47 protein-coding genes (2 of these 47 running past the window's edge) are annotated in these 57,380 nt (G+C 68.3%); 8 read left to right on the forward strand and 39 right to left on the reverse strand.

What is annotated here, in order from left to right:
- Together H8R02_RS08370 and H8R02_RS08375 are read left to right on the forward strand one after the other, a co-directional pair.
- Positions 1-893: the final stretch of an ABC-F family ATP-binding cassette domain-containing protein gene (locus H8R02_RS08370; protein ID WP_187080931.1), read on the forward strand. 1,000 nt of this gene lie to the left of the window's left edge; the window shows 893 of its 1,893 coding nt (coding positions 1,001-1,893); the start codon falls outside the window, past its left edge; the stop codon is at positions 891-893.
- A 54-nt stretch (positions 894-947) separates the two neighbouring features.
- A complete protein-coding gene (locus H8R02_RS08375; protein WP_187080932.1) occupies positions 948-1,451 on the forward strand; it encodes a hypothetical protein in 504 nt (167 codons plus the stop codon).
- 4 nt (positions 1,452-1,455) lie between these two features.
- Here H8R02_RS08375 and H8R02_RS08380 read toward each other — a convergent pair whose 3' ends face one another.
- From H8R02_RS08380 to H8R02_RS30765, 19 genes are all read right to left on the reverse strand, one after another.
- Positions 1,456-1,785 (reverse strand): helix-turn-helix domain-containing protein, encoded by a 330-nt coding sequence (locus H8R02_RS08380; protein ID WP_187080933.1) that lies wholly within the window; start codon positions 1,783-1,785, stop codon positions 1,456-1,458.
- Positions 1,782-2,165, reverse strand: coding sequence for a type II toxin-antitoxin system RelE/ParE family toxin (locus H8R02_RS08385; protein ID WP_187080934.1), 384 nt, complete (start codon positions 2,163-2,165; stop codon positions 1,782-1,784). The genes H8R02_RS08380 and H8R02_RS08385 overlap by 4 nt, the downstream gene beginning before the upstream one ends.
- A gap of 40 nt (positions 2,166-2,205) precedes the next feature.
- On the reverse strand, positions 2,206-3,243 hold the full coding sequence (locus tag H8R02_RS08390) for a tetratricopeptide repeat protein (protein ID WP_187080935.1): 1,038 nt from the start codon (positions 3,241-3,243) through the stop codon (positions 2,206-2,208).
- Entirely contained in the window at positions 3,240-3,656 is a 417-nt protein-coding gene (locus H8R02_RS08395) for a cytochrome c-type biogenesis protein (protein WP_187080936.1), read from the reverse strand. The genes H8R02_RS08390 and H8R02_RS08395 overlap by 4 nt, the downstream gene beginning before the upstream one ends.
- On the reverse strand, positions 3,653-4,180 hold the full coding sequence (locus tag H8R02_RS08400; RefSeq protein ID WP_187080937.1) for a DsbE family thiol:disulfide interchange protein: 528 nt from the start codon (positions 4,178-4,180) through the stop codon (positions 3,653-3,655). The genes H8R02_RS08395 and H8R02_RS08400 overlap by 4 nt, the downstream gene beginning before the upstream one ends.
- Entirely contained in the window at positions 4,177-6,132 is a 1,956-nt protein-coding gene (locus H8R02_RS08405) for a heme lyase CcmF/NrfE family subunit (protein ID WP_187080938.1), read from the reverse strand. Before H8R02_RS08405 ends, H8R02_RS08400 begins: the two co-directional genes overlap by 4 nt.
- Positions 6,129-6,575, reverse strand: coding sequence for a cytochrome c maturation protein CcmE (gene ccmE, locus H8R02_RS08410; RefSeq protein ID WP_187080939.1), 447 nt, complete (start codon positions 6,573-6,575; stop codon positions 6,129-6,131). The genes H8R02_RS08405 and ccmE overlap by 4 nt, the downstream gene beginning before the upstream one ends.
- The gene (ccmD, locus tag H8R02_RS08415; protein ID WP_187080940.1) at positions 6,572-6,766 is read right to left on the reverse strand and encodes a heme exporter protein CcmD; all 195 of its coding nucleotides are present in this window, start codon (positions 6,764-6,766) and stop codon (positions 6,572-6,574) included. The genes ccmE and ccmD overlap by 4 nt, the downstream gene beginning before the upstream one ends.
- Positions 6,763-7,521 (reverse strand): heme ABC transporter permease CcmC, encoded by a 759-nt coding sequence (gene ccmC, locus H8R02_RS08420; RefSeq protein WP_187080941.1) that lies wholly within the window; start codon positions 7,519-7,521, stop codon positions 6,763-6,765. Before ccmC ends, ccmD begins: the two co-directional genes overlap by 4 nt.
- Complete coding sequence (ccmB, locus tag H8R02_RS08425) at positions 7,518-8,183, reverse strand: heme exporter protein CcmB (RefSeq protein WP_187080942.1); 666 nt, start codon at positions 8,181-8,183, stop codon at positions 7,518-7,520. Before ccmB ends, ccmC begins: the two co-directional genes overlap by 4 nt.
- Complete coding sequence (ccmA, locus tag H8R02_RS08430; RefSeq protein WP_187080943.1) at positions 8,180-8,839, reverse strand: cytochrome c biogenesis heme-transporting ATPase CcmA; 660 nt, start codon at positions 8,837-8,839, stop codon at positions 8,180-8,182. Before ccmA ends, ccmB begins: the two co-directional genes overlap by 4 nt.
- A gap of 68 nt (positions 8,840-8,907) precedes the next feature.
- A complete protein-coding gene (locus H8R02_RS08435) occupies positions 8,908-9,522 on the reverse strand; it encodes a NapC/NirT family cytochrome c (RefSeq protein WP_187080944.1) in 615 nt (204 codons plus the stop codon).
- Positions 9,503-11,902 (reverse strand): MtrB/PioB family decaheme-associated outer membrane protein, encoded by a 2,400-nt coding sequence (locus H8R02_RS08440; RefSeq protein ID WP_187080945.1) that lies wholly within the window; start codon positions 11,900-11,902, stop codon positions 9,503-9,505. Before H8R02_RS08440 ends, H8R02_RS08435 begins: the two co-directional genes overlap by 20 nt.
- A 16-nt stretch (positions 11,903-11,918) precedes the next feature.
- Positions 11,919-12,980 (reverse strand): DmsE family decaheme c-type cytochrome, encoded by a 1,062-nt coding sequence (locus tag H8R02_RS08445; RefSeq protein ID WP_187080946.1) that lies wholly within the window; start codon positions 12,978-12,980, stop codon positions 11,919-11,921.
- 19 nt (positions 12,981-12,999) lie between these two features.
- Positions 13,000-15,321, reverse strand: coding sequence for an MtrB/PioB family decaheme-associated outer membrane protein (locus H8R02_RS08450; protein WP_187080947.1), 2,322 nt, complete (start codon positions 15,319-15,321; stop codon positions 13,000-13,002).
- Between the two features lie 15 nt (positions 15,322-15,336).
- The gene (locus tag H8R02_RS08455; protein WP_187080948.1) at positions 15,337-16,275 is read right to left on the reverse strand and encodes a DmsE family decaheme c-type cytochrome; all 939 of its coding nucleotides are present in this window, start codon (positions 16,273-16,275) and stop codon (positions 15,337-15,339) included.
- Positions 16,276-16,279: 4 nt separating this feature from the next.
- Entirely contained in the window at positions 16,280-16,624 is a 345-nt protein-coding gene (locus H8R02_RS08460) for a c-type cytochrome (protein ID WP_187080949.1), read from the reverse strand.
- Positions 16,625-16,727: 103 nt separating this feature from the next.
- Positions 16,728-17,387, reverse strand: coding sequence for a response regulator (locus H8R02_RS08465; RefSeq protein WP_187080950.1), 660 nt, complete (start codon positions 17,385-17,387; stop codon positions 16,728-16,730).
- Positions 17,384-19,420: a PAS domain S-box protein gene (locus tag H8R02_RS30765; RefSeq protein ID WP_187080951.1), complete on the reverse strand. Its 2,037-nt coding sequence runs from the start codon at positions 19,418-19,420 to the stop codon at positions 17,384-17,386. Before H8R02_RS30765 ends, H8R02_RS08465 begins: the two co-directional genes overlap by 4 nt.
- A 78-nt stretch (positions 19,421-19,498) precedes the next feature.
- Here H8R02_RS30765 and H8R02_RS08475 point away from each other — a divergent pair, with 78 nt between their 5' ends.
- The 6 genes from H8R02_RS08475 (at position 19,499) to H8R02_RS08500 (ending at position 27,913) form a co-directional block, all read left to right on the forward strand.
- Positions 19,499-20,179 carry a 2OG-Fe(II) oxygenase gene (locus H8R02_RS08475; RefSeq protein ID WP_187080952.1) on the forward strand — a complete coding sequence of 227 codons (681 nt, stop codon included), beginning with the start codon at positions 19,499-19,501 and terminating at the stop codon, positions 20,177-20,179.
- Between the two features lie 50 nt (positions 20,180-20,229).
- Complete coding sequence (locus tag H8R02_RS08480; RefSeq protein ID WP_187080953.1) at positions 20,230-20,454, forward strand: hypothetical protein; 225 nt, start codon at positions 20,230-20,232, stop codon at positions 20,452-20,454.
- A gap of 109 nt (positions 20,455-20,563) precedes the next feature.
- The gene (locus tag H8R02_RS08485) at positions 20,564-25,429 is read left to right on the forward strand and encodes an RHS repeat-associated core domain-containing protein (RefSeq protein WP_187080954.1); all 4,866 of its coding nucleotides are present in this window, start codon (positions 20,564-20,566) and stop codon (positions 25,427-25,429) included.
- 2 nt (positions 25,430-25,431) lie between these two features.
- Positions 25,432-25,875, forward strand: coding sequence for a hypothetical protein (locus tag H8R02_RS08490; RefSeq protein ID WP_187080955.1), 444 nt, complete (start codon positions 25,432-25,434; stop codon positions 25,873-25,875).
- 71 nt (positions 25,876-25,946) lie between these two features.
- On the forward strand, positions 25,947-26,585 hold the full coding sequence (locus tag H8R02_RS08495) for a DUF416 family protein (RefSeq protein WP_187080956.1): 639 nt from the start codon (positions 25,947-25,949) through the stop codon (positions 26,583-26,585).
- Positions 26,582-27,913, forward strand: coding sequence for a hypothetical protein (locus H8R02_RS08500; RefSeq protein WP_187080957.1), 1,332 nt, complete (start codon positions 26,582-26,584; stop codon positions 27,911-27,913). Before H8R02_RS08495 ends, H8R02_RS08500 begins: the two co-directional genes overlap by 4 nt.
- A 28-nt stretch (positions 27,914-27,941) precedes the next feature.
- On the opposite strand, the gene tssA is transcribed toward H8R02_RS08500, so the two are convergent.
- The 20 genes from tssA to H8R02_RS08600 form a co-directional block, all read right to left on the reverse strand.
- Positions 27,942-29,054 carry a type VI secretion system protein TssA gene (tssA, locus tag H8R02_RS08505; RefSeq protein ID WP_187080958.1) on the reverse strand — a complete coding sequence of 371 codons (1,113 nt, stop codon included), beginning with the start codon at positions 29,052-29,054 and terminating at the stop codon, positions 27,942-27,944.
- Between the two features lie 35 nt (positions 29,055-29,089).
- Positions 29,090-33,157, reverse strand: coding sequence for a type VI secretion system protein (locus H8R02_RS08510; protein ID WP_187080959.1), 4,068 nt, complete (start codon positions 33,155-33,157; stop codon positions 29,090-29,092).
- Entirely contained in the window at positions 33,151-33,969 is an 819-nt protein-coding gene (locus H8R02_RS08515; RefSeq protein ID WP_187081115.1) for a DotU family type IV/VI secretion system protein, read from the reverse strand. Before H8R02_RS08515 ends, H8R02_RS08510 begins: the two co-directional genes overlap by 7 nt.
- Before the next feature lie 22 nt (positions 33,970-33,991).
- On the reverse strand, positions 33,992-35,317 hold the full coding sequence (tssK, locus tag H8R02_RS08520) for a type VI secretion system baseplate subunit TssK (protein ID WP_255429230.1): 1,326 nt from the start codon (positions 35,315-35,317) through the stop codon (positions 33,992-33,994).
- 18 nt (positions 35,318-35,335) lie between these two features.
- On the reverse strand, positions 35,336-35,863 hold the full coding sequence (locus H8R02_RS08525) for a hypothetical protein (RefSeq protein ID WP_187080960.1): 528 nt from the start codon (positions 35,861-35,863) through the stop codon (positions 35,336-35,338).
- 1 nt (position 35,864) lies between these two features.
- Positions 35,865-37,322, reverse strand: a complete 1,458-nt coding sequence (locus H8R02_RS08530) for a cation:dicarboxylate symporter family transporter (protein WP_187080961.1) — start codon at positions 37,320-37,322, stop codon at positions 35,865-35,867.
- Positions 37,322-38,176, reverse strand: coding sequence for a substrate-binding periplasmic protein (locus H8R02_RS08535; protein ID WP_187080962.1), 855 nt, complete (start codon positions 38,174-38,176; stop codon positions 37,322-37,324). The genes H8R02_RS08530 and H8R02_RS08535 overlap by 1 nt, the downstream gene beginning before the upstream one ends.
- 7 nt (positions 38,177-38,183) lie before the next feature.
- Complete coding sequence (locus tag H8R02_RS30340; RefSeq protein WP_255429231.1) at positions 38,184-38,486, reverse strand: hypothetical protein; 303 nt, start codon at positions 38,484-38,486, stop codon at positions 38,184-38,186.
- Positions 38,487-38,501: 15 nt separating this feature from the next.
- Positions 38,502-38,888 carry a DUF4280 domain-containing protein gene (locus tag H8R02_RS08545; RefSeq protein ID WP_187080963.1) on the reverse strand — a complete coding sequence of 129 codons (387 nt, stop codon included), beginning with the start codon at positions 38,886-38,888 and terminating at the stop codon, positions 38,502-38,504.
- Positions 38,889-38,890: 2 nt separating this feature from the next.
- Positions 38,891-39,613: a toxin-antitoxin system YwqK family antitoxin gene (locus tag H8R02_RS08550; protein WP_187080964.1), complete on the reverse strand. Its 723-nt coding sequence runs from the start codon at positions 39,611-39,613 to the stop codon at positions 38,891-38,893.
- A complete protein-coding gene (locus H8R02_RS08555; protein WP_187080965.1) occupies positions 39,613-41,628 on the reverse strand; it encodes a type VI secretion system Vgr family protein in 2,016 nt (671 codons plus the stop codon). Before H8R02_RS08555 ends, H8R02_RS08550 begins: the two co-directional genes overlap by 1 nt.
- Positions 41,625-44,321, reverse strand: coding sequence for a type VI secretion system ATPase TssH (gene tssH, locus H8R02_RS08560; RefSeq protein ID WP_187080966.1), 2,697 nt, complete (start codon positions 44,319-44,321; stop codon positions 41,625-41,627). Before tssH ends, H8R02_RS08555 begins: the two co-directional genes overlap by 4 nt.
- Positions 44,311-45,483 carry a type VI secretion system baseplate subunit TssG gene (gene tssG / locus H8R02_RS08565; RefSeq protein WP_187080967.1) on the reverse strand — a complete coding sequence of 391 codons (1,173 nt, stop codon included), beginning with the start codon at positions 45,481-45,483 and terminating at the stop codon, positions 44,311-44,313. The genes tssH and tssG overlap by 11 nt, the downstream gene beginning before the upstream one ends.
- The gene (gene tssF / locus H8R02_RS08570) at positions 45,471-47,252 is read right to left on the reverse strand and encodes a type VI secretion system baseplate subunit TssF (RefSeq protein WP_187080968.1); all 1,782 of its coding nucleotides are present in this window, start codon (positions 47,250-47,252) and stop codon (positions 45,471-45,473) included. Before tssF ends, tssG begins: the two co-directional genes overlap by 13 nt.
- A 22-nt stretch (positions 47,253-47,274) precedes the next feature.
- The gene (tssE, locus tag H8R02_RS08575; protein WP_187080969.1) at positions 47,275-47,733 is read right to left on the reverse strand and encodes a type VI secretion system baseplate subunit TssE; all 459 of its coding nucleotides are present in this window, start codon (positions 47,731-47,733) and stop codon (positions 47,275-47,277) included.
- Positions 47,734-47,777: 44 nt separating this feature from the next.
- Complete coding sequence (locus H8R02_RS08580) at positions 47,778-48,269, reverse strand: Hcp family type VI secretion system effector (RefSeq protein WP_187080970.1); 492 nt, start codon at positions 48,267-48,269, stop codon at positions 47,778-47,780.
- 80 nt (positions 48,270-48,349) lie between these two features.
- Positions 48,350-49,834, reverse strand: coding sequence for a type VI secretion system contractile sheath large subunit (gene tssC, locus H8R02_RS08585; RefSeq protein ID WP_187080971.1), 1,485 nt, complete (start codon positions 49,832-49,834; stop codon positions 48,350-48,352).
- A 24-nt stretch (positions 49,835-49,858) separates the two neighbouring features.
- Entirely contained in the window at positions 49,859-50,377 is a 519-nt protein-coding gene (tssB, locus tag H8R02_RS08590; protein ID WP_187080972.1) for a type VI secretion system contractile sheath small subunit, read from the reverse strand.
- 349 nt (positions 50,378-50,726) lie between these two features.
- Positions 50,727-56,708 carry a hypothetical protein gene (locus H8R02_RS08595; RefSeq protein WP_187080973.1) on the reverse strand — a complete coding sequence of 1,994 codons (5,982 nt, stop codon included), beginning with the start codon at positions 56,706-56,708 and terminating at the stop codon, positions 50,727-50,729.
- Between the two features lie 39 nt (positions 56,709-56,747).
- On the reverse strand, positions 56,748-57,380 hold the 3' portion of the coding sequence (locus H8R02_RS08600; protein WP_187080974.1) for a hypothetical protein. 87 nt of this gene lie beyond the right edge of the window; the window shows 633 of its 720 coding nt (coding positions 88-720); its start codon lies off the right edge, out of view; its stop codon occupies positions 56,748-56,750.

Here is a 57,380-nt window from a genome sequence, read left to right on the forward strand (position 1 = left end):
GCACCGTTCTCGCGGGGCAGCGCATCGGCATCCTCGGCGCCAACGGGCAAGGCAAGTCGACGTTCGTCAAGACGATCGCACGCACGATGCCGCCGCTGGCCGGCACCGTCACCGAAGGCAAGGGCCTGGCCATCGGCTATTTCGCGCAGCAGGAGCTGGACGTGCTGCGGCCGCAGGACACGCCGCTGGAGCACCTCACGCGGCTTGCCCGCGAGCTGGGCCCGGCCCTCGGCCAGTCCGCCCGCGAGCAGGACCTGCGCAACTGGCTCGGCCAGTTCCTCTTCACCGGGGACATGGTGCAGCAGGCCGTGGGCTCGATGAGCGGCGGCGAGAAGGCGCGCCTGGTGCTGTGCATGCTGGTGTGGCAGCGCCCCAACCTGCTGCTGCTGGACGAGCCGACCAACCACCTCGACCTCGCCACACGTGAGGCACTGGCCGTGGCGCTCAACGAGTTCGAAGGCACCGTCATGCTCGTGAGCCATGATCGCGCGCTGCTGCGCTCCGTTTGCGACGAGTTCTGGCTGGTGGGCCGCGGTGCTGTCAAGCCGTTCGACGGCGACCTCGACGACTACCAGCAGTACTTGCTGGAAGAGGCGAAGCGGATCCGCGACGAAGCGGCGCCGCCGAAGCCCACGCCTGCACCTACGGTGGCCCCCGTTGTGAAGAAGGGCGGACGCAGCAAGAGCACGGTCAGGCGCGAGCTGGACCAGGCCGAAGCGCTGATGCACAAGCTGGAAGGCGAGAAGTCGTCGCTGGAGACTTCGCTGTCCTCGACGGTCGACGCCGGCAAGATCGCCGAAGCCGGCAAGCGCCTGCAGTCCGTTACCGAAGAGCTGCACAAAGTCGAAGAACGCTGGCTCGAGCTGACGCACGAGTTGGATAACATTGGCTAGCCGCCGCCCGGCCGCCCGAAGGCGGCACATCGCAGGGCGCAGCTCGGAGATTCCATGCCTTCTCGTGAAAGCGCGATCGCCCTCGCCGGCAACGACCCTGCCCTCCTCGAAGCGATCCGCCGCGCGCGCAAGCTGCTGAACCGGCGCGCACTGGCAGGTGCGGCGGCCGGTGCCGTGCCGGTCCCCGGCCTCGACTGGCTGGTGGACGCCGCGCTAATCTCGAAGCTGATGCCCGCCATCAACGCCGAATTCGGCCTGACGCCGGAGCAGCTCGACCGGCTGCCCAAGCGCAAGCAGGAAGAAGTGCAGAAGGCGATCGGCGTCGTGGGCTCGATGCTGATCGGCAAGTTCATCACGCGCGAGATGGTGGTGAAGATGGCGCAGACCATCGGCGTGCGCATGACGGCGAAGACCGCCGCCAAATACGTGCCGCTCGCCGGGCAGGCGGTGTCGGCCCTGATCGGCTATACCGCCATCCGCTACCTCGGCGAGTCGCACATCCGGGACTGCGTCGCGGTGTGCAAGGCGGCGCACCTGAAGCTGCCGGCGCCTCGGTAGTCGGTCAGGCGAACTGCAGCTCGATCCTGCCGGCGCGGCGTTGGATCGGGCCGATCACGATCTTCACGTCGTGGCCCAGCTTGGTGACCAGGTCGAGCAGCTTGGCTTCGCTGATCCCGCGGAATTGCCCGCGCGTGATGCGCGAGATCTTCGACTGGTCGATACCCACCAACGCGGCGGCATCCTGCTGCGTCAGGCCGCGCGCCTGGATCGTGCGCGCGATCTCCGCAGCGAGCTGCGCCTTGCGCTGCATTTCGGCAGCGTGTGCGTAACCCAGGTCTTCGTAGACATTGGTGCTGCCTTCTTCGATGGCGGTGGGATTGGATCGGCTCATTGCTTTACTCCTTGCTTTGCCAGCCAAGCCGCATGATCGATTTCGGCGGCCTTCAGGCGCGCCGCGATCAGCTCCATGTCCTGCCGCGGCGTAGCGATGCCGCTCTTGGACTTCTTCTGGAAGCAATGCAGGACATACACCCAGCCCGCGAACCTCACCGTATAGACGGCCCGGTACGTGTCACCGCGGAAATCCTCGATCACTTCGAGGACGGCCGCCGACCCAAACCCGCTCAATACCTTCGCATCCGGATGGCGGCCACCTGCCTGCGCCATGTCGATGGCGAAGCCGAAGACGTCTTGCACGTCGTCCGGCATGTCCACCAAATCCCGCTTTGCCGACCCGACCCACTTGACCGGTTTGCGCGGCGGGGCCCCCATTGATGACGATTATGCCAATACAGGCATAATCGCGTCAAGCTCATCGCACGGTGTCGACTGCAACTTTCAAGCCGGATGCACCCACTTTGACGGTCTGCACGGCCGACACGAGGTCTCCCGCCTCCGCCTTGGCCTGCCCGGTCTTCGACACACGCGCCTCGACCTCCACCTCGGCCACGCCGGAGATGCGAGCCTGCGGGCTCATGGCGAGCGAGTCATCGAGGGTGAACTTCAGCGGGAGTTCGGCGACGCGGGCGCGCATCACGGCGACAGGCATGCGGGTGCCAATGGGGCGCGCGATGATCATCACGATGTCGTCGGGCCTGGCGTTCGCCTTCACCGATGCAGCGAGTTCGACCGTGCCGGAGACACTGGAGCCCGAGGGCGCGGCGGCAGCAGCGGTCTGCACCGGTGCCTCCACCGGCAGCGCCGGCTTGCCCGCACGAGCACGCGCATCGGCCAGTGCACCACGAATCTCACGCGCATCGTCGCCATCGGCGGGCAGCAGCTTCTGCAGCTTCTCCCACGTGGCGACCGCACGGTCGTAGTCCTTGCGCTGCAACGACACGGTGCCGGAGAGCCACAGGGCCATCGGGTGGTTGGGGTCGACCTTCAGCGCCTGCTCGATCAGCTGCGCGGGCTTGCCCTGCAGGTTGCCGCCCGCGACCGAGCCGGCGGAATCCGCATAGTTGGCGAGCTCGCCCGCATCGTCCTTGATCGCAGGCATCGCCTTCTCGTAGGCTTGCGCGGCGTCGGCGGCACGGCCCATCACCTTGTACGAGCGCGCCAGGAGGGCCCAGCCCTTGGCGTCGCCGGGGTTTGCCGCCATCTTGGCGGCGAAGTCGGCGACCATCTTCTCCACTTCGGCCTGCTGCGGGTCCTGCGCGGCATGTTCACCCAGGGCAGACGGGTTACCCAAGCCGAGATACATCAACGAAGCCGCTACAGGGATCGCAAGGGCGCCACCAAGCAGCGTCTTCGTCGGTCGCGCAAAACCGCGCGCGAACACGAGCGGCCGCAGCGTGAGGAACATCGTCGCCAGCGCCAGCGCGGCGGCGGTGAGCAGGAAAGCGGTCATGTCGTGGCCTCTTCGTCGTCAGGCCGGCGCGCGTTGGCGCGCAGGTGTTGGAACAGCACGGCGACGGCACCGGCCAGGATCAGGAACGGCCCCACCCACAGCAGGATCGTGGTGGCCTTCACCGGCGGGCGGTACAGCACGAAATCGCCGTAACGCGACACCATGTACTCGCGGATCTCGTCGTCGGTCTTGCCCAGCTTGATCTGCTGGCGGATCTGCGCGCGCAGGTCGTTGGCCAGTTCCGAGCGAGAGCCCGCGAGGGATTCGTTCTGGCACACGAGGCAGCGCATCTCCTCGGAGATCACCAGCAGGCGCTGCTCGATCACCGGGTCTTCGGCCATCGAAACGGCTTCCTTTGCGTGCGCCGATGCAAACACGGCCAGCGCCATCAGCAAAACGATGAGGGCTCTCATGACGCGTTGAGCTCCTTGATCAGCGGCAGGATCGTGTCCTTCAGCGCCTCGGGCGTGATCGGCCCGATCTGCTTGTGGCGGATCACCCCGTGCTTGTCGATGATGAAGGTCTCCGGCACGCCGTAGACGCCGTAGTCGATGCCGACGCGGCCGTCGATGTCCATCGCCGACAGCGTGTAGGGGTCGCCGTTCTGCGCCAGGAACTTCATCGCGTCCGGCCGCTGGTCCTTGTAGTCCAGGCCGATGACCGGGACGATGTTGGCCTTGGAAAGTTCGACCAGCAGCGGATGCTCGACGCGGCACGCGACGCACCACGAAGCCCACACGTTGAGCATCCACACCTTGCCCTTCATGTCGGCCGGCGAGAAATTCTTGTCGGCGACGAGCTGCGGGATGGCGAACTGCGGCGCGGCCTTGTTGACCAGCGGTGACGGCACCTCGCGCGGGTTCTTGGTCAGGCCCACGCCGAGGAAGCCGGCGAGCACGACGAACAGCGCGAGCGGGATGAGGTACTTGGCTTTCATGGGGCACTGCCTTGCAGCGCGGCGGCTGCGGGGACTTCGGTGGATTCCTTCACGGCGCGGCGGCGGCGGCGGTCGGCCAGCGCGCAGACGCCGCCCAGCGCCATCAGCACGCAGCCGCCCCAGATCCAGTCCACGAAGGGCTTGTAGTAGACACGCACGGCCCAGGCCTGCTTCTCCAGTGGCTCGCCGAGCGACACGTAGACGTCGCGGGTGAAGCCGGTGTCGATGGCGGCTTCGGTCATGGGCATCTCGGAAGAGAAGTAGTTGCGCTTCTCCGGTTGCAGCGTGCGCAGTACCTTGCCACCCTGCAGCAGCTCGAAGTCGCCGCGGGCCGCATCGTAGTTGGGGCCCTTGACGTTTTTCACGCCGAGGAAGCGGAATTCATAGCCGCCCACGTGCACCGTGTCGCCCGGCTCCATGCGCACGTCCTTCTCCTGCTGGTAGCCGCCGACCATGGTGACGCCGACGACGAAGACGGCGATGCCGAAGTGGCCCAGCTGCATGCTCCAGAAGGCAAGCGGCGGGCGGCCGGCGCGCAGGCGCTTGACGGTTTGCACGATCGTGAGGCCACCGACCCAGAAGGCCAGGCCCATACCCAGCGAGGTGAGCACGGTCCACTCGCCCATGAGGACAGGGATGCCTGCCGCCGCAACCACGGCCACCGCACCCGCGAGGCGCAGCTTGCGCGCGATGTCGGAGAGCTTCGCCTGCTTCCAGTTGGCGAAGGGCGCGATGCCCATCAGAACCAGCACCGGCACCATCAGCGGCACGAACACCGCGTTGAAGTACGGCGGGCCGACGGAGATCTTGCCGACGTTCAGCGCGTCGACGATCAGCGGGTACAGCGTGCCGAGCAGCACGGAGGCCGAGGCCACCACCAGCATCACGTTGCCCAGCAGCAGCATGGTCTCGCGCGACACGAGGTCGAAGCGGCCGCCGAGGCCCACCTTCGGCGCGCGCCAGGCGAACAGCGCCAGCGAAGCGCCGACCACCAGCACCAGCAGCACCAGGATGAACACGCCGCGGCGCGGGTCGCTCGCGAACGCATGCACCGAGGTCAACACGCCGGAGCGCACGAGGAAGGTACCGAGCAGCGACAACGAGAAGGCGCCGATGGCCAGCAGCACGGTCCAGTTCTTGAACGAGCCGCGCTGGTCGCTCACGATCAGCGAGTGCAGCAACGCCGTGCCCACCAGCCACGGCATGAACGAGGCGTTCTCCACCGGGTCCCAGAACCACCAGCCGCCCCAGCCCAGCTCGTAATAGGCCCACCAGGAACCGAGCGCGATGCCCAGCGTGAGGAAGATCCACGCGGCCATCGTCCACGGCCGCGACCAGCGCGCCCAGGTGGCGTCGAGCTTGCCACCGAGCAGGGCCGCGATGGCGAAGGCAAAGGCGACGGAGAAGCCGACATAACCCATGTAGAGCATCGGCGGGTGGAACACGAGGCCCGGGTCCTGCAGCAGCGGGTTCAGGTCGCGGCCGTTCGGCGCGGCGGGCAGCAGGCGCTCGAAGGGGTTGGAGGTGAAGAGCACGAAGAGCAGCAGGCTCACGGCGACGAGGCCCAGCACGCCCAGCACGCGCGCGACGGTGGCGTCGTCGAGCGAGCGCGAAAGCTGCGCGACGGCGAAGGTCCAGCCGGCGAGCATCAGCACCCACAGCAGCAGCGAGCCTTCATGGCCGCCCCACACCGCGGAGAGGCGGTACGGCGTGGGCAGTTGCGTGTTGGAGTGCTGCGCGACGTAGCTCACGGAAAAGTCGTTCGCGTAGAAGCACCACGCGAGCAGGCCGAACGCGAGTGCGACCAGCAGGAACATCGTCTGCGCCGCGGGCCGCGCGAGCGCCATCCACGGCTTGCGACCGAGCTGCGCGCCCGCGAGCGGCAGCGTGCCGAGCACGCACGCGACGCACAGCGCGAGGATCAGCGCGAAATGGCCCAGTTCGGCGATCACTTCTTCGCTCCTTGTGCGTCCTGCGCACGCTTGGCCTGGTCCACCGCATGCTGCGCGGCGGGCGGCATGTAGTTCTCGTCGTGCTTGGCGAGCACTTCGTTCGCGGTGAATTTGCCGCTGGGGTCCAGACGGCCCTGCACCACGGCGCCCTTGCCTTCCTTGAACAGGTCCGGGAGGATGCCGGTGTACTGCACCGGGATCTCGCGTGCGGTGTCGGTCACGACGAAGTGCACGGTGAGGTTGTCGCGGCGGATCGAGCCCTCCTTGACCATGCCGCCGATGCGGAACACGCTTTCCTTCGGCGCCTTGCCGGCCGCCACTTCGCTCGGCGTGACATACAAGGCGATGTTGCTGTTGAGGGCGTTGAGCACGAGCGCCGAGGCCACCCCCAGCGTCAACAGCCCCGCGGCGATGATCGCGCCGCGCTTCTTCCAGTTCTTCACGTCGGCTGCTCCTGCAGTTCGAATTGTTCGGCGCGTGCGCGGCGGCGCAGCTGGCGCAGGGCCGCGCGACGGCGTTGCGCCAGCATCAGCGGCTCGGCCACCATCACCAGCAGCGCGGCGCCGAAGCTGCCCCACACGTAGAAGCCATGGCCACCCATGGCGAGGAAATCGGAGAGGGAACCCCAGTTCATGCCACGACCTCCTTCAGGGCCACGCGGCGCACCCAGTCGGTGTGCGACTCGCGTTCCAAGATCACGGCGCGCACGCGCGTCAGCGCGCAGGCGATGGCATACATCCAGAAGCACAGGGCCATCAGGATCATCCCGAGGAACATGGTCTGCGCCATCGACGGCGCCTTGGTCAGCGACACGGACGCGCCTTGGTGCAGCGTGTTCCACCACTTGACCGAGAAATAGATGATCGGCACGTTCACCACGCCCACGAGCGCGAGGATGGCGCCGGCCTTGTCCGCGCGGCGCGGGTCGTCGATGGCGGCCTGCAGCGCCATGAAGCCGAGGTAGAGGAACAGCAGGATCAGCTCGGAAGTCAGCCGCGCGTCCCAGACCCACCACGTGCCCCACATCGGCTTGCCCCAGAGCGCGCCGGTCCACAGAGAAAGGAACGCCATGAGCGCGCCGGTGGGCGCGAGCGCCTGCGCCATCATCGACGACAGGCGCGTGTTGAAGGCCAGGCCCGCGGCGGCCCACGCGGCCATCACGCAGTAGATGAACATCGACATCCACGACGCGGGCACGTGCACGAAGATGATGCGGTAGCCCTCGCCCTGCACCGCGTCGGTGGGCGCGACGAAGAAGCTGACCCACAGGCCCGCCGCGCCGAACAGCAGGGCCAGCGCCCAGAAGAAGGGGATGAGCTTGCCCGCGGCCGGGTAGAAGGTCGACGGGCTGGAGAACCTGAACCAGTGGATGATCTTGTGCGTACTCATTCGAGTGCGATCCTCAATGCGGCGGTGGAGGCCCACGGCGCGAAGAACAGGGAAGTGGCGAACAGCGCGCCCAGCAGCGACAGGTGCCCCTCGGCGCCCGTGCCGCCGATCTGCGCATGCACCGCACCCGCGCCGAAGATCAGCGCGGGGATGTAGAGCGGCAGCACCAGCAGCGACAGCAGCGGCCCGCCGCCGCGCACGCCCAGCGTGAGCGCGGCGCCGATGGAGCCGATGACCGACAGGATGGGCGTGCCGATCAGCAGGCCGATGGTCAGCACGCAAAGCGGCTCGCCGCGCAGGTCGTACTGCACGCCGAGGATGGGCGCGAGGACAACGAGGGGCAGCCCACACACGATCCAGTGCGCGATGTTCTTGCCCAGCACCAGCAGCGGCAAGGCACTGGGCGACAGCAGCATCTGCTCCAGCGTGCCGTCGGCATGGTCGGCGGCGTACATGCGCTGCAGGCCCAGCATCGTGGCGAGCAGCGCGCCGACCCACAGCACGCCGGGCGCGATCTTGCGCAGCAGCGCCGGCTCGGCGCCGATGCCCAGCGGGAACAGGCTGGTGACGATCACGAAGAAGAACAGCGCGGTCAGGATCTCGGCCTTGCGGCGCATGGCCAGCAGCAGGTCGCGGCGGACGATGGTGACGAGGGCTTTCATGCCTGCACCGCCTGCATCTGCGCCACGGGGCGGGCGACCGGTTGCGCGCCATGAAGCGAAAGGTCGACGACCACAGCGGCTTCGAGCGGGATCTCCTGGTGGCTGGTGAGGACGGCCATGCCGCCTGCCGCCAGATGGTCACGGACGATCCCGGCCAGCATCTGCACGGCGTTCACGTCCAGCGCGGTGAAGGGCTCGTCGAGGATCCAGAGCTTCGCCTTGCGGGTGAGCGTGCGGGCCAGCAGCACCCGGCGCTTCTGGCCGGCGGAGAGGAATCGCACCGGCAGGTCTTCACGGCCCGCCAGCCCGAACCGGCGCAGCGCGCGCTCGGCGTCGGCCACTTCCAGCACGTCGCCGTCCAGGCCCGCGGCCAGCTGCAGGTTCTCCAGCGCGGACAGGTCTTCCTTGACGGCGGGCTGGTGACCCAGGTACATGAGTTCGCGGCGGAAGGCTTCGCTGCCGATGGGCTCACCGCCCCAGAGGATCTCCCCCTCGGCGGCGGGGCTCAGGCCCGCCAGGATGCGCAGCAGGCTGGTCTTGCCCACGCCGTTGCCGCCGCGGACGTGCGCCCACTGGCCCGCGGACAGCGAAAAGCCGACCCCTTCGAACAGGGGCCGGTCGCCGCGGATGCAGGTCAGGTGGCGGGCGCTCAACATGAACCCGATTGTTCGGGCCGCCTCCCGCCGGACGGTTGACGTGGGTCAACCCCGGCCCACCCCACCCCTCACTCGTCAGGGTCTTTGTATTCCTTCGGCAGCTTGTGCGCGATGCCCTTGTGGCAGTCGATGCAGGTCTTGCCCTCTTCCCGCGCCTTCATGTGCTTCTTGTAGGGCGTCTGCTTCTGGTACTCGGCGCTCATCGCGTCGAAGCTGTGGCAGTTGCGGCACTCCTGCGAGCCGTTCGCCTTCATCCGCTCCCACTCGTGCGTGGCCATCTCCATGCGGTGCTTCTCGAACTTCTCCTTGGTGTCCACGTAGCCGGTGAGCTTGCCCCACAGCTCCATGCTCGCCTGCATCTTGCGCTTCATCTTCGGGCCCCACTCGTGGGGCACGTGGCAGTCGGAGCACTTGGCGCGCACGCCGCTTCGGTTGCTGAAGTGGATGGTCTCCTTGTACTCCGCGTAGACGTTCTCGCGCATCTCGTGGCACGTGGTGCAGAACTCCATCGTGTTGGTCATCTCCAGGCCGGTGTGGAAACCGCCCCAGAAGAGGATGCCGCCGACGAAGAACACCACCCCGAGCACGAGCACGGAGTATTTCGTGCTCGGGCGGTTCAGCGCAGCCCAGGTGCGGCGGATGAAGCCGCCGCCCCCGCCGTCATCACCGGAAGCTGTGGACATAGGTCACGCTCACTGCGTTGACGCTGTAGTTGGGCGACGTCATGCCCGGCCCGATGTAGGCCTGCACGGCGGTGATGCCGAACAGGTCGAACTGCGGGTCGCTCGAACGCAGGCGCCGGTGCTGCCAGCCGAACTTCACGGCCGACTGCTTGCTGAACGAGTACACGGCGCCGAGGCGGAAGTCCGTCATGGTGCTCGTGATCGCGGGCATGTTCTGCGCGAGCACGTACACGTTCTGCGACACGCCGTTGCTGTAGTACGTGCCGCCCGTGAAGTCGATGTTCGTCTTCGCGCGCGAGTACGACACGTCCGCCGTCAGCGTGAGCTTGCCGCCCAGGAACTGCGTGGACTTGGCACCGAGGCCCACCGTCCACACGTTGTCGCCCTGCTGGTAGCTGTACTGCCGGCAGCTGTCCGTCAGGTAGTCGGTCGGCAGCGCGGCGGCGTTGCTGTACGGCGCGCAGGTGCCGGCCGCATGGGGCGTGGTCGGCGCCGGGTTGGTCGCGACGCGGGCCACCGGGATCTGGTAGTTCTCCACGCGCGTCTTGGCCGTCTCGTAGCTCACGAAGCCGTTGAAGCTGAGCTTCTCGCTCGCGGTGTACGTGCCGTCGAGGTTGAAGGCCTGGCTGCCGGTCTTCTTCACCCCGTAGGCCGCCGGGAAGCGGTCCTCGATGTAGTCCACTCCGGCCTGCAGGAAGACCTGCTCGCTGGCCTGCACGTCCACGGTTGCGCGCAGCTTGTCGCGGTTGCGGTCGTTCAGGAAGAACTGGCGGAAGCCCGGCACCTCGCTGAAGAAGCCGACGTTGGCGGACGAGCCGGGGGCGTTGACCGTCGGCTCCTCGTAATCGTGCGCCTTGCGCCGGCCGTGCTGGTAAGTCACCTGGCCCGTCACCGCGTCGCTGAACGCATGGCGGTAACCGAGCTTGAACACGTCCTCGTCGGCGCGCGCCGAGGCGAACGGGTTGCTCAGCTCGTCGGAGGTCGGGTGGTTGCGCGAGTCCGCCGTGCGTTCGATGCGGATGTGCTCGTAGCCTGCGGTCACCGACTGCGCCGGCGCGATGTTGTAGCGGCCGTCGAGCGACAGCGTCTGCTGCTTGCGGTTGAGCGGCACGTTGCTGAACGTGGTCCCCGCGCTCGGGGTGGCGGTGTTGTCGCCCTGCACGCCGACCACGTAGGTGCGGATCGGCGAGCGGTTGTCGCGGTGGTCCAGCTTGTACGCGGCGTTGATGTCCAGGTCCTTCATCGGGTTGGCCGTCAGGCGCGCCACGAGGTTGGTCTGGGTTTCGCGCGAGTTCGACGCCGCGCCGGGCACCGACCAGCCGGCGACCGACTGGTAGTAGAACGGTTCGTCCTGCTTCATGGTGCTGCGCGAGCCGGCCACCACGAGCTTGAGCGTCGGCATGAAGCGCCAGCTGCCGTCCAGCGTCCACTGGTGCATCGTGTTGTCGGGCGCGCCATTGCCCATGATGCGGTTGTTGATGGTGACGTTGTTGGCGAACGGGTTTTCCGCCGTGAACGTGTCCACGCTGTTGCGGTAGCGCGAGACGTTGTAGCCGACGCCCACCTGTGCGTCCTTGCTGAAGGTGTAGCGCATCTGCGCTTCGGCAATGGTCGTCTCGCTGTCGATCGGCTCGGCCAGCAGTGCGCCGCGGAAGCCGCCGAACGCCATGCCCGTGAGCTTGGTGCCGTCCTTGCGTTCCTGCCGCGCGTTCAGGCTCACTGACAACTTGTCGGTGAGGTTGACCTCGCCGCCCAGGCCCAGCTTCTTGCGGATGGTGCCGATGTCGGCCTGCTGCGACAGCGCGGGGATCAGCACGCCGGGGCCCTGCCCCGTGGTGCCGGTGGCGAACGGGGTCTGGACGTTGTTCCAGTTCGCCAGGCCCGCCGTGCCGGTGCGCGCGGACGCCGCCGGGTAGCCCGCGGGCAGCACCAGCGTGGTCGTGCCAACGCCACGCCACAGCGACCGGTAGGTGTCGCTGAAGTTGCGCTCCAGCTCGTCGTAGTCGAACCGGATGCGGTAGCTGCCCTGGTGCGAATACTCGCCGCCGAGGCTGCGCGCGTTCGTGCCCAGGTTGTTGCCGAAGATGCGCCAGCGCTGCGTGCTGCCGCTGTCGCGCTCGTAGCCGGCGCCGCCGCGGATGTCCACGTTGGCGTTGAGGCGGGCGCCCTTGTCGTCGAGGCCGTTGTACTCGCCGAACTTGGCGGAGCCTTCGTCGACGTAGATGACGCCGATCTCGACGTTGTTGGTCGGCTTGGTGAGCTCGGCCACCGCGGGGTCGTCGGCGGCATGGGCGATGCCGACGCTCGCGAACACGGCGAGGGCGCCATGCACCGCGATCACCGAGGCACGAAGGGCCAGGGGGGGCTTGCGGGATGTCATTTTCTTCCTCCTCGAATCAGCGGATCAGGTAGATGCCGCCCGGGTGGTTGGACCCGTGCACCGCCTGGTGGCAGTTCACGCAGCCGCGGTAGGCGGCCTGGACCGGCGGGTTGTTCTTGGTCACCGCGGCGCCCGTGAGCGGGTTGACCGGGTTGGTGGCGCTGATGGGCGACTGGTTGATGTTGGCGATGACGCCGCCCGGCAGGCTCGCGCCGCTGTAGATGTTGCCGGGGTGCGGCGTGGTGTTGCCGTGGCACTGCTGGCACAGGAACGGCGGGCGCACCTTCAGCAGCGGGGCGACGGTGGAGCCGTGCGGCGTGTGGCAGTTCATGCAGTCGTCGTTGGCCGAGGCGTGGTTCCAGAGGAACGGCCCGCGCTTCTCGGCGTGGCAGTTGAAGCACGTCTCGTTGATCGTGTTCTTCTTCACCAGCTTCGGGCCGGCGGAGCCGTGCGGGTTGTGGCAGTCGGAGCAGGCCACCTTGCCGGCGTCGATGGGGTGCGTGCTGATGCGGTGCGTCTCGGCGCGCTGCTTCTTGTGGCAGGTGTAGCAGACCTCGCCCTGCGTGTTCTTGGCCATCACCTTGTCGGCAGGCTTGTGGACGCTGTGGCAGTCGTTGCAACTCACGCCCTGCTGCTGGTGCTGGCCGCCGTCCCAGTGCAGGCGGTTGCCGCCCGTGTGGCAACTGATGCAGGTCTCGCCGCGCACCTTGTCGTGCGCCTGCGGGTAGCTGCCGCCCTTCTTGAAGGCGATGTCCACCGGCGGGCGCTTGTCGTCGCCCTTGGCGCCGGGCTTGCCCTTGACGTGCTGGTCGCTCTCGCCGTGGCAGGTCTGGCAAACGGGCGTGCGGGCGTCGCCTCGCACGCCGTGCTTCGTCTGGTACATCTGCAGCACGGGGGCGTTGTCGCTCTCGTCGTGGCACTTGGTGCAGACGGCCTCCTTCTTCAGCTTCTCCTGCGCGGTGGCCGCGCGCGCGGCACCGCCGCTGCCCATATCGGGCAGCGCCGCCAGCGCCGGTTGGGCCAGCCCCACGCCTGTGAGGACGGCAAGGAGCGCGAACGCCCTGCGGATCGTTTTCATGGGAACCTCCTGTGCTCTCTCATCTGAACTGGTACGTGTAGCTCACGGCCACGGTGTTGGTGCGGTACTTCGGCGCCGACATGCCGGTACCGATGTACGCCTGCACGGTCGTGATGCCGAACAAATCGAACTGCGGGTCCGACGACTTCAGGCGCCGGTGCTGCCAGCCCACGCGCACCGCCGAATCCGGACGGAACTGGTAGCGGGCCGCCAGGCGCACGTCGGTCATCGTGCTGGTGATCGCGGGCATGTCCTGCGCGGCGATGAACTGCGGCGGCGTGGCCGTGTTGTACGTACCGCCGCGGAAGTTGTAGTTGGTGCGCGCGCGCGAATGCACGAGGTCGGCCGACAACGTGAGCTTGCCCTCCATGAACTGCGAGGACTTCACGCCGATGCCGGCTGTGAGGATGCGGTCGGCCTGCGTCACGCCCCATTCGCGGCAAGGGTCGGCCATGTTGCCGCCGGTGCCCGCCGCGGCCGTTGCCGGGCACGCCGGGTTGGGCGTGTACGTCAGCGCCGCCGTGGTGATGTTGTAGTGGTCCTGCCTGGTGCGGCCGTCTTCCCAGGTGACGAAGCCGTTGAGCGCCAGGTCGGCGTTCACGTGGTAAGTCGAGTCCAGGTTGAACACCGCCATGCCGGCCTTCTTCAGGCCGTAGCGAGAGGGGTAGCGGTCGTCCTGGTATTCGACGGCGGCCTGGACCGACCAGTCCTTCGTGAAGGCATGGTCCACCGAGGCGCGCAGCCGGTCCTGGTCGCGCGCGGCGAGGAAGAACTGGCGGAAGCCCGGCACCTGCAGGTACACGGGCGGGCTGCCCGTCGGCGGGAAGTCGAAGTAGTCGCGGGCGTTGCGCTGCGATCGCGAGTAGGAGATGCGAGCGGCGGTGTCCTCGTTGAACTCGTGCCGGTACGCGGCGCGCAACGTGTTCTCGTTGGCCGCGCCGGACAGGAACGGGTTCTCCTGTGTCGGCAGCACCACGGCCGGCGGGTCGACGCTGCGGCGCACGCGCTGGTGTTCCACGCCGAGCGTGACCACCCGGCCCTGCGCGATGGCGTACTGCGCATCGACCGTGAAGTTGGCCTGCTTGCGGTTCTGCGGCAGGTTGTTGACCGCGCGTGTGCCGGTTACCGGCACGGTCGGCGCATCGGCCGCGACGAAGGAGAACGTGCCGGTCGGCGTGCGCGAGTCGCGGTGTTCCCAGCGGAACGCCGCGGTGATGTCCAGCTGGTCGTTGACCACGTGGAACACGCGCGTCGCGAAGTTCTCCTGCAGCTCCTTGGCGTTGGCGCTCGTTCCCGCCACCACCTGGCCGGGGCCGGGCTGGTAGTCGAAGCGCTCGTCCTGAGACTTGCGCGCGTACGAGCCGCTGACGGTCACGCGCGTGTCCGGCCGCATGCGCCAACCGCCCTCCAGGTTCAGCTGGTGCATCTGGTTGTCCGGCGGGGAGCTCAGGACGGCCAGGTTGTTCTGCACCGCATTCACGAAGAACGGGTTTTCGGCGGACCACGCCTTCACGCGGTTGTGGAAGAACGAGCCGAGGTAGCCGACGTTGAACTGCAGGTCGTCCTTGGCGTACTTCAGGCCCGCCTCGACGACGTCGGTGGTGCTGTCGATCGGCTCGGGCGCCGAAGCGCCGCGGAAGCCGCCGAAGGCCACGCCCGTGAGCTTGGTGCCCTCGCGCTTTTCGGTCCGCGCGTTGGCGCTGAAGGTCCAGAAGGGCGAGAGCTGCAGCTGGCCGGCGAGCGTGAGGCGCCTGCGCTCGGTTGCAAGCGCGGCGGTCTGCAGCGCCGCGGGGATGGTGACGGCAGGGCCGCCGCCCGCGCCGGTGGCGGTCTGGATGTTCGTGTACGTGGCCGCAGTACGCGCCGCGGCCGCCGGGTAAGTGGAAGGCAGCGTGAGCGTCGACGTGCCCGCGCCGTTCCAGACCGTGCGGTAGTCATCGATCGCATTGCGGCGCAGTTCGTCGTATTCGAAGCCAAGGCGCAGCAGGCCTTGCTGCGCGTATTCGGCGCCGATCGTGCGCACGGGCAGGCCGAGGTTGTTGCCGAAGACGCGCCAGCGCTCGACGCTGCCGCTGTCCTGCTTGTACGCGTTGCCACCGCGCACCTCGAAGTCCAGCAGCGGCCGCACGCCTTCGCGGTGCAGGCCGTTGTACTCGCCGTACTTGTACGTCGGTTCGTCGACCCAGTAGCCGCCGATGTCGAGGTAGTTGGTGGGCATCACAATCTCGGCCGCGGCGGGGTCGAGGGCGGCGGCCTTGGGCGCGTCCTGCGCCCAGGCCTGGCAAGAGAGGACGGCCAGTGCGATGGCGGTCAGCGCGATGGGCGGGCGGGAGTTCTTCATGGTCATCTCCGGTGCCTAGCGCAGGAAGTTGCGGCCCGCCGGGTGGTTGGACCCGTGGATCGCCTGGTGGCAGTTGAAGCAGCCGCGGAACGCCACTTGCACGGGCGGGTTGTTGCCCACGGCCGGTGCGCCCGGAAGCTGCGCGCCGCTGTAGATGTTGCCGGGATGGTTGGCGACCTCCGCGTGGCAGCGCTGGCACAGCCACGGGCCGCGCACCTTGAGCAGCGGCGCCACATTGCTGCCGTGCGGCGTGTGGCAGTTCATGCAGTCGTCGTTGGCGGACGTGTGCTGCCACAGGAAGGGCCCGCGCTTCTCGGCGTGGCAGTTGAAGCAGGTGTCGTTGACGTTGGCGCGCTTGACCAGCTTGTTCGAGTTGGTGCCGTGCGGGTTGTGGCAGTCCGAGCAGGTGACCTTGCCGGCCACGATGGGGTGCGTGGAGATCTTGTGCGTCTCGGCGCGCTGCGTCTTGTGGCAGCCGTAGCAGACCTCGGGCTGGGTCGCCTTCGTGAGCACGTTGTCCTTGGGCTGGTGGACCTTGTGGCAGTCGTTGCATGCGAGGCCGGCCCGCTGGTGCTGGCCGCCGTCCCAGTGCATGCGGTTGCCGCCCTGGTGGCAGGTCATGCAGCTCTGGCCACGGGCCTTGGCATGCGCGGTGGGATACGCACCGCCCTTGTTGAAATTGACGTCCGGCGACGGCCGGTTCTTCTCCTGCGTGGCGTGCGCGGTGCTCTCGCCGTGGCAGGACTGGCAGGTGGGCGCACGCGAATCGCCGCGCACGCCGTGCTTCGTCTGGTACAGGAAGAGAGGACGCGACTCCGTCTCGTCGTGGCACTTGGTGCAGATCGCATCCTTGGCGAGCCGCGCCTGTGCCGCGGCGGCGTCGGGTGCGGCGTGTGAAACGCCCGCGCCCGACAGCAGCGCGAGAAGGGTGATGAGCGTCCTCAGGAAGCGCATGGCACTACTGCGCGAGGATCCACTGCACCAGGTTCTTCACCTGGTTCATGTCCTTGGGCGGGGAGGTCTTCACGATCTTGTGCTCCTCCTCGTGGCCGTCGGGGAACTTGGCCTTCTCGCCCGTGGTGAGGTGCGTCACCAGCCTGGCTTCGGAATCGGCCTTGCCCTTGTACTTGGCGGCGATCTTCTTGAAGGCCGGGCCGTCCTTTTCCTTGTCCTTGCTGTGGCACTTGGTGCAATTGTTCTGGCGCATCAGGGCTTCGGCGGCGTCGTTGTCGACGGCGGCCTGCGCGCCCACGGACAGCAGCAGCGCGGCGGCTGCGGTGATTGCAATGCGAATCGCTTTCATTTCGTGTACCTCTTCGAACAGTGATTGCGTTGTTCGAATGGTCGGCCACATGGGCCTTCAGCGATATCGGAACCGGATCAAACCGGTCATCGGATAACTCTGATTACTCGCGCGCCGTGTCGAGAAGACCATGGTCGATCGCGTAGCGAACGAGGTCCACCTGGTTGCCCAGCGACAGCTTGGCCAGGATGTGCGACTTGTGCGTGCTGACGGTCTTGATCGACAGCGACAGCTCCTCGGCGATCTCGGTGAGCGAGGCGCCGCGCACGATGCGGTTGAAGACGCCGTACTCGCGGTCCGACAGGCGCGTATGCGGCAGCTCGGTGCCGCCCGGCGTGGTGTCCGTCGCGAGCAGCTCCGCGACATTGGCGCTGACATAGGCGCCCCCCGAAGCCACCTTTCGCATCGCGGGCAGCAGCAGGTCGCCGTCGCTTTCCTTCGAGAGGTAGCCGCTCGCGCCGGCGCGGATCGCGCGCACCGCGTACTGCTCCTCGGGGTGCATGCTGAAGACGAGGATGCGCAGCCGAGGCTGCTCGGCGCGCATCAGCTTGACCAGCTCGAGGCCGCTGCGCCCCCCCGGCATGGACATGTCGAGCACGACGAGGTCCCACGCGCGCTCGCGCACCCGGGCCAGCGCCTCATGGCCGTTCGAGGCTTCACCGGCGAGTTCGAAGTCCGGCGAGTCCGCCAGGATCTTGCGGAAGGCGTCGCGGATGATCGCGTGGTCGTCGGCGACGAGGACCTGCCAGCGCGTATCGCTCATGCAGGCTCCTCTTCGACGACGTCGTCGTGCAGCGGCAGCCGCACTTCGACAGTGGTGCCGCGGCCCGGGCCGCTGTCGATGACGAGCGAGCCCCCGAGCGACATGGCGCGCTCGCGCATGCTCACCAGGCCGATGCCGGTGGCCTGGCCCTGCTCGTGCGGCAGGCCCGTGCCGTCGTCGCGCACGCGCAGGACAAGGTCGGAGTCTTCCAGCGTCAGGTGCACGTCCACGCGCTTGGCGCGCGCATGGCGCACGACGTTGGTCAGCGACTCCTGCACGATGCGGTACAGCGCTGTCGCCATGGCGTCGCTGGCCACGCGCGATGCGGCGGGCGTGTCGATCTCCACCACGAGCCCGCTGCGCTGCGCGAACTCCGTGGCCTGGAAGGCGAATGCCTCGTCCAGCGTGCGGTCGTCCAGCACACGCGGGCGCAGCTCGGTCGCGATGCGGCGCACGGAGGTGATCGCCGTGTCGAGCTGGCGACGCATCGTGTCCACTTCCTCGGCCGTCGCATGCTTGCCGCCCTTGACGCGCCCGCCCAGCCAGGACAGGCCCAGCTTGAGGCCGGTGAGCTGCTGGCCGAGCTCGTCGTGCAGTTCGGACGCGATGCGCGTGCGCTCCTCCTCGCGCACGTTCTGCAGCGAGGTGGACAGCGCGCGCAGCTGCCGGTTCATCTCGCGCAGCTCGCGCTCGGCGCGGTTGCGCTCGGTCACGTCGCGCAGCACGGCGGTCACCTGCGGCTTGCCGTCGACGATGGTGTGGGAGATGGTCGACTCCACCGGGAACTCGGTGCCGTCCGAACGCAGCGCCGTGGTCTCCACCTGCGGCGCCATGCCGCGCGACGGGCTGCCCGAGCGCACGAAGTCACGGATGTGGCCGGCGTGGCGGCCGCGCGCACGCGCCGGGAGCAGCCGCTCCAGCGGCGTGCCGATGGCTTCCGCGGCCATGAGCCCGAACATGCGCTCGGCCGCGGGATTGAAGAGGATGATGTTCTGCGACTCGTCGACGGCGACGATCGCGTCGAGCACCGAATCCACCGTGCGGTGGTAGCGGTCGCGCGTTTCGCGCAGCGCCTGCGCGAGCCGCGCCTTGCGCTGCATCTCGCGCGACAGCACCATCGCCGAGATCAGGATGAACAGGCACACCAGGACCGCGCCGCCGACGATGGGCATCGACTGCTCGCGCCAGGACGCGAGCACCGGGTCTTCGTCGCTCGTGACGCTGACCACGAGCGGGAAGCGCGGCACGCCCGCGAGTGCGTAGACGTGCTCGCGGCCGTCGCCGCTCACGTGCGTGACGAGGCGCACGCGGCTGTCGCGCGCATCGAGCTTGACGCCGCCCAGCTCCGGCGGGCGGTCGCCCACGAGGTTGTCGCGCTGCGGCACGCTGGCCACGAGCGTGCCGTCGGCCAGGTACAGCGCGAGCGGGCGCACGTGCTCGATCTTCATCCACGCGTAGAAGTGGTCGAAGCGCGGGATGTTCATGGTGACGACCGCGACGCCGCGGAAACGCCCCTTGAGGTCGGTGAAGGCGCGGCCGAGACGCATGGTCCATTCGCCATTGGCGGCCCGCACGGGGCGGTCCACGTACAGCAGGTCGGTGCCGCCCGTGGCCAGCGCCTTGAACAGCTCGCCCCGTGCGATGCTCGTGCGCGAGGCGTCTTCCGGGCTCGACGTGTTCACGACCTGCCCCTCGCTGTCCGCGAGCACGAGCTCGGCGAGGTTGGGTGCGCCCGAAAGGCGGGCCGCAAGCAGCAGGCGCACCGCGGGGCCGTCGAGCGCGAGCGTCGCCCCGTAGGTGGTCTGCATGCGCTCCTGCACGCCGCGCAGCACGGCGTCGGCGCCCTCGAAGGTGCGCTGCGTCTGCTCGCGGAACATGTGCGCCACGCTGGCCGTGTCCAGCCGCGCGCGCTCCAACTCCCGTACGCGCATCTGCCAGAGTAGCAGCGTGGTGGCCAGCACGATGAGCGCGACCGTCAGCCAAGCCAGTGCGGCAATGGCGTGCGAAGGGCGGTCGGTGTCGGGGGTGTCCACGGCGGGATGATGTCGGCCTGCCGCCGGGCGGCCGTTGACGCACGTCAAGCGGCGCTCAAGCCTTGGTAACCTGACGGGATGAGCGACGAGAACACCCCGACCGACCGGCTGCCCCTCCAGTACCTCCTGCCCACCGGCCTGGAAGACCGGGGCGGCCACAGCGTGCTCGCCTGGCCCGCAGGCCTGGGCCCGTTCGGGCAGATGCAGGACATGACACTGAACGAGTCGGTGTCGTCCGTGCTCTGCGTCCCCGGCGTGCTCTCGGCCGCCGAATGCGACGCCGTCAGCGCCGCCGGCAAGGCCCTGCCGCCGATCGACGGGCGCGTGGAGCTGGGCGAGGACACTTATCGCGTCAGCCACATCGCCTGGATCGAGGCGACCGAGGCGCAGCACTGGCTGTACCACAAGCTCGGCGCCCTCTTTCGCCAGGTCAATGCCCGCTACGGCTTCGACCTCGTCGGGATGTTCGACGCGCTGCAGTACACCGAGTACGGGCCGGGCCAGCACTTCGACTGGCACATGGACATCGGACGCGGCCAGACCAGCCTGCGCAAGCTGTCGATGACGATCCAGCTCACCGACAGCGGCGACTACGACGGCGGCGACCTCGAGCTGGTGGGCCTGGGCGCGAACCCGCAGGCGCGCCACCAGGGCACCGCGGTGTTCTTCCCCTCGTACATGGGGCACCGCGTCACGCCGGTCACGCGCGGGCAGCGGCGCTCGCTGGTGGCGTGGGCTTCGGGCGCGCCTTTCCGCTGACCGACTTTTGTCTGATGGCGCGCCGGCGCGCGGCGCGGGACATTTCGGCCATGACCACGCCCATCTCCGGCAGCACCGCCGTCTCGCCAACGGCTACGACGGACACGCTTGCACCGGCCGACCCGCTCGCCGTCGATCAGTTCCAGGCTGCGATGGCGCCTGGCGGCGTCACCGACGCGCAGGTCGAGCAGGCGATCACCGAGGGCATCATGCGGCAGATCATCCTGGACACGCAGAAGCACTTGGAGCGGATCAAGGAAACGTTCCGCTCGTGAACCTCGCGCGAGTGCCCAGACTTCAGTCTGGGTTGCCTTGGCGATTTTCTTGAGTCTTCTGTCGTAAATTCCGCCCCGGCTCTAAAACCAAAGACCGGGACGGAACCCCATGCTCACGTTGCTCGTGGCGCGCGCCCGCGCGTCCATCCGCAGTATTGCGCCTGCACTTCTCGCGGCGGCTTTCTTGATCTTTCCAGCGCAGCCCGCGCAAGCCGGCGGGCAGGTCGAAGTCCTGTCCAAGTGCCCTGCATCGTGGTGGGCCGCGTCGCAGCGCTTCACGGCCAGTTGCACGAAAGAGGCGGCGTGCACCAAGTACACCGGCACGCGCACCTTCCAGGGCATCTACGTGTCGATGTCGGGCAACCAGTACTGTGAGTACACCGACGGGTACAGGGCGACCCTGAGCGGGCTCTACCCCGAGCCCGGCGACTACTCCTGCCCAGCGAACGCGACCCTGAGCTTCACGTCGTGGGGCCAGTACCCGCAGTGCTTCTGCAACGACGGGTACCTCACGCAGGACGGCAAGACCTGCACGTCGCCGACGCCGCGAACGGTTGCATCCGCAGGGGGTACGACGATCCGGGCGGGAGATGGGCCAGTCGTCTTCACAGCCACGGTGATGCAGGGCACGCCCAAGGCCGGCGTGATGGTGCTGCTGTACCCGTATGCGGGCAACTTCGGCGGGTTCGGTTTCGACGGCTCGCCATACACCGACGCGCAAGGCCAGGTGCGCATCAAGTACACGGCGGACTGGGACCTCGTGGGCGCAACACGCGACGCCACGCTTGCCATCGAGTGTGAAGGCTGCAGCAACCGCGCCATCGTCAAGATGACGGTCATGGGGCGCCCCGCGCGGCAGGCGCAGATGTGCCACCGCACGCCTCGGCCGATCGAGCTGACGTCGGGCACCAAGCTGCTCGCCGAGGCCGACCTGCGCGGCAACTCGGCGCATGCGATTGCGCTCACCCGCCACTACGCGAGCCGCTGGGACGAGACGCCGGCCGCGGGGCTGGGCACGAACTGGAGCCACAGCCATGCGCACCGCATGGTGCTGGGGACGCAGTGGCGCACGGTGCTTTATGGGGACGGCACTTCTAGCCGCTTCCGCAATGCCGCAGTGCCCGCCGGTGCCGGCGCCAACTGGAGCTGCCCAGCCGGTGTCGCTTGCGATGCGCCCGCGGTGGCGTCGCAGGGCGCGGCTAACTGGCAGGCGGATGGCAATGCGGACACGCTGGTGGAAGGCGCCGACCGCATCGTCGTCAAGCGCATGCAGGACGAAACCGTGTTCGAGTTCGACAAGGGCACGGGGCGCGTGCTGGCTGTGCGTGGCCGCGATGGGTGGGGCTACACGTACGCGTACTCCGGTGGGCTGCTTGCGCGCGTCACGAACGTGTTCGGGCGGTCGCTGGTCTTCGAGTACGACTCGGCCGCGAGACTTGTGCGCGTCAGCGGCGCCGGCGCAGCGGTAGGTTACAGCTACGACGCAAGCGGGCGGCTCGTGCGGGCGGCGTACTCGGATGGGTCAAGCCGCAGCTACCTGTACGAGGACGCGCGGTGGCCGCAAGCCGTGACGGGCCTCGTGGACCAGAACGGCCAGCGCTGGGGCAACTTTGCCTACGACGACAAGGGCCGCGCCGTGCTCAGCGAGCTTGCGGGTGGCGCGGACCGGCGCAGCGTCTCCTACGGCAATCAATCAACGGCGGTCACCGACGGACTCGGCACCACGCGCAGCTACCAGTACACGCGCTTGTTCGGTGCCACGAGCGGCCTCGCCCTCACGCAGTCGAGTGCGCCCGGCGGCGATGGCAATGGCTTCGCACAACGCACGCTCGACGCGAACGGCCTCGTCGTGGGCGAGGCGGACTTCCTGGGCGTCACTTCGCTCTTCACGTGGGATGCGGCGCGACGCTTGCCGACGTCGGAGACACGCGCGGCAAACCGTCCCGACGCGCAGACCACGAGTACCGAGTGGCACCCCACGATGCGCCTGCCGGTGCGCGTGACGCAAGCGGGGCGCGTCACCGAGCTCACCTACGACAGCTTCGGCAACGTGCTCACGCAGACTGTCACCGACACGGCCACGGGCGAGTCGCGCACGTGGGGATGGGCCTACGGCGCGAACAACCTGCCGGCGACGGCGACGGACCCGAAAGGAGGCGTTTGGACGTTCTCCTATGACAGCTTCGGCAACCGCACGGGCCTGCGCGATCCCCTGGGACAGGTGACAAGCTGGACCTATGACGATGCAGACCGCGTCATCAGCCAGACTGATCCGACGGGCCTGGTGACGCGCTACGCCTACGACTTGCTCGGGCGCGTGGTTACGCAAGAGCGTAGCGGCGAGGTCACTCGCTTCGCGTACACGCTTGCCGGGCAGCTCGCGAGCGCGACGCTGCCCAACGGATACACCGTGACGTACACCTACGACGCGGCCCAGCGCTTGATCGGCGTCGTGGACAGCAATGGCGCCGTCATCGCGTACACGCTCGACCGAGAAGGCAATCGCGTGCGCCAGGAGGTGAAGGATGCGGGGGGCAATATCGCGCAGGCCACCAGCATCGTCATCAATGCGCTGAACCAGGTGGCGCAGCTGCAGGGTGGCAGTGGCCAGGCTACGCAGTTCGGCTACGACGCTAACGGCGAGCTGGTGGCCGAGACCGATCCGTTGAACCAGACGACCACGCAGTCTCTTGATGCCTTGCACCGCCCGACCGTGACAACTCTCGCGGACAACGCCACGGTTCGCCAAGCCTGGAACGCGTTGGACCAGCTCACGCAAGTCGTGGATCCGAAGGGCGTTGCCACGGGCTACGCGGTGAACGCCTTCGGCGAAGTGATGCGTGAGAGCAGCCCGGACATCGGCAGCATCACGTACACCCGCAATGCGAACGGCGAGGTCACGCAGGCCACCGATGCAAAGGGCCAGGCTACGCGCACCGAGCGCGATACGCTTGGCCGCGCCACGGCGGTCCGTTACGCGGCCGGCACGACGACGACGTTCTCCTACGACGCCGGCGGGCGCATCGCAAAGGCCGAGGACAAGTCCGGCAGCACGACTTTCACGCGCGACCTGCTGGGCAAGCCGCTGACGGTCGCCATCACGGCCAACGACAATCCGGCCAACCCCAGCCGCTTCCAGGTCGGTTACTCGTACACGAGCGGCGACCTCACCAGCGTTTCCTACCCGAGTGGCCTCAAGGTGGTCTACCGCCGCACGGGCGGCCGCATCACGGGCATCGACGTATTGGAGCCCGGCAAGAACAAGACGCCGGTCGCGTTCATCACGAACCTTACGCACACGGCCTTGGCGCAGCCTCGCAGCTGGACGTGGAGCAACGGCGACACGGCTGCTCGCACGTTCAACAGCGACGGGCGCATGACCTCGAACGAGTTCGCCCGGTATACGTGGGACGCCGCAGGCCGCATGACCGGCATCGTGCAGGACCTGTGGGCCACGCGCACGGTGGTGAGCGGCACGACGACGGTGGCCGAACTGTACAAGGCGCCGATCACGTGGACCGCTGGCTACGACAAGCGCAACCGGCTAATCAGCCTGGAGAGGCAAGGCGCCCGGAGCGTGTACACCTATGACGCGAACTCGAACCGGCTCACCGCGATCGAGACGCAAGGCAGCGACGTGGACCTCGAAGGCAGCTTCGACCGCGCGGGCCTCGCCCAATCCGCGGACACTTCCCTGAAGATCGCAGACGACAGCAACCGCCTGCTCGGCTTCACACAGACGCTCACACGCACGCTGAACGGCCAGCCGGTGTCCAGCACCAGCAGCACCGTCACATACGGGATCGACGCGAATGGTTCGATGACCAGCGACGGCCTTCGCAAGTTCATCTACGACGATACCGGCCGCATCTCGCGCGTCGAGATCATCAAGGACGGTGAGGCCGCGGCCATCCGCTACCTGCACAACTGGCGCGGCCAGCGCGTGTTCAAGAGCGAGCCCGAAGTCGCACAGACGCTGCCGAGCGAGACCGAGCTCGGCAACTCCTTCGTCAACTGGCTGCGCAAGAACTTCGGCTGGATCTTCGCGAAGGGGAACGGCGCGAACACCAGCATCGGCACCGCGTTCGTGTACGGCGACGGTGAACTCCCGAGCTGGGCGATGCTTGGTGAGTACGGCAACGGTTCCGCTGCCGGGCGCGGATCGTCCGAGTACATCTGGCTGCCTACTGCGGACGGCAGCGCGATCCTCGTCGGGATGTACCGGAACGGCAAGCTCTATGCGATCCATACGGACCACCTCGGCACCCCGCTCCTGATCACTGACAGCAGTAAGCAAGTCGTGTGGCAATGGGCTTACAGCGCGTTCGGAGCAAACCTGCCTAGTGGCGTCTTGGCGACCTCCACCGCCGGATTGCTCTCCGTCACTGAACCTGAAGTCGTCGTCAATCATCGCCATTCAGGCCAGTACTACGATTTCGAGACTACCCTGATCCAGAACGGGCTCCGAACCTACGATCCACGCATACGGATTGGCTATCTTCAGCCTGACCCCACCGGCCTCTTCAGCGGCAGAAACCGGTTCATCTACGCAGATGTCGACCCGCTGCGGCACATCGATCCGGAGGGCAACGTCGCCATCGTGCCATTCATGATGTGGGCCGCAATCGGTGGTGCCGCAACTTGGGCGGTATGGACGTCAACCCCGTCTGGGCAGCAGGCCGCACAGCATATGGCGAGTGCCGCCGGGCAAGCCATCGACAAGATCTGCAAGCCGAGCATTCCGGACGCCGAACCCGGTGATCTTTGTCAGCAACTCGCTCTGGCTGAAGCGAAGGCTGGTGCCGGTGAAGTCATCCCAATCCAACTGGGCGACGAGCCCCGACTCGTAGCACACTACGGTAAGGGCCCTTGGGTCAAGAAGCAGCATCGTCACTTTTGTCATCGTACTGGCAGGATGCTGACGATTCACTACTTCTCCAACGGGAAGCTCAATGTCGAACTGAAATTCGTGTGAACATGTCGAACACCCTTACGCTTTCGCTGCGCAAGCTGGACGAGTCCACGACAAGGATGGAAGTGTCTTTGGCCGCGGGCGGTTTTGCAGGCCGTGCAAGCTGCTTTGTCGATCCTGCGTCGCTTAGCAACGCAGCAAACGAGTTTGCAGCGTTCCCCCTCAGGGTTGACGGCCCTGCAGTCTTCGAGTCCGGATACCTCAGCGACGACATGGCTGCGTTCAAACAAGTTCATGTCGAGATATCAGCTCGGCCGCTCAATACCCTTGGCATTGTGGGCTTGAGAGTCGTGCTCGCGCTTCCTGTCGACGCGGGGATCCAAGGTCTTCAGGCAAAGCTGGATTGCGTCGTCCCCACTACTTATCAGCGCTTGCAGGAGTTGTCGAATGCTCTTGCTACGATGGTCGCCGATCCGGACGGTCAACCTCACATTTTGAATCTTGACTGAACAACGCCCAGCGCGATGGGGTTTGACGGTCTTGGCTGAACTGCGACTGCCGCGCAAGCAGTGCCAGCGAGATGCACCAATTTGACGCGGCCAGATTGGTGTTGACGCTTGGAGGATACGAACCCCGAGCAAGGCTTTACTTCGCTCTGGCTGCTGCCACGCGCCAACTCTTCAACTTCGAGACTTTCACTCGACGCACGGATGGACAGATCGATCGCCGCCTGCGCGTGGTCGCTAATCGCGCGTGGGCTTTCCTTATTCAGGGGCGCGATTCGCCGTGGGGCACACAGTTGGACGAAGCAATGAGTTGCTTGCCAGATGAAGGAGTCGAGTTACCGGTCCTCCGCGCCCTCGCCGAAGACGCCGCGTCCTCCGTCGCGTACGCAGTGAGGACCCTCACAACAGCCGAGCCCCAGGAAGCGGCATGGGCGGCGAGATGCGCTTACGAAGCTGCCGACCAGGCAGCAATCATTGAACTCGGCATAACCGTCGGGAGTAAAGATGCGGAAGCCAGAATACTCGCCCATCGTTGGGTCCAGCGCGAACTCGCGAGGCAGGAACACGATCTTCGCAACCTGACTCACGAACAATCGAGTCCTCAGCTTTATTCGAAAGTCCTGGATCAAGCGCTCACCGAGCCACTGCTGGAAGAGTCGGAGTTGCTCTTACTCAGTTGTTGGACGGGCACATCCCGCATGGATGAACAATGAGTGAGCGGCTTACCTTCCTTTGCCACACCTTCGACACGATTCCGGCTCACGAAAGAATGAACTGGATGACTGCCATGTTGCAGGCCGGATTTCGAATCGACACCGAGCCGATCGAAGTCATCGAGATCGACATGGCAACGGGGGAGGCCGCATCGCGTAATTGGGTTTCGCTTGAAACGTGGACCGCGAGGCCTATGACATCTGTAGTCGCCTACTTTCCCTTGACCGAATTATCCGGCGAGCGGCTCTCGGCGGCGTTGGAATACTTTTCAGGTGCAACGCTAACCTCGATCTCCGTCCCGAGCACTCTGGCAGGCGCAGACCCGGACTGGGCGCGGCAACGTTTGACCGCGATGGCAGCCGTCGCATCGCAGACCTGCGAGGAGGCAGTGCTTGCGTGTGGCGTTGAACTGGATTTCGCCGGCATCGAGAAGGCAAAGAGCGAGCTTGACGTCGAGTCGGCTTGGCGTGCGGACAAACGGACGGAATTCACGATCCGCGTCAACGGGCGCCGGAATGCCGACCCTACCCCCAGCTTTCCCACCCAAGAACGCGTCAGGCAGCTCACATCGATTCAGTTCGACAACTTTGCACTCGACTTCAAAGTAGATGTCGGTCAGTCTCTTGAGTTGAGTGACAGCTTTCCGGCCGCTGGCCCCGACTTCGTGTTCGTCGTCGCTGAGGTTTGGCTTGAAACGCCGCAAATTCGCGCCCTCTTGCGCGACGCGCGGCACCCTGGCAACCTGATCGAGGAACTACGCGTCCTTGGCAAGCACCTGTCTCGACCCAAGGCGCTGAAAACCGATGAACATGGTGTCCGGCCTGGCGCTTGGTGGGCGTGGATGCGGCACTATTGGGGCAAGGTGGACGCAGAAGCCGCCAACGCCGACGATGAAGTGGCGTATCGGTTGCTAGCGGACCACTTGATCCTTGACAGTCGGGAAGGCCAAGCAGCTTGCTACGTGAGCGACGGTGTCTCCTACATCGAAGCAGCGACGCTCACTCAAAACGAAGCCGACGAAGTTACTCGCTTTTCACCCTACGACCGATCCCTGATCGAGGCGCAAGAATCGGCCCTTCGCAATCGCCTCGGTACAGCGATGTTGACGCTCCTGAGGTTGCAGCGAGAGCGGGAGTCCTCCTCGAGCGGGACTGTCGCGCGCGAGCCAGGGATCAATTACGGTGCCGCAGCGATCCTTCGCAATGCATTGATCAGCCTCGGGGTCGAACTCTCACAGGCCGACGACATATTCATTGAGCAGTTCTTCGCAGAAGACATGGACTTCGAAGCGCTTGCTCATCACTTCGGTTGGAAAGTTGGAATGTGAACTGACGCCTCTTCCAGATGAAGCTCTCCTACCGCTTCAACCCCAGCAACGTACTCATCCGGTTGAGGTCCCCCTCCTCCCGCATGATCTCCTCCATCAGCTCCGGCAGGGGCAGCTTGCCCCAGTTCACCGCGCGCCGGATCAGATAGGGCGTGGGGCTGTGCGGCTCCGTCTTCTCCAGGAAGTCCGCCAGCTTCTCCAGCGCCTGGTAGGCCTCGTCGCGCGTGCGCACGCCGTTGAAGCGGATCGGCGCGGCGGCCTGGGGGATGCCGCCGGCGGGCAAGCCGGCGTCGGCGGGCGCTTCGCCCGGGGTGGCTTCGTCTTCCATCATCGCCTCCGCGGGCTCGGGCTCCGGCTGGGCGGCGGCGGGCAGGAACTGCCCCAGCACGCGCTCCAGCGCTTCCAGCGTGTTCTTCAGTTTGTGCAGGTTGGGCGCGTCGACGCCCATGTGGCCGTCCAGCAGCTTGTCCAGCGCGTCGATGTGGCCGATGGATTCGCGCACCGACGCGAGCTGCTGCGCATGCACCCCGCTCTTGTCGCCGCGCGCCTTGGCCAGCACTTCCGGGCGGGTCACCGGCGCATCGTCGTCCTTGCCGGCCGGCTGCGCCGCGGCCTCGCCACTGAGCTCCTGCTGCGTCAGCTTGTCCCATTCGGCAAACGTGATGCGCGGCGGCTTGCGCATGCCCATGTTCACCAGCACCACGTGCACGCGCAGCGTGCCGGGCATGGACTCGTTCAGCCACTGCAGGGGCGCGACACGCGCGTCGCTGTCGCCGTCCTCGTCGATGCGCGGGTGCACGCCCTGCCAGTACTGCGCCACCAGCTCGCGCACGAGGCACAGGCCCTTCTCCAGGCCGCCCAGGCCCTTCTGCCGCGTCCACGCCTCGGTGAGCCACGCGGCCACCTGCAGGTCCTTGGACTGCTTCGAGAGGATGTGGGTGCAGCGGTCGACGATCAGCGCCCAGTCGGCCTTCTTCAGCGGCCGCTCCCACTGGCGCATGGGCAGGCTGGGGTCGTCCTCCTCGCGCGCGAGGCGGATCTCGGTGAAGACCGGCTCGAACCGCATCGAGGGGCCGCAGGGGTCGTCCCCCGGTAAGGCGGCGAGCAGCGGGCCGAGTTCGGCCTGGACGTCAACTGGCATGGCCCGATCCTAACCGCGCGGCGGCAGGGGCTCCATCAATTTGTCCAGTCGGGCGCGCGCGTGGGGAAGGAGCCCGGCCACGCGAGCGGCGCGCGCTTGCCGGCCGGCGAGATCGACACGCGCATGAACACGCGCGCGCGGCCGTCCGGCGTGCCCTTCATCGCCTCCCCGCCGGAATACAGCGGGAACTCGAACTTGAGCAGCTGCGACTTGGCGTCGCTGCGGCCCGGGCCGTCGGGCTCGCGGTGCGAAGCCACGAAGCTGTAGAGGGACCACAGGTCGCTGAAGCGGTACATCACCGTGCGGTCTTCCACCCACAGGCCGGGCTGCGCCGGGTCGGCCAGCGGCGCCACCGGGCCGTCGCGCGCAAGTCGCATCGTCACCACGATCGGCGTGCCGGGCTGCCACTGCATCGGCTTGGCGGCCTCGCGCATCTTCACGCTGTTGCCGCCGATGGAGACGGACCACTCGATGATCTTGTTGCCTTCGACCTCGCCCGGCTGGTTGGCGCGGAACTCGATGCCCACGTCGTAGCCCGGGATGGAGTTGTCGTCGGTGGGGAACAGCGGCGCCATGAACGTGCGCACCTTCTCCATCTGCTCGTCGAAGCGGCGCAGCGGCGGCGCGGCGTTGGCGCGGTCGGGCGCCTTGGCGGCGCGGTCGTAGGCCTTCATCACCATGCCCACTTCCTGCACGTCGGCGGGCGGCGTGTCGGTGGACGTGACCATGCCGTTCTTGAACGGCGCGCGGCCGGCCAGGCTCTGGTTGAAGACTTCGGCGAACTTCATCCAGCCCTCGCGCTGCTCGCTCGCGCGCAGCTCGCGGCAGCGCGCGGCCAGCCGCACCTGCAGGCTCACGAGCCGCTGGCCGAACACGTCGGTGGCGGACCGCTGCGAGACGCGCGAAAGCTTGTCGGCGCAGTTGGCGAGGTCCAGGTCGGCCGACTGCACGAGGATGAACTGCTCCATCATCTGCAGGCTGCTGGCCGGGCTCTTGAGGCGGTATTTCTGCACGTCGCCCACGATGCCGCGCCAGCGCTGCACCAGCGGGTCGTTGGCGTCGAGCCCTTCGATGCCGGCCAGCAGGGCCTCGGCTTCCTTGGCCGACGACTCCACGAAAGCCTGCTGCTGCGCAACGTAAGCCGCCAGCCCCATCGGGTCGCCCGTGCCGAAGGCGGCGACCAGCGGGCCCTTCTCGCCCGTCCACTGCCGCAGCTCGCGCGGCTGGAACACGTCGCCCTGCGTGAACGCCTCGTCCAGCGCCCGCAGCCGCGCGCGCGCGTCGCGCAGCAGCACGGTGTTGAGCTGCTCGCTCGGGTTGCGCGCGCCCAGTTCGTTGAGCAGCACCCGCACGCGGCTCACACGCTGGCGGTCTTCGCTGGCGAGCTGGTTGCCGCCGGTGCGCTCGGTCAGCACGATGCCCTGCGCGAGCGTGTCCACCACCTGCTCGGCGAGCACGGCGTTCACCATGCGCTCGATGCTTTGCTGCATGCTGGGCGGGAACTTCGTCAGCAACTCCGCCTGGAACTTCTTGCGCGAATCGGAATACGCCAGCGCCTGGTCGAGGCGCGCGCGGTCCCAGATGACCGTCGCCATCACCGGCACTTCCGGCAGGCGCCCGCGGCCGGGCCGCATGAAAGGCTGCGCGAGCAGCGTGGCCAGCGCGTCGCGCGTGGCGACGCGCTCGTCGTTGAAGGCCCACTTGGCATCGGCGTCCACGTACTTCAGGCCGCCGCGCATCGGGCCGGCGCGGCGGTCCGCCTGCGACTCGTCCCACTGCGTGAGGAACTTGCCGAAGCCGTCCTCGGCCTGCTTGCGCATCTCGTCCACGTCGCCGCGGCCGATCAGGCCCACGGCCAGCGCGCGCTGCATCAGCGTCTCGTAGGCCTGGCCCAGCTGCAAGGTCCGGCGCTTGATCCACGCGCCCTTGCCGGGCTGCAGCAGCGCCTCTTCGTCGCGCATGGCGTCGAGCACGCCCTGCCAGTTCTGCAGCATCTGCGCGGGCTGGGTGGAGGCGATGTCCGACGTGGCGGTGGACATGCGGTCCATCACCAGCTTCTCGGCGCGCAGCAGGTCGTTGCGCTCGAAGAGCCGGTCGTGGATCGGCCGGATCGCCTGCCGGAAGGCGCAGCGCGCCGCGTCGTCCATCGCGGCGGTGTTCAGCGGCGAGGAGTTCTGCGCGTGCTGCTGGAACAGCTGCGACGTGCGCGCGGCGTTGCCCGGCAGGTCCACGCCGAACAGCGTGCGCACCACGAGCTTCAAGTCCTGCGGGTTGCCGTCGCGCGTGGAGCGCAGGCGCTCGAAGGCGCGCACGGCGCGGTCCAGCTCCTCGACCTGCATCACGTAGCCGGTTGCGGCGGAGAACTCCGGCAGGTCTTCCGGGTTGATCGCGATGCGCGACGCGCCGGAGGCGCCCACGGCACCCTTCCACACGCAGCCCGCGCCGACGATGGGCTGGCCGGACGATGCATCGAGAGGCGCACCCGTCACCTGGTTCAGGCGCGCATAGAAGGCCAGCCGCATCGGCTGCACCGAGTTGCGCGAGAAGCTGCTTTCCAGCCGCTTGGCCAGGCGCACGTGGATGTCGTCGAAGAGGTCCCACGAGCCCGGCATCGCCACCGACCAGAACGCGCCCGCATCGACGCGCTCCATCACGCCGAGCGTGGCGAGCGTGCGCATGCGGCTCGCGTCGAGGTCCACGGGCTCGCCGCGTTCCATCACCGAAGCGCGGGAGTCGCGCTCCAGCTGCTGCAAGGCGGCGACGATGGAAGCCGACGTGTCGTCGAGGCGGTACACGGCCCAGCCCAGCCCGCACACCCACACCACGCCGATCGCGACGGCGCTCCAGCGCAGCACGCGGTTGACGCCGGTGTGGCGCAGCCTCTGCACCGTGGACGCGCGCGCAAGGCCGGCTTCGGGGAACACCTTCTTCTCGAACACGTCGCGCAGGAACGCGGGCTCGAGGTCCTGGATGGTCTGCACCGGCACCGGCAGCGCCGCGGCGGCACCTTCGTCCTCCAGCGCGGGCACCGTCGGGTCGATATCGGCCGGCGCCGCCAGCTGCGCGGGCGCCTGCGTACCGAGCAGCTCCGACATCGGGCTGCAGTCGCCCGTGAGGTAGAAGCCGCGGAAGATGAACGGCTCATGGTACGCGCTCGGGCGCATCAGCTCGTCCATGAACAGCTTCAGCCCGCCTCGCATCTTCTCGACGTCTGTGGCGAGCATGAAGTAGTCGGAGCTGTCCTCCTCGGCCGGCTCCAGCGCGCACAGTTCGGCCGTGGCGTCGGAGACGTCGCGGGTGATCTCGTCCATCGCGAGGTCCACCCACAGCGGCTGGTACGGCGCGCCCACTTCGTAGGGCGAGGACCAGCCCAGCATGCCGCGGCGCATCGCCTCCGGCAGGGCCGCCGCGAAGCGGCTGAAGCCGCCGATCTTCTCGCAGCCGGACACCACGAGGTAGATCGGGAATCGCAGCGCGAAGCGGTTCTGCGCGAGCCACAGGCGCCGGTGGATGGCCTTGGCGCGCGCGGCCAGCTCCAGCTGCGACTGCGGGTCGCCGGCCATGAACATCTGCGCGGGCACCGCCAGCACGATGGAATCGAACGGCCGCTCGGGCCGGTAGCCGCGGCACAGGCCGAGGAACTCGTCCCAGGTCTTCTGGCCGTCGCCGCCCTCGTCCGGGCCGCCGAGGTAGGCGGCCTGCAACTGCACGGCGACGCCCTTGTCGAAGAAGTTCCAGACGATGCCGGCGGCGGACGTCGACAGCGTGGAGTCGGTGCTCAGCGCGCTCGGGATGCCCGACTGCACCAGCGGCAGCTGCGTGTCGCCGTCGCCTTCGTTCAGCACCAGCGACCACGAGAGGTTGTACTTCTCGGATCGCGACGCGAGGTTGGACTCGATCAGCTCCACCGCGCTGCGGAAGGAGTGCTTGAGCGACTCCAGGTTCATCTGCGGCCGCGCGGTGCCCCCCGCCGCCCGCTTCTTCGTCGTCTCTTCGTCGTTCTGCAATGCCGCCCAGAACACGATCCCCAGCAGCAGCAGCGCGACCAGCGTCAACAGCAGCAGCGCCGCGATGACCATGTTGTCGGCTAGAAAGTTCAGCACGTCGGCCCCTCACCTGTCTGTGCGGTGACTTCGGCCGGCGCCGTCACGGCCGCCGTCGTCGTGGACAGCGCGCGGCGCACCGGCCACGACTGCCACAGCCACCCCAGTTCCGAAAGCGCCAGCAGCCCCAGCAGCACCAGCGTGAACACCACCCACCAGCGCGAGAGGCGCGGCAGGCGGCGAGCCGCCAGATACGACAGGGTGCTGGCATAGGCGCGCTCGGAGAGCGTCTTGTCGCGGCCTTGGAGGTCCGGAGCGCGCTGGTAGATGAATTGGTAGAGCTCGCGGCGCAGTTCCACCAGCGGGCCCAGCATGCCGCTGCCGCGGTAGCGGCCCTGGAAGCCGAGCGACAGCGCGTAGAGGTACAGGCGCGCGAGGTTGCGTTGCGACGGCTCGCGCGCCGCGAGGATTTGTTCGATATCCAGGAAAACTTTCTCGCCGGCGTGGCTGCTGCGGAACAGGTTGGCTTCCAGCAGCACGTGGTGCCAGTGCTCGCGGCCGGCCCAGTCGGTGGCCAGCAGCAGTTCGTCGGCCAGTGCGGCCTTGAGGAAGCGCGCGTCGCCTTCGGCCTCCATCGCCGACTTGCCGCCCGTGCGGCGAGCTTCGAGCGTGTGCAGCTCGATCAGCTGCGTGAGCTGGTTGGACAGCGCCTGCGCCACCTCGGACGCCTCCGCCTCGGGCACGTTGCGCACGGCCTCGACGGCGCGGCGCAGCACGCCGTAGAAGTCGCGGAACTGCATCGACGCGAAGTCCACCCCCCCGGCGGCGGAGGACGGGCGCGTGTCGGTCAGCGCGGGCACGGTGGGGGTCATGGGAGGCATAACTTCGTCCTTCCTAGCCCTTGGTGAAGAGGACCACTTCCTGCGGCCGTTGCGACGTGCTCGTCTCGTTGGTGTTGCTGATGACGAGCGGCTGGTCCGCCACGATGAAGCTCTCGGACACGTCGATGCTGAAAAGCGTGTAGCCGGAACTCGCTCGCACGCCCAGGTCGGGGGCTTCCTCCACCTGCTTGCGCGGTGCGCCGAGGATACGCCGGTCACTGAGGGTCGTCCAGACGGTGCGGGACCCGATGACGGCCCCCGCCATCCATGCCACGTGGTCGCGTTCGGTCTGCCCGCGCAGGCCGACGACCAGCCGCTTGCCGAGCCACTGCGGCTGCAGCTCCAGCGAGAACATACGGCCGTCGAAGCCGAAGACGTGGGTGCGCCAGTCCTGGCTGACCTCGCCCACGAGGTCTTCGACGGAGCGGAGCACGGGGTCGAGCGCGGACAGCGGGTCGGCCGTGTCCCACTCCGGCGGCTGCAGCGGCACGGCGCCGGGGCGCAGCAGCGACAGCGGGCCCAGTTGCGCGCACAGCGCCATGAAGAGGCGGTACGGGGTGCACTCGGACGCGCCCAGCGCGCCTTCGAGCACCGGCAGCGCCATCACCAGGCTGGCCAGGCGCGCCTTCTGCTCCAGCATCGCGATGCGGTCTTCCAGCCGCGACGAAGGGCTGGCCGTCTGCTTGGCCAGGAACGCCGCCTTGCTGCGCATCTGCGTCACCAGCCGCACGGCGCGCATGTGCACGTCGGAATCGCGCGGCACGCTCAGCATCGCCGGCAGGTAGCTGCCGCGCTTGTAGACCTCGTTGTCCCGCCGCAGCGTCATCAGGCGGATGTGCAGGTACACGGAGGACGGCACGTCGCCCATCGTCAGCGCGAGGTTGGCGGTGACGCGCGGGATTTCCACCGGCAGCGCCTCGGACACCTCGTCGTGCACCGGCTCGGCCCGCAGCTCGCGGAAGCGCGAAGGCTGGCCCTTCTCGCGCACGGAGCGGGCGCGGCCCAGGGTCAGGAAGACGGGCAGCTCCTTGGTCTCCAGCTGCTCGGCGAAGGGCTTGAGTTCGAGCTCGAGGTCGTAGCCGGGTGCGCGGTCCACCGAGTAGGAAACGGCGGTTCCGTCCGGCATGACGGCTTCGAGCTGCAGCACGCGCAGCAGGCCCATGCGCAGGCGCTGGTCGTCGATCTCGAGGCGGCGCACGCCCCATGCCATGGGGTCGGCCGCGAGGCATTGCCACGCCACCAGCTGGTCGACCCGCGCGCTTTCCTGCTGGAAGTGCTGCGGGCTCAGCAGCATGCCTTCATGCCACTGGATCCGGTCGGGGGGGAAGCTCGGTTTCATCGGGTTCAATCGTTGCGTCTATTGGGCTCGGATGACTTTCACTTCGCTGGCCTTCAGCCCGTCGCGGCCGAGCTGCAGCAGGATGGCCTCGGCATCGAGTTTGAGCCGGGCGCGGTGCTCGCCCGGAGGCGGATAACCCGCAAACGCCAGCACGCCGAAGGCCTTCTGCTTCTCGATCAGGGCCTCGGGGATGCGCACCGACTGGCGCGGCACGAGCTCGTAGCTCATCACGCTCACCGTCTCGGGGAAGGACCGCATGATGTCCGCCCGGGTGGCGAACCACTTGGGCGCCGGCGTGCTGTTGAGGGTGTCGAGCAGCGCCTGCTCCTTGACGAACACGAGGTCGATGGCGACCGCGCTGTTCTGGTTGGCGTCGTCGGCGGCGGTGATGGTGACGGCCTTCCAGTCGGGCGTGACGGGCTTCGGCCCCAGGCCCACGGCCTTGAGGGCGGAGTCCTTGATGTCCGTGATGGTGGCGCAGCCGCCCAGCCCGAGGGTGGCGGCCAGCACGATCGCGAACGCGAAGAGGCGGTGGGTGGACTTCATTTCAGTTGCTCCTCGCGGGCTGCTTGACCCCGGTGGGGTCCGGCACCTTGTGCGACTGCGCCTTGCGGGCGCCCGCGCCGACGCCGGCCAGGTAGACAGTGGCCATGCACAGGCCGACGAGCACGGTGGCGACGGCCGCGCGGCCGCGCGTGAGCACCACGCGCACACGCTCGGAGGGGATGACGGTGGAGAGCATCGGCTTGGGCGCCTGCTCGGACGGCAGCCCGCGGGAGACGACCGCCAGCAGCGCGCCGGCCATCAGCATGGACAGCACGTTGCGCGGGCCCTCGCAGACGACCTCGGCGATCACGAAGGCCGGCAGCAGCGCGTCGATGGGCAGGTCGAGGTAGGCGAGCACGACCGAGCCGACCGCCAGCGACTTCACGCCGGTGACGTTGACCGAGATGAAGGCGGCGGCCGTGGATGCGAGCGCGATCACGACCAGCTCCGAGGGGACGGGGTCGCGGCCGTACAGGTTGGCCACGAACACCGCCATCACGGCGAAGAACACCGCCTCGCCCACGCGCAGGAACGCGGGCGCGAGCGGCGCGGTGAACTCCACCAGGTCGCGCCGGAAGCCGAGCTCGTTGCACATGGCCTGGATGAACCCGGGGATGGCCGCCGCGGGCCCCGAGGCGAACAGCGACACGACGATGGGCTTGCGCAGGGCCTCCAGCACCGCGAACGGGCTTTGCCCCACGTGCAGCGCCATCGCGTAGGCGGCCACCATCACGGCCACCAGCACAGTCGCGAAGTACGGCAGCAGGAAACTTTGCATCAGGGCCATCCCGTCGGAACTCGCCGCGCTCGCGATGGAAGCCGCGAGCGCGAACGCGACCACCGGCAGGAAATCGTTCAGCCGGTCGATCAGCAGTTCGAGGGTACGGTAGATCGGCTCGAACTGTGCCTGCAACCCGCGTGCCTTGGCGTGCGGCTGTGCCGCGAAAGCAACAGCGAAGAACAGCGCGCAGATCAGGATGGCGGGCAGCGAGCCGAAGGCCAGCGCCGCGAAGAAGTTGTCGATGGCGGCGCGCTGCTTCTTCTCCACCGGCGCGGCGTTGTCGTCCGGCTTGAGCGAGACCGAGGCGATGGACTCCGACGTGAGCGACATCGAGCCGAGCTTGCGGATGTCCTGCGGTGGGATGCTGCCGCCGGCGTTGGTCAGGTCGGCCAGGCTCGCGCCCACCAGGGCCGCGAAGAACATGACGAGCGCACCGCCGAACGCCAGCGCCAGCAGGCGCGGGATGGCCTGCGGCAGCGTGAACATGCGCCGCACGCCCAGGAACACGGCCACCACCAGCAGCGGCACCGCACCCATGTTCAGCAGCGACAGGTAGGCGAAGCTCACCGCCGACAGCGGCTTGGCGATGCCCGGCCAGATGGCCCAGGCGCCCACGCCCAGCGCGAGCGAGACGAACAGGAACATCGGGTGCCGCACGAGGGTGAGGAGGAAGCCCATTACGCGCTCCCCTTCAGCTCGGCCAGCGCCTTGTCCACCGTCAGCCGCTCGCCCGGTTGCGACAGGAACTGGTTGGCCAGCGCCAGCAGCGCGGTGTCGCGCCAGCCCAGCGCGATGCCCAGGGTGTCCTCCAGGTCGCGCAGGGTGACCACGCGCAGCGTGAGGGCGAGCGCGGGGTCGGACACGACGATGCGCCGCACCTCGAACTCGTCGCGGTACAGCGCCGTCACGCGGCCGCGCTTGACCCCCTCCACGGCCTCCTCCCAGTTGGGGAAGCTCACGATCTTGGCCTTCGGGAAGTTGCGCGGGGCGTAGCCCGCAAAGGAGGAATTGGCGATCACGCCCAGCGTGCCCGCGTAGGAACGCAGCACGTCCACCAGCGGCACGTCGTTGGCGTACTTGGCGAATTCCAGCCGGTTGAGGATCAGCGCGTGCTGCAGCCGCAGGTACGGGTCGGAGAAGCGCACGGCCTGCGAGCGGGCCAGCGTGCGCGACAGCTTGCTGATGCCCATGTCCGCCTCGCTGCGGGCCACCTGCTGGATCACCTCGTCGAAGGTGCGGGCCGTGCGCACGATGCGCACCGGCACGCTCATTTCGGCGGCCAGGCGCTCGGCCATGCGTACGTCGGTGCCGACGAGGCGGCCTTCGCGGACCTGGAAGAACGGGGGCGAATCCACCGCCAGCATCGCCACGACCAGCTCGCCCCGGCGCAGCACCCGGGCGATGTCCGGTGCGACCCAGGCGCCGCTTGGGGCGCGCACGAGGCCGGTGGCGCTGCCGTCCTGCGCGGCACGCGCGGCGCCGCCGGCCACGAGGGCCAGGGCTGCTGCGCAGAAGTGCCGCCGGTTGGTCATGTTCGCCTCAGTGCTTGGCGGCGGGGGCCGCGCCGGGCGTGGCGGGGGCCGGTGTGGCGGCGGGGGCCTGCGCGCCCACCTGCTGCACCGGGGAGGCGACCTGCTTCACGGCCGATTCGGTATCGGCGGCTTTCTTTTGCGCGGCGGCCAGCGGGTCGTTGGCCGGTGCACCCGCGGCCGCCGGGTCGGCGGGCCGCGCCGTGCGCTGGCCCACCTGCATGCCGAGCAGGAAGAGCAGCACGAACAGCGCGACCAGGCTGAAGAGGCCGACCGCGACGAGCCGGGGCGTGAGGCTGAACCTGTATTCCATCTTCCGTTTCCCTCCTCAGGGAACCATTTCCGTGAATTGCCCCGGGACCGAGGGCTTGATGACGCCTCCCCAGTTGCACATGCACATCGAACTGTCGTTGAGGACGGGCATGTTGCCAAGCAGAACAGTAGGCGCGCCGGGCACCCACGGCGCTGTCGTCACGGGGATGCACGGCATCGGCGTGAGCACGCCCAGTGCCGCGGCCGTCGCCGCGGCCACCATCGGGTTGGACGGCGAGTTGCACATCCCGAACGGCGGGATGTTCACGATCGGCTTGTGGTCCATGATGTTGGCCGCCGGCGTGCTGGAGATGCAGCAGTTGGTCGGCAGCACCACCAGCGTCGACGGCGCGACGCCGAAGGTGCACTGGATCATCGCGCCCATCACGACATGCATGCCCATGGTCAGTCTCCTCGGAAGACCCGTTCGAGCCGTTCCAGGAACGGCGGCGGCTGGCCGTCGGGGTCGGTCCGCTTGCCCTTGGTGTCGAAACGCGCCGGCTCGGCGGTCGGCTTGCCTTCCTTGTACGAGACCTCTTCCATCACCTCGCCGCCCGGCCAGAAGCGCTTGACCTTGCCGTGCAGGACGTTGTCCTTGTACGTGCAGGTCTGCACCACCTTGCCTTCGCGGTCGTAGTCGGTGCACTCGCCGTCCAGCAGGCCGGCCTTGTAGTTCGCCTTGCGCACGCGCCGGCCCTCGAAGAAGAACTCCGAAGGCCCGTTCATCTCTCCATCCTTGAACAGGATCTTCGCGGCGACGAGCCCCGCCAGGTCGTACGAAGTGGTCAGCCCCTGCAGCACGCCCTTCTCGAACTTCTGCTGCGCGACGCAGGTGCCGTACACGTAGACCTTCATGATCCCGTGCGGCACGCCGTCCTCGTACTCGCATTGCTGCACCAGCTCGCCGTCGTCGCCGTACACCTCCATCAGCCCGTGCAGCTTGCCGTCCTTGAAGCCCATCTTCACGCTGTCCTTGCCGCCGGACTCGTGGTGCAGGTCGCCGTCGAGCTTGCCGTCCACGAGCGTGCACTTCAGGCCGTCCTGGTCCACGACGCGCGGCTGCGGCGGCGCGGCCGCTTCGGGCGGCGCGGCGTGCGCAGGCGGTGGGGCGGGGGCGTGCGTGTCCATCAGTTGATCTTGGTAAGCGCGCCCTTGAGCGTGAGCATGCCGCCGGCCTCGAAGTTGCCCAGCCCGTCCGCGGCGATCTTGACCATCGGCGCCTTGCCGTCCATCTGCGCGCCGCCTTCCAGCGCCAGCTTGATCGCGCCCTTGACCGTGGCGTTGGTGCCGCCCTCGGCCTTGAGGTCGGTGCCGGACTTGGCGGTCAGCGCGGTGCCGGCCTGCATCGTCATGTCGGAGCCCGACTTGCCGAGGAAGGACGTGCCCGACTCGATGTTCACCTTGCCGCTGGACTTGATCGTGATGTCGCCCGTGGCCTCGATGGTGAGCTTGCCGTCCACCTTGAGCGAATAGTCCTTGGCCACCGTCTGGGTGAACTTGCCCTTGTCGGTGAGCGTCTCGTCGCCCTCGATGGTGGTCTCGCGCGTCGTCTTGACCTTGTGGATCTCCTTGCCCTTCTTGATCTCGAAGGTGTGGTCGCCCTCTTCCAGCGTGTGCGTCTCGGCGCCCTTCTTGATGGTGGTGGTCAGCGCGTTCTCGATCTCGCGCGTCATGTCCTTCTGGGCGTGCATGTAGAAGAGCTCGGAGTCCTTCTTGTCCTCCAGCTTGATCTCGTTGCCCGCGCTGCCCTGCTTGGACGAGCGCGTGCGGATGATCGACATCGTCTGGTTCGCCGGCAGCGTCTCGGGCACGGTGTTCTCGCCGTTGTAGACGGAGCCCGTCACCAGCGGCCGCTCGGGGTCGCCGTTGATGTAGGTGATGACCACTTCCTGCCCGATGCGCGGGATGAAGATGTTGCCGAAGCTCTTGCCGGCCACCGACTGCTGCACGCGGATCCAGAACGAGGCCTTGTCGTCCTTCTTGCCGTCGCGGTCCCACGGGAACTGCACCTTGATGCGGCCGTGCTTGTCGGTCCAGATCTCCTCGCCGCTCGGGCCCACGACCAGCGCGGTTTCGCAGCCGGCGGCGCGCGGCTTCAACGTGAGCAGCGGCGGGCGGAAAGGCGTGGCCGCGGGGAAGGCTTCGAAGGAATTCGTGTACAGCTCGTCGCGCGCGGTGTGGTGCACGCGGCGCAGCACGAACGACGCGTTGAGCGCCGTCTTGAAGTGGCCCGACAGCGTGAACTTGGTGCCCGCGCAGAACGGGTAGGCGAAACTGTCGCCGCGCAGCACTTCCGACGTGACCTGGCTCGCCTCGACGCGCACCTTGGCGAGGGCCGTACCGCCGCTTGCCGCCTTGTGGCCGGTGCCGAACTCGTACAGCGACCCTTCGCCCGCGCTCGCCGAGTGCGAGCCCTCCAGCGCCGTGCTGGGGTTCTCGAAGTCGTAGTCGTTCGCCTTGGCCGTCTTGAGCACCACCGAGTACTCGTGCGCGAAGCGGCTGACGGTGTCGATCGGGCTCTCCATGCCGGTCTGCGGGAAGAACCGCATGGCCTTGGAGTCGGTGTTGTCCACGAAGGCCGAGGACGAGTCGCCCAGCCACATCGTGTGCGCGCCGTCGGCGAACTTGAAGAAGTAGAAAATGCCCGCGCGCTCCATCAGGCGCGAGACGAAGTCGAAGGCCGTCTCGTCGTACTGCACGCAGTAGTCGAGCGCGGTGTAGGTGCCGGAAACCTTGGTGACGTCGAAGGTCACGCCCACGTCGCCCAGCACGGCCTTGATGATCTCGACGAGGGTCTTGCCCTGGTAGATCTTGCGGTCGCGGTAGAGCGTGCCGAGCCACAGCTTGGGCACGATCTCGGCTTCGTAGTGGGCGAAGTCGCGGTCGAAGCCGCTGTGCACGAAGCGCGAGCAGATGCCGTTGATGTAGCGTGTGGGCCCGCCGGTGATGGCCATCTTCACCGTCACCGGCTTGCCGATGATGCTGCTGGCCGCCAGCGTGGTGCTGGACGAGCGCATGTGCAGGTTGAAGCGGAACAGCTCCGACAGCCCCTCGCTGCCTTCCATGGCGTCCAGCAGCAGGTCGTCCGCTCCGAAAGGCGTGGTGACCTTCAGGAAGCCGGCCTGCTTGAAGCCTTCTTTCATGCGGCCACCTTCAGCGGCTGGTCGGTGAACGTGTACGTGAAGTTGCCGTCCGCCCCCACGCCCATGTGCACCTGCGAGAACGGCTTCATCTCGGAGATGCGCTCGAGCACCTGCACCGACAGAACGGGCAGCACGCTCTGCGTCAGGATGTAGTCGATGTTGCGCGCGCCGCTGTCGGTCTCGGTGCAGCGGGCGGTGATCTGGTCGCTCACCTCGCCGTCCCAGATGAAGCGGCTGTTGTGGTTCTCGGTGAAGCGCTCGGCCAGCTTGGACAGCTTGAGGTCGACGATGTTGCGGATCTGCTCGTCGCGCAGCGGGTAGTAAGGCACCAGCACCATCCGGCCGAGGAAGGCGGGCGTGAACCGCTTGAGCAGCACGGGCCGCATCTTCTCGACCAGCGCTTCGGCGTCGGGCCGCTTGCCGCCTTCGCAGGCGCTCGTGATCACGTCCTGCGACGCGTTGGACGTCATCAGGATCACCGTGTTCTTGAAATCGATGGACACGCCCTCGCCGTCTTCCATGTTGCCCTTGTCGAACACCTGGAAGAAGATCTCCAGCACGTCCGGGTGCGCCTTCTCGATCTCGTCGAGCAGCACCACGCTGTATGGCCGGCGGCGCACGGCCTCCGTCAGCACACCACCCTTGCCGTAGCCCACGTAGCCGGGCGGCGCGCCCTTGAGGCTGGAGACCGAGTGCGCCTCCTGGAACTCGGACATGTTGATGGTGATCATGTTGCGCTCGCCGCCGTACAGCATGTCCGCGAGCGCGATCGCCGTCTCCGTCTTGCCCACGCCGCTGGGGCCGATCAGCATGAACACGCCCACCGGCTTGCCGGGGTCGTCCAGGCCCGCGCGGAAGGTGCGCACGCGCTTGGCGATCGTGTCGAGCGCGCCGTCCTGGCCGACCACGCGCTCGGCCATGCGGTCCTTCAGCTGCAGCACGGTGTGGACCTCGTCGGTCATCATCTTGCCCACCGGGATGCCGGTCCACGCCGAGATGACGTCGGCGACCGTGCGGCCGTCGACGTACAGCGGCACCATGGGCTCGTCTTCCTGGATCGCCTCCAGCCCCTTCTGCAGGCGCTGCAGCGTGGAGCGGCGCGACGCGCGGTCTTCGTCGTCCTGCGCTTCGTGGGCCGCCGCGGCGATCTCGCGCCGCAGGTTGAGGATCTCGTCGACCGCGCCGCGCTCCTCGCGCAGCTTGTCGGCCAGCTTGTCCTGCCGCTCGCGCAGGCCCGAAAGCGCCGACTTGATCCGGTCGATCTCGTTGAGCATGTCCTCGCCGCGCGCGAAAGCCTGCTGCGCGAGCTTGAGCTCCTCCTCGGCGAGCATGATCTCGCGCTCGACCACCTCCAGCTGGTAGGGCTGGCCGGACTGGCCGATGGCAACGCGCGCGCAGGCTGTGTCGAGCACGCTGATCGCCTTGTCGGGGAGCTGGCGGCCGGTGATGTAGCGGTCCGACAGCTTCACCGCGTCGACCACAGCCTCGTCAAGGATCTCCACACCGTGGTGCTTCTCCAGCGTGGCCACCATGCCGCGAAGCATCTCGGCGGCGACGTCGGTGGAAGGCTCGTCCACCTTCACCACCTGGAAGCGGCGCGTGAGCGCGGGGTCGCGCTCGATGTACTTCTTGTACTCGGCCCAGGTCGTGGCCGCGATCGTGCGCAGCTCGCCGCGCGCGAGCGCCGGCTTGAGCAGGTTGGCCGCGTCGCCCTGCCCTTCGGCGCCGCCCGCGCCGATCAGCTGGTGCGCCTCGTCGATGAACAGGATGATGGGCTTGGGCGAGGACTTCACCTCGTTGATCACCGACTTGAGCCGGTTCTCGAACTCGCCCTTGATGCCCGCGCCGGCCTGCAGCAGGCCGAGGTCGAGCGTGCGTACGGTGACGTCGCGCAGCGCCGGAGGCACCTTGCCTTCGACCACGCGCTGCGCGAAGCCTTCGACGACGGCCGTCTTGCCCACGCCAGCTTCGCCGGTGAGGATGGGGTTGTTCTGGCGCCGGCGCAGCAGGATGTCGACGATCTGGCGGATCTCGCTGTCGCGGCCGCGGATCGGGTCCATCTTGCCGCTCTTGGCCTGGGCGGTGATGTCCACGGTGAACTGGTCGAGGTTCGGCGTGGCCGTCGCCTTGCCCGGCATCGCGGGCATCTGCCCCTGCGAAGCCGGTGCGCCGCCGGCCGTGGGGGCCGCCGCTGCGGGCGTGCCCGGCGCGCCGCCGTCCTCGCTGCTGAAGGACAGGATGCCCGCGAGCTCCTTCTTCAACGTCTCGCGCGGGATCTCCAGCAGCGCCGGCGCCGTGTCCATCAGCAGGCCGCGCAGGCTGTCCACTTCCAGCAGCGCGAGCAGGATCGTGCCCGAGCGCACCTGCTGCTGGCCGAGCAGCATCGAGCTGAGCAGCCACGCCTCCTGGAACATCGGCACGAAGCTGGGCGACAGCGCCGGCGTGCGGCCGTTGCCGCGCTTGAAGCGCTCCATGCTTTGCTGCAGCTGTGTGGTGACCTTCGCGGGGTCGATCGCGAAGCGCTCCAGGACCTGCTTGATGTCGGGCGCGGGCGCTTCGAAGAGCGGCGTGAGGAAGTGCTCGAGGTCCACGTTGAAGTGCGTCTGCTTGACGCACAGCTCCGCGGCGAGCGTCATCGCGCGCTTGCATTCGGCGTTGAGCTTCGCCAGCAGCGTCCGGATGTCAATTTCCATTTGCGGTCGCTTCCTTCCGTTCGGGCTGGCGCAGGATGAAGGCGGGCGTCTGCGGCTGCCACTTGGGCCCGGGGTCGCGGTCGGCCCCGCCCGTGAGCCAGGTGCTGATGCCCAGCATCGGCGGGATCCAGACGCCCGTCTGCTTCAAGCCGGGCGACTCGTGCCCGCCTGCAAGATAAGTCGGCGGCGCCTTCTGGATCGCCGGACGCAGCACCACCTGCGTGTCGCGCTGCAGGTGCCGCGCGACCAGCCAGCTCACCACGCCGTGCACCGGCTTGGGATGCAGCCGCTCGCGATAGTGCGGCGCCAGCGGCCAGCGGTCGAAGCGCTCGGGCATGAGCGCCGCAAAGCGCTCGTACGAGAGCGGCGGCGTGGACAGCTCGATGCCGTCCTCCTGGTCCCATGCGCGGTTGCCGAGCGCGGCGCCCTTGCCCAGTCGGCTGCGCAGCGCGCGGCCCGGCCCGGCGAGGCGAGCGCGCTCGTGCTCGGCCAATGGATGCCACGCGCCCGCGAACTGCTTGCATTCGAAGCGGATGCCCATGCGGTCGCGCAGCAACGCAACCAGTGAAGCCATTGAACGTGGCGCCGGCCCCTGCAGCCCGGCGTGGCGCAGCCAGCCGCGCTCGCCGTTCGGGCCCCGCGCACCCTCGGCACGGCCCAGCCCCGACAGGTGATCGAGGCAGCGCAGCAGCGCCGCCTCCGACAACCGCTCGTGCCCCTGCAGCGACAGGTGGTGCTTGCGCCGCCCGCGATAGAGGAAGGCCAGCAACCGCTGGTTGAAGATGTCGAGGAAATCGAGCCCGGAGCGGTCGCCGACGCGGCGGCGCTCGAGCAGCAACTCGGTGAAGGCCGTCGGCAGCGGCCCGCTCGCGCCGGCGAGCGTGAGCGCGCTGGTGCGCAGCGTGAGCGGCGGGCCGCCGCGCTTCTTCATCTCGCCGTTCTCGCGCACGTGTTCTTCTTCCAGCGAGCTGATGTCGCTGGCGGCGAAGCCCCATTCCACCTGCGCGGCGAGCCGCACCGTTTCGTCGAGGCCCACCGAGGAGCCGATCGGCCGGCGGCCCTCGCCCGCGTAGGCGCGCTCCAGCAGGCTCAACGCCTGGAACAGGTCGAAGCCCTGCGGCTCGGCCCTCAGGCGCTCGATGAGGTTCATCACAGCAGCCATTGCCGCCCACTCATGGCCGGGTACTGCATCCAGCGCTCGCCGCCACGGTCCACCGCGACGCGCACGAAGGAATTGATCGTCGTGTAGAGCGCGAAGAACCGCGCGAGCACACCCGCCAGCAGCAGCGGCGAGTTGCCGACGAAGGAGTCGGGGTCGAATTCCAGCACGACGTCGGTGCCGCGCACGTGGCCGCGCCAGTTGTCCGCGCCGATATGCGCCGTGGCGCGATGCGCCGTCAGGCCCGTGATGCCCCGCACGTGCGCCTGGTCGCGCACGCCCTCGCCCGCGAACAGCATCAGCATGTTGCGCAGCGTCTCCGCGCCGTTGGTGCCGTCGACGAGCGAGCGATGGTTCAGGCGCAGCAGTGACACGAGCTTCCACAGAGCCTGCGCGCCCAGCACGGGCTCGCGCTGCGAGCTGGGCGTGTAGAGCGCCCGCACCCGGGTGGAGGTGGAAACGCCCTCGGCAAAGAAGCGCGCGCCGGGCGAGAGCTGCTCCGCGAGCCGCCGGTTGGTGCACAACGTCTGCGCGTAGACCACGAGGTAATCGGGCACCGTGTGCACCTCGTGGCCGTCCACGAAGCTGAGGAAGACGTCGGTGCCGGTGATGTCCTTGCGCAGGCTGGCCTCGCGCCGCGCCGTCCAGTACAGCTGCGCGGGCTCGTGCTCGTCGCCCGCCGTGAACACGCTCGGGATGCGCACCGGGCGGTCGGCGCGCGGGTCGGTTGCCGACACGCCGACAACCGAATGCACTTCGGTGGTCGCCTCGCGCTGGTAGTCCGGCACGAGCAGGTATTCGTATTTGCGCCGGTCCATGCGGATCGGCTCGCCGGTCAGCGGGAACAGGTTGACGGCCGGCGCGCAGCCGAGGCGGAAGTTCTCCGCCGTGAGCTGCGAGAGCACGCGCGAGGCATGGTCGAAGGTGATCGTGACGGTGAAGGACGCGCCTGTGCCGAGCAGCCCCACCGGCGCTTCGCCGCGCGCGCGCTCCTCGGCCTCGCGCAGGTGCACGTCGAAGAACTGGAATTTGCGCGGGAAGGCGAAGTACTCCACCAGCAGCCCGTAGGCCGGGTGCGCGTGGTCCGGCTGCGGCAGCACGGACTCGTTCTCGGCAAAACCCACCTGCTCCACCTGCGCGCCGCGGATGAAGCCCTTGCCGCCCGGCCCGCGGATCTCCACGCGCTCGACGCTGGCCGTGAGCAGCTCCTGCAGCGGCATCGTCACCAGCAGCTCGCCGGCGAGGTGCACGCGCAGCGTGTCGAGCTGCAGCTCGCCGACGTCCACGCCCGGCTCGGCGGCGAATTCGATGTGCAGCATGCGGTCTTCGTGCCGCACGCCGATGCAGCGCAGCGGCCACAGCGTGAGGTCCCACGCGAGCTGGAAGCGGCAGTTCTCGCCCGACATCGCGGTGGTGGACATGCCCACGCCGCGCGGCACCTTCAGGCCCGAGGTGACCTTGCCTTGCGACGGGTCCAGCGTCATCTGCACCACCGTCATCGACGGCACGGGCTGCGTGAGCACCGGGCACAGGTTGTCGAGCAGCGCGCTCGCGACAGTGGGGAACTCGCGGTCCATGTCGCGGTGCACCCGCGCGGAGAGGAACGCGACGGCCTCGATCAGCCGCTCGGTATGCGGGTCCGGCGACTCCGCGCCGGACAACAGCAGGCGCTGCGCCACCTTGGGGTAGCGCGCCGCGAAATCGACACCTTGCGTGCGCAGGTAGGACAGCTCACGCCGGTAGTACTCGAGGATGTCGTCCTGTGCTCTCATTCGTCTCTCCCCCTCCTGAGAGTCACGCCGTCTCCCGCACTTGCACCGCCTGCGAGTCGACGACGACGTCGAAGTCTACGCGGCATAGCTGGTTGCCCACGTTCACCGCCCCGGCGATGCTCACTCGCGCCGCGTAGTGCTTGCCCGGGTCGCGGCTGGCCTTGACCTCGATGTGCGACAGGCGCGGCTCGTAGAGCGCGAGGCCGTGGCGGAAGACTTCGGCCACCTTCGCCAGGTCGAGCGCCGATTGCGGCGACAGCGACAGCAGGTCGGGCAGCCCGTAGTCGAGGACGGAGGGTTCGGACGCGAGGAAGGCCTCCACCGAGAGGCCGTTGCGCGCGTTGAAAAGCCGCGCCATGTCGCGCAGCAGCGACAGGCGCAGCCCCTGGCCGTCCATGAGGCGGCCGTCGAAAGATGCCTCTGAGAAACCGGCGATGCGGTCGAAGAGCGGGATGTGGGTTGCCGCAACGATGGTCGACATGGCGCCTGCCCGTTAACTGCAGCCGGCCCGCACCCCGCGGGCCGTCAGTCGGCCTTCATCGTTTCGAGGTTCCAGTTCCAGGTACCCGTACCGCGGTTGGTGGAGTCGGGCTTCTGGGCCGTGAAGTCGCACTGCAGCTTCGTGAAGCTGATGGTGAAGCTGTCCGATGGCAGGCCGCCGCCGCCGGACGTGCTGATCGACGAGATCATCGCGTTGGTCATGGTGTACGTGAAGAAATTCATGTACACCCCGTTCTCCACGCGCCCCACGTGCAGCAGCGCGGTGCCGATCTTCGTGCCCTGCGTGCACGCCTTGTACATCTCCGTCGTGGACAGATCGGACATCTTGGAGAACGACATCTCCGTGAACGAAGGCCGGCCCGCCGTGCGCTCGGCCTGCGACGCGTCGCCCTGGTGGGGCAGCGTCACGCCGTGCGAGTACGACAGCACGATGACCTTGTCTTTCATCTTGGCGTCGCCGATCGTGCAATTGCCCTTGATCACGGCGCCCAAATCGAGGACCAGAATGTCTGACATGGAAGAACTCCTTGAATCTTGAAGAAACCGGGCGCGCTATGCGGCGCCCGGTAGCTGGGTAACGTTGCGCGAACCGGCGTTCAACCCGCGGGCGGCGGCAGTTCCGCGACGAGGCGGATCGACGTCGTGAGCTCTTCCATCTGGAAGTGCGGCTTGAGGAACACGGTGGCGGAGTACGCGCCCGGCTTGCCCGGCACCTCGGTCACGTCCACGCGGCCTTCGGACAGCGGGAAGCGCGCCTTCTCGCCCTGCGAGGCGTTGGGGCTCAGGAGCACGTACATGCTCAGCCAGGTGTTCAGGTAGTTCTCGACGCTGTCGCGCGTCTGGAAGCTGCCCACCTTGTCGCGCATGATCACCTTGATGTAGTGCGCGAAGCGGGACGCAGCCAGCACGTACGGCAGGCGCGCGGACAGCGCCGCGTTGGCGTTGGCCGAGTCGAGGTTGTACACCTTGGGCTTGTTGACCGTCTGGCCGCCGAAGAACGCGGCGAAGTCGGAGCCCTTGGAGTTGACGACGGCGATGAAGCCCAGGTCGTTGAGCTCCTTCTCGCGCCGGTCGGTGATGAGCACCTCGGTCGGGCACTTCAGCACGGCGTCGCCCTCGTCCGTCTTGTAGACGTGGGCCGTCATGCCTTCGACCTTGCCGCCGCCCTCGACGCCGCGGATCGCGGTGGTCCAGCTGTACTTGGCGAACGCGTCGGTGATGCGCAGGCCCAGCTGGTAGGCCGCGTTGGCCCACAGGTACTTGGAGTGGTCCTTGCCGTCCACGTCCTCTTCATAATTGAAGTTGTCGACGGGGATGGTCTTGGAGCCGTACGGCAGGCGCGCCGCGTAGCGGGGCAGCACCAGCGAGACGTAGCGCGAGTCTTCCGAGTCGCGGAAGCCGCGCCACGTGACGAGCTCGGCGCTCTCGAAGATCTTCGACAGGTCGCGCGGCACGCCCAGCTCGGTGAACGACTTCATGTCGAACAGCGACGGGCCGGCGGCGGCGATGAAGGGCGCGTGCGCGGCGGCGGCCACCTTGGAGATGCGCTGCAGCAGCGCCATGTCCTGCGGGTCGCGGCCGAACGTGTAGTCGCCGATCAGCAGCGAATAGGGGTTGCCGCCGAAGGTGCCGTATTCCTCCTCGTACACCTTCTTGAACAGCACGCTCATGTCGTGGTCGACGGCGCTCTCGAGGTCCTTGAGCAGCTCCTTCTTCGACACGTTCAGCAGGCGCAGCTTCAGGCGCGTGCTGGTCTCGGTGCCGAACACCATGTCGTGCAGGCCGCGCCAGGACGCCTCGAGCGCCTGGAACTGCGGGTTGTGCATGATGGCGTTGAGCTGGTCGGTGAGGATCTTGTCGATCTCGGCGACGCGCTCGTTGATCATCGCGACGACGCCCTTGTCCGGCGCGGTCTTCATGCCCTCGTCGAGGATCTGCGAGGCGAATTGCCCCAGCAGCTTCTTGGCGTAGGCGTTCTGGGAGGGCTCGACGGCCATCTTGCCTTCGAGCACGATCTTGTCGAGCAGTGTCAGTTCGGCTGCTGCCGCGCCGCCGCCTGCCGCTTCGCTTTCGGTTGCCATGTTCAGCTTCCTTTCGTCAGGGGGTTAGGCCGCCGGCGCCGCATCGGCCGGTTCGACGGGAGCTGCTTCCTTGATGGCCTTCAGCTCCTCGGTGTTCTTCAGCACGTTCTCGAGCAGCGCGTCGAGTTCGTCGTTGCCATCGAGCTTGGCGAGCAGGTCGCGCAGCTGCTGGCGGGCCTCGAGCAGGCGGCGCAGGCGCGGCACCTGGTTGACGATGGCCTCGGGGTGGAAGTGGTCGAACTCGCGGAAGTTCAGTTCGACCTTGAGGTTGCCCTCGCCCTTGAGCGTGTCGGGCACCGAGAGGTCCAGCCGCGGGGCGATCTTGCCCATCACCTCGTTGAAGTTGTCGCGGTCGATCTCGACGAAGCGGCGGTCCTTCAGCTTGGCCAGCGGCGTGGCCGGCTGACCCGACAGGTCCGCAAGGAGGCCCACGACGAGGGGCAGCTCCTTCTTCTCGATGGCGTCGCCGATTTCGACGTCATAGGTGATCTGGACGCGAGGCGGCCTGTTGCGGCCCACCCATTTCTGCAAACTGTCGGACATTCGAATCTCCTCAAAAAAAGGAAAGCCGCAACTGCGCACCCGGCCCTCCGCAGCGCTCGGTTCGGGCCGGTGGACCCTACCGGAGTTGCGCAATATCGGGTTGCAGGCCTGAAACGGGGAAGCCCCGCCCACTCCATAACGTCATGCAACAGAGTGAAACGATGCTAGTTCACTTCAATGTGTTGCTGCAAGCGGTGAGTTGTTACGGAATTGCTTGTGCACGTGCACGTCACGCGCGTGTGGCATGCGCGACTCTTTTCGCTCGTAAACGTCACGCACGTGTCACGCGGAACACGCACGCAGCGCACCTCGCGCGCGCGAGTTCGCGTCGTCAACATCGGGAAAGTCCCTAGTGCGGCGCGCTGCCCGGCGGCAACTTCAAATCGTCAATGTTGGGGATGCCGCGTTTGCCCTTCGCGCGCTTCGAGACGTCCGTCTTGTCGGTCGAAGGACCACTAGTTGAAGTGTTCGGGGAGGGTTGCGCGGCGTCGTGCAGCGGTGCGGATGCGGGTTTCGCGGGTGCCGCGTGCTGCGCGTGCTGCGCGGACTGCGGCAACTCGGCCGTCGATGCGGGGGCGTGCGCAGGCGCGCCGGGCATCGCATGCGATGGCTTGCCGCCTGCACCGCTCGATGGCGCGGAGCCCGATGCCGGTGCATGGGCCGGTGCTGCGTGTGCGTCGGGCGCCTTCTTCGGTGCGGCGTCGGGCGCGGCATGGCCATGCGTGCCGGCGGCTTGTGCGGGAGTACCGTGTGTGCCGGGCACGGCACCGGCAGCATCGCCTGCAGCCGCGTCGCCTGCAGCCGCATCGAGCTCGCCTTCCTTGCCATCGAGCTCCCACTTCTTCTTCTGCTTGCCGGCGGCGGACTTGTCGTCGGCGGGCTTCTCGCCGCCATGCGCGTCGCCGGGTTTGTCGGTGGGCTTGCCCTGCGCCGCAGGCTTCTCTGCACTGGCATGCGCCGGGGGCTTGTCGCCTGCGCTCGCAGTTCCTGCCTTGTCGGCCGACTCGCCGGGTGCCTTCGGTGACTGCGGACCTGCGCCTGCGGCAGCTTCGCCCTTCGCGGTGGCGGGCGCCGGTGCCGCGGCGGACGTTGCGCCTGCATCACCACTTGCCCCAGCTTGCGCGGAAGACGCCGCAGGTCCGCCTGCAGACGTCGCACCTGCGCCGCCAGCGGTGGTCCCGCTTGCGCTCTTGTCGCCTTGAGGCGCGGCCGCAGGTGCCGGCGCAGTTGCCGAACCCGCCGCGTCACCCGGGGCACCCGCCTGCGATGCCGCCGGTGCCGGGGCAGCCGCGGAGGTCCCGCCCGCAGCGCCGCCCGCGACGGGTGTGGCGGCGTTGCCTTGTGGCGCAGCGGGTGCTGCGGCCGACGTTCCCGCGGCGTCGCCGCCGGCTGCGCCGCCAGGGCTTGCACCGCCCTGTGCCGCAGCGGGTGCGGGCGCTGCAGCCGATGTTCCGGCAGCATCTGCGCCACTTGCGCCACTTGCGCCGCCTGCGGCCCCGCCGCCCTGTGCGCCTGCAGGTGCAGGTGCCGCAGCTGGGGTTCCGGGTGCATCGCCTGTGCCACCTTGCGCGGTTGCCGATGCAGGCGCTGGCGCTGCCGCGGCGGGTGATGGGGCCGCGTCACCTGTGGCTGCTCCACCGGCACCGGCGTCACCCGGCGCGGCTGCAGGCGCCGGCGCGGATGCCGATGTTCCACCCGAATCGCCGGCTTGCGCCGCGGACGGTGCAGGCGCTGCTCCGGCCGTCGCTGCGGTGCCTCCTGCGGCGCCGCCAGGCGCGGTGCCATCGCCTTGTGCACCGGGGGCGGCCGCTGAAGTTCCACTTGCATCGGCGCCTGCCCCGCCTTGGGCCGACGCGCCATCGCCTTGGCCCGGCGCAGAAGTGGGCGCCGCAGCCGATGCTCCGCCTGTGTCGCCGCCCGCACCGCCTGCACCGCCAGCGGCTGCGTCACCTTGAGCTGCGGCTGGCGCGGGCGCGGACGCGGATGCTCCGGCCCCGTCTGCACCAGCTGCACCACCGCCTGCGGCGTCGCCTGGCGCTGCGGCCGGCGCGGGCGCTGCCGACGATGTTCCGCTTGCGTCTGTACCCGATGCTGCGCCGGTGCCTGCGTCACCCGGCGCTGCTGCCGCGGGCGCGGGCGCGGATGTTCCGGCTGTGTCTGCACCAGCTGCACCACTGCCTGCGGCGTCACCTGGCGCTGCGGCCCCGGCGGGCGCTGCCGACGATGATCCGCCTGCGTCTGCACTCGACGCGCCACCTGTTGCGTCACCCTGCGCTGCTGCCTGCGGGGGTGCGGCGGCCAGTGTCCCCGTTCCGTCCGCACCGGCAGCGCCACTTGCGGCTGCGTCGCCTTGTGCCCCCGCAGTTGCGGGCGCAGCGGCAGCGTCTGGCGACGGGCTCGCACCTGCAGCGCCTCCGTCGGCCTGTGCTGCCGCAGGCGCGGGCGCGGCATCGGAAGTCCCGGGAGCTCCGCTGGCGTCCGCCGTCGCGGTACTTCCGGACATCGCCGAATCTGCACCCGGAGCACCAGCTGTCGCACCAGCACCAGCACCAGCACCAGCACCGGCATCGCCCGCTGGCATCGAGAGTCCACCGTCATCCTGGCCCGCGGGCGCAGGCGCCTTCGCATCCGCATCGGTGCCGTCCGGCTTCTTGCCTTTCTTGCCCGGCTTCTTCAGGCCACCTGCGCGAGCTGCCTTGATGGCGTCCGCAGCAGCGGTGCCCGCCGCGGCAGCCAACGCATCCTCGGGCAAGCCGGCCAGCGAGTCTTCGGCTTCGTCCTCGTCGTCGGACGCCTGGTCCGCATCGGCCTTGGCCTGGTCGGCAGCCTCGGGAGCACCGGCAGCCGCCTGCGCCGCCTGCTTGTCTTCGTCCTGCTTGCCCGCTTCGGGCGCGGCCAGCGAGTCGTCCTGCGCGGCCTTGTCGGCCGTGGCATCGGCGTCCGCGCGCGCTTGCATGTCCTGCGCCGCGGCGTCCGCGGCCACAGGCTGGTCTGGCGCGGCGGCCGCGTCAACCCCTGTGGCCTGGTCCTGGGTAGCCGCATCGGCGCCACCGCCTTGGTCCTGCGCAGCCGCGTCGGTCCCAGTGGCCTGGCCCTGTGCAGCCGCATCGGCGCCACCTGCCTGCGTGTCCTGGCCGCTCGCCTGCGCACCGCCCTGCGCTGCGGCCTGCGCGTCCGCTTGCGCATCGCCGGCGCCCGCCTGCGTGCCCGCCTGCGCATCGGTTGCGCCGCCTTGCGCATCGGCTTGCGAACCGGCTTGCGCATCCGCCTGCGAGCCCGCTTGCCCATCGCCGCCCGCAGCCCCGCCATCCGCTCCGGCACCAGCAGCGTCGGCAGCAGCACCCGCCGCGGCACCCGCCGCAGCCGCGCCCGCCGCAGCGCCGGCCGCACCTGCGGCCATCCCCGTCGTGCCATCGGCCTTCGCTTCCTCGGCCTCGACCTCCGGCTGCATCATCGACTCGCCGCCGCGCTTGACGACCTCGGCATCGAGGATCGCCTCGGCCTTGATGACGTCGGCGCGCGCGGCGTTCACCTGCGCCGCCACGGCTTCGACACTCGCCTTCGCGCTCTCGATGTTCGATTGCGCCTCGTCGGTCAGCGCGCGCGTCTCGGCCGTGGTCTGCTCCACCGGCGAATTGACGTCCGCCTGCGCGGCCACCACGCCCGCCTTGAGGTCCTTCTCGGCGGCCTCGGCCTCCTTCGCGCTCGCGATCGCTTCGTCGGCGCACGCCTCGGCCTCGGACGCAAGCTGCTCGGCCTGAGCCTCGGCCGGCTCGGTGGCCTGCGCGGCCTGCGCCTGCGCGGCTTCGAGCTCCTGCTCCATCTGCGCGCGCGCCGCTTCGACCTCGTCCTGCGCGGCCTGCACGTCCTCGTTCATCGAGTCGAACTCGCGCTCGATCTGCGACGGCATCTCCTCGACGTCGACGACGGCTTCCTCCGCCGACGCCTTCACGTCATCGACCGCTTCGGCGACGGCCATTTCGAAATCTTCGGCCGAAGCCTTGGCTGCCTCGACCTGCGCCTCGGCCTCGGCCACCGCCTGTTCGACCGCCGCCTGCGCCTCGTCCTTCCACTGCTGCAGGCGCTCGGGCATGCCTTCGGCGGCCTGCAGCAATTCGGGCAGCAGCTCCTCGGCTTCGGCGACGAAGGCCATGCCCTCGTCCTTCAGCGCCTCGGCCTCTTGCACCACGGCCATCACGTCCTGCCGCGCGGAATCGACGGCCTCGGACCACTCGGCCAGCTGCGCCTCGATGGCGCTGCGGCCTTCGGCCACCTTCGACTCGATCGCCTGCTCCAGCTCCTCGAACTTCGCGTCGAGGTCCGACAGGCCTTGTTCGGCCTTGTCGATGAGGGCGACGGCCTGGCCGCCCCACTTCTCGATCTCGCTGCCGCCCTTCTCCGCCAGGCTCTCCCAGCCGCCGGAGATCTTGTCGACGATGCCCTGCAGCGAGGAGTTGGCCTGCTCGTGCGCCTTGTCCAGCGTGTCGGCCACCGTCTTCATCTGGCCGCCCAGCAGCGAGACGGTCTGCGTGATGCCGTCCTGCGCGCGGTGCACCGCCATCTCCAGCGGCTGCTTGGCCATGTCCAGCTTGGCCTGCAGCTGGTCGAACACCTGCTTGACCAGCGCCTCGAGCTGCGCCTTCACCTTCGCAACGAGCGCATCGACGCCGATCTTCTCCAGCGCCTGTTCGACCGCCGCGCGCGCCTGCGCGAGTGCCTGCTTGAGCGCCTCCGCGGCCTGCTCGAAAGCGGCCTGGAGCTTTTCGAAGAGCGTGTCGATCGTCGCGATGGCGGTGCGCACGCCGTCCTGCATCTTGCGCAGCAGCACGATCAGCTGGTCGGCCGCGAGCTTGACTTTGGCGATCGCCTGGTCCAGCAGCGGGTAGAGCTTCTCGATGGCGGCCTTGCCTTGCAGCAGCAGGTCGTCCGCCGTCTTGGCCGCGGTCTTCACCGCCGTGCGCGCCGCCGTGATCGACGCGCGGATTCCTGGCAGCGAAGCCTTCACGCCGACGAACAGCACGCGCGCGGCCACCAGCGGCGGCACCTTGAACATGTACTTGGTGCAGACCTCGATCGCGTTGTCGCACAGCACCTCGGCCTGGTCCACCTCGGACGACGCCATGCGCAGCGTGTAGTCGCACTGCTCCACGAAGGGCGGGATGCGGTCGCGGATCATCTGCACGTGCGCGATGGCCATGTCGATCTGCGCGCGCACCGGCTCGAACTGCGCAGGCAGGTTCTCCAGCATCGCCACGGCGACGTCGGCCTGCTCGATGAGGTCCTGCATCACCAGCTGCACGCCGCTGGCGGCGTCGCGCACCTTCTCCAGCGCCGTGCGGATGGCCTGGGTGCAGCGCGTGAGCGACTGGTCGGCGACGTCGAAGCTCGCCATCACCTTGTCGATGAGGCCGCGGATGCGGTCCAGCACCTCGTTGATCTTGTCGACCACGGTGCCGGCCTGCTCGCGCGCCTGCTTGACGACGGCGTCGAGGCCCTCTTCCAGGTCGTCGAGGCACTTCTGCAGGTCGTCCTTGCAGCCCTGCGCCTCCTCGTTCAGGCGCGTGCGCACGTCGTTGATCGCGGCGCTGACGTCGAGGATCGGCGACGTCGCCTCCTGGATCACGTCGACGGCGTCGTTGAGCTTGTCGGTGGCGGACGATGCGGCATCGGTGAGGTCCGTGTGCATGCCCGCCGATTCGTCCTGGATCGACGTGCGCAGCGCCTGCAGCTGGCCGCTGATGTCCGCGCGCAGGGCTTTCGCGCGCCCGAGCACGGCGGGCCGGCCCGAAGCGTCGACGGAGAGCAGCTCCGTGTGCAGGCTCGAGAGGCCGACGACGTGCTTGTCGAACAGGCCCTTGGCCTGCATGCCCGTCTGCAGCAGTGCTTCCGCACGGCCTTGCAGGGCCTTGAGCAACTGCAGCGGCGCGTCCAGCGAAGGCAGCTTGCCGCCGATCTCGGCCGGCAGGCCGGGCAGCGAGGACACGACACGCGTGACTTCCTCGATCGCGTGCTTCACGGCCTCCGATTCGCCCGCGATCTTGTTGGGCGCCGCGGCTGCGCGTTCGCCAAGCGCCTTGAGGTTGGCGGTGGTCTCTTCGGCGAGCTTCGTCACCGCGCCCACCAGCGGCATCGGGTCCAGCAGCGCAGGGAGGCCGGCGATCTCGTTGCCGATGTCGACGACCTCGTCCTTGACCGTGTTGCCCACCTCGACCAGTCCGTCGGCAAAGGTCTTGCCTTCGGCCGCGAGCGTGGTGCCCGCCTCGGTGATGGCGTCCGCGACCTTCTGCGCCGATTCGGGCAGCACGGTCAGGGCACGGTCGATGACTTTCACTGCGGTCCTTCTGTTGGCGGGGGCGCCGGCGGGTGCCGGTCAGGCTTCGTCGATCGCCTTCTGCGCCGCGGCCGCGGCGTCGCTCATGGCGGTGCCGATGCCCGGCACCTTGTCGGGCGCCGGCGCGACGGAGGCGGCGGCCGTATCCACCTGCCCCATCGTGGCATTCACCTGTGCGAGCGACTGGTCCAGCTCGGGCAGCACCTCGGCGCCTTCGATGCGCGCGTCTTCCAAGGCGGGCAGCAGGTCTTCGGCACGCGGCACGGCGGGCACGCTCGCCAGCGCCGGCAGCGCTGCAAGCGGTGAAGCCGCAGCGGCCGCGGCTGCCGCCGCAGCAGCGGGCGACGCGCCTGCCGCGGTTGCAGCAGCTGCCGCAGCCGCAGCCGCGGCGGCACCCGCAGGCGCCGGCACGATGCGCGCCGGGCGGGCCGAGCGCACGCTCTCTTCGACCACGGCAACGGCGCCGCTCACCAGGAGCCCGCCGAGCGCGTGCACCCAGTGCTCGGGCGCCGCCAGCACGCTGCTCGTCGGCGAGCAGCGCTTGAGCAGCCAGCCGAGCTCGTTGCTCGCGGACATGTCACCGGCCCAGTAGCGCAGGTAGCCGACGGCTTCATCGGTATGGCGGAAGGTGCGGCGCGTGCCCAGCGGCGGCAGCATGTCGGACCACTGCTC

Origin of the sequence: Ramlibacter albus, from assembly GCF_014297445.1 — a bacterium.
GTDB lineage: Bacteria > Pseudomonadota > Gammaproteobacteria > Burkholderiales > Burkholderiaceae_C > Ramlibacter > Ramlibacter albus.

What these genes read in the sequence shown, in the direction of transcription:
- H8R02_RS08375 (WP_187080932.1), top strand. Translation starts at nt 948, where the DNA reads ATGCCTTCTCGTGAAAGCGCGATCGCCCTCGCCGGCAACGACCCTGCC.
- H8R02_RS08380 (WP_187080933.1), bottom strand. Translation starts at nt 1,785, where the DNA reads ATGAGCCGATCCAATCCCACCGCCATCGAAGAAGGCAGCACCAATGTC.
- H8R02_RS08385 (WP_187080934.1), bottom strand. Translation starts at nt 2,165, where the DNA reads ATGGGGGCCCCGCCGCGCAAACCGGTCAAGTGGGTCGGGTCGGCAAAG.
- H8R02_RS08390 (WP_187080935.1), bottom strand. Translation starts at nt 3,243, where the DNA reads ATGACCGCTTTCCTGCTCACCGCCGCCGCGCTGGCGCTGGCGACGATG.
- H8R02_RS08395 (WP_187080936.1), bottom strand. Translation starts at nt 3,656, where the DNA reads ATGAGAGCCCTCATCGTTTTGCTGATGGCGCTGGCCGTGTTTGCATCG.
- H8R02_RS08400 (WP_187080937.1), bottom strand. Translation starts at nt 4,180, where the DNA reads ATGAAAGCCAAGTACCTCATCCCGCTCGCGCTGTTCGTCGTGCTCGCC.
- ccmD (WP_187080940.1), bottom strand. Translation starts at nt 6,766, where the DNA reads ATGAACTGGGGTTCCCTCTCCGATTTCCTCGCCATGGGTGGCCATGGC.
- ccmC (WP_187080941.1), bottom strand. Translation starts at nt 7,521, where the DNA reads ATGAGTACGCACAAGATCATCCACTGGTTCAGGTTCTCCAGCCCGTCG.
- ccmB (WP_187080942.1), bottom strand. Translation starts at nt 8,183, where the DNA reads ATGAAAGCCCTCGTCACCATCGTCCGCCGCGACCTGCTGCTGGCCATG.
- ccmA (WP_187080943.1), bottom strand. Translation starts at nt 8,839, where the DNA reads ATGTTGAGCGCCCGCCACCTGACCTGCATCCGCGGCGACCGGCCCCTG.
- H8R02_RS08435 (WP_187080944.1), bottom strand. Translation starts at nt 9,522, where the DNA reads ATGTCCACAGCTTCCGGTGATGACGGCGGGGGCGGCGGCTTCATCCGC.
- H8R02_RS08440 (WP_187080945.1), bottom strand. Translation starts at nt 11,902, where the DNA reads ATGACATCCCGCAAGCCCCCCCTGGCCCTTCGTGCCTCGGTGATCGCG.
- H8R02_RS08445 (WP_187080946.1), bottom strand. Translation starts at nt 12,980, where the DNA reads ATGAAAACGATCCGCAGGGCGTTCGCGCTCCTTGCCGTCCTCACAGGC.
- H8R02_RS08450 (WP_187080947.1), bottom strand. Translation starts at nt 15,321, where the DNA reads ATGAAGAACTCCCGCCCGCCCATCGCGCTGACCGCCATCGCACTGGCC.
- H8R02_RS08455 (WP_187080948.1), bottom strand. Translation starts at nt 16,275, where the DNA reads ATGCGCTTCCTGAGGACGCTCATCACCCTTCTCGCGCTGCTGTCGGGC.
- H8R02_RS08460 (WP_187080949.1), bottom strand. Translation starts at nt 16,624, where the DNA reads ATGAAAGCGATTCGCATTGCAATCACCGCAGCCGCCGCGCTGCTGCTG.
- H8R02_RS08465 (WP_187080950.1), bottom strand. Translation starts at nt 17,387, where the DNA reads ATGAGCGATACGCGCTGGCAGGTCCTCGTCGCCGACGACCACGCGATC.
- H8R02_RS08475 (WP_187080952.1), top strand. Translation starts at nt 19,499, where the DNA reads ATGAGCGACGAGAACACCCCGACCGACCGGCTGCCCCTCCAGTACCTC.
- H8R02_RS08480 (WP_187080953.1), top strand. Translation starts at nt 20,230, where the DNA reads ATGACCACGCCCATCTCCGGCAGCACCGCCGTCTCGCCAACGGCTACG.
- H8R02_RS08485 (WP_187080954.1), top strand. Translation starts at nt 20,564, where the DNA reads ATGCTCACGTTGCTCGTGGCGCGCGCCCGCGCGTCCATCCGCAGTATT.
- H8R02_RS08490 (WP_187080955.1), top strand. Translation starts at nt 25,432, where the DNA reads ATGTCGAACACCCTTACGCTTTCGCTGCGCAAGCTGGACGAGTCCACG.
- H8R02_RS08495 (WP_187080956.1), top strand. Translation starts at nt 25,947, where the DNA reads ATGCACCAATTTGACGCGGCCAGATTGGTGTTGACGCTTGGAGGATAC.
- H8R02_RS08500 (WP_187080957.1), top strand. Translation starts at nt 26,582, where the DNA reads ATGAGTGAGCGGCTTACCTTCCTTTGCCACACCTTCGACACGATTCCG.
- tssA (WP_187080958.1), bottom strand. Translation starts at nt 29,054, where the DNA reads ATGCCAGTTGACGTCCAGGCCGAACTCGGCCCGCTGCTCGCCGCCTTA.
- H8R02_RS08515 (WP_187081115.1), bottom strand. Translation starts at nt 33,969, where the DNA reads ATGACCCCCACCGTGCCCGCGCTGACCGACACGCGCCCGTCCTCCGCC.
- tssK (WP_255429230.1), bottom strand. Translation starts at nt 35,317, where the DNA reads ATGAAACCGAGCTTCCCCCCCGACCGGATCCAGTGGCATGAAGGCATG.
- H8R02_RS08525 (WP_187080960.1), bottom strand. Translation starts at nt 35,863, where the DNA reads ATGAAGTCCACCCACCGCCTCTTCGCGTTCGCGATCGTGCTGGCCGCC.
- H8R02_RS08530 (WP_187080961.1), bottom strand. Translation starts at nt 37,322, where the DNA reads ATGGGCTTCCTCCTCACCCTCGTGCGGCACCCGATGTTCCTGTTCGTC.
- H8R02_RS08535 (WP_187080962.1), bottom strand. Translation starts at nt 38,176, where the DNA reads ATGACCAACCGGCGGCACTTCTGCGCAGCAGCCCTGGCCCTCGTGGCC.
- H8R02_RS30340 (WP_255429231.1), bottom strand. Translation starts at nt 38,486, where the DNA reads ATGGAATACAGGTTCAGCCTCACGCCCCGGCTCGTCGCGGTCGGCCTC.
- H8R02_RS08545 (WP_187080963.1), bottom strand. Translation starts at nt 38,888, where the DNA reads ATGGGCATGCATGTCGTGATGGGCGCGATGATCCAGTGCACCTTCGGC.
- H8R02_RS08550 (WP_187080964.1), bottom strand. Translation starts at nt 39,613, where the DNA reads ATGGACACGCACGCCCCCGCCCCACCGCCTGCGCACGCCGCGCCGCCC.
- H8R02_RS08555 (WP_187080965.1), bottom strand. Translation starts at nt 41,628, where the DNA reads ATGAAAGAAGGCTTCAAGCAGGCCGGCTTCCTGAAGGTCACCACGCCT.
- tssH (WP_187080966.1), bottom strand. Translation starts at nt 44,321, where the DNA reads ATGGAAATTGACATCCGGACGCTGCTGGCGAAGCTCAACGCCGAATGC.
- tssG (WP_187080967.1), bottom strand. Translation starts at nt 45,483, where the DNA reads ATGGCTGCTGTGATGAACCTCATCGAGCGCCTGAGGGCCGAGCCGCAG.
- tssF (WP_187080968.1), bottom strand. Translation starts at nt 47,252, where the DNA reads ATGAGAGCACAGGACGACATCCTCGAGTACTACCGGCGTGAGCTGTCC.
- tssE (WP_187080969.1), bottom strand. Translation starts at nt 47,733, where the DNA reads ATGTCGACCATCGTTGCGGCAACCCACATCCCGCTCTTCGACCGCATC.
- H8R02_RS08580 (WP_187080970.1), bottom strand. Translation starts at nt 48,269, where the DNA reads ATGTCAGACATTCTGGTCCTCGATTTGGGCGCCGTGATCAAGGGCAAT.
- tssC (WP_187080971.1), bottom strand. Translation starts at nt 49,834, where the DNA reads ATGGCAACCGAAAGCGAAGCGGCAGGCGGCGGCGCGGCAGCAGCCGAA.
- tssB (WP_187080972.1), bottom strand. Translation starts at nt 50,377, where the DNA reads ATGTCCGACAGTTTGCAGAAATGGGTGGGCCGCAACAGGCCGCCTCGC.